Annotated in this window: 49 protein-coding genes; 29 read left to right on the top strand and 20 right to left on the bottom strand. The window is 58.1% G+C overall.

Annotated elements, in window-relative coordinates; genetic code table 11:
- Positions 1-155: 155 nt before the first annotated feature.
- The 9 genes from DU506_RS10975 to DU506_RS10935 all read left to right on the top strand — a co-directional run bounded on the left by DU506_RS10975 (position 156) and on the right by DU506_RS10935 (position 11,364).
- A complete protein-coding gene (locus tag DU506_RS10975; protein WP_114486980.1) occupies positions 156-386 on the top strand; it encodes a DUF2798 domain-containing protein in 231 nt (76 codons plus the stop codon).
- A 286-nt stretch (positions 387-672) separates the two neighbouring features.
- Entirely contained in the window at positions 673-1,653 is a 981-nt protein-coding gene (locus tag DU506_RS10970) for a TAXI family TRAP transporter solute-binding subunit (protein WP_114486979.1), read from the top strand.
- A 136-nt stretch (positions 1,654-1,789) separates the two neighbouring features.
- A complete protein-coding gene (locus DU506_RS10965) occupies positions 1,790-4,384 on the top strand; it encodes a TRAP transporter permease (protein ID WP_114486978.1) in 2,595 nt (864 codons plus the stop codon).
- Between the two features lie 14 nt (positions 4,385-4,398).
- Positions 4,399-4,827 carry a universal stress protein gene (locus tag DU506_RS10960; protein WP_114486977.1) on the top strand — a complete coding sequence of 143 codons (429 nt, stop codon included), beginning with the start codon at positions 4,399-4,401 and terminating at the stop codon, positions 4,825-4,827.
- A gap of 155 nt (positions 4,828-4,982) precedes the next feature.
- Complete coding sequence (locus DU506_RS10955) at positions 4,983-5,795, top strand: DUF2189 domain-containing protein (protein ID WP_114486976.1); 813 nt, start codon at positions 4,983-4,985, stop codon at positions 5,793-5,795.
- A gap of 164 nt (positions 5,796-5,959) precedes the next feature.
- Positions 5,960-6,478, top strand: coding sequence for a putative pterin-binding protein (locus tag DU506_RS10950; RefSeq protein ID WP_181870739.1), 519 nt, complete (start codon positions 5,960-5,962; stop codon positions 6,476-6,478).
- A 10-nt stretch (positions 6,479-6,488) separates the two neighbouring features.
- Positions 6,489-8,735, top strand: coding sequence for an ATP-binding protein (locus DU506_RS10945; RefSeq protein ID WP_235825532.1), 2,247 nt, complete (start codon positions 6,489-6,491; stop codon positions 8,733-8,735).
- 135 nt (positions 8,736-8,870) lie between these two features.
- Complete coding sequence (nosP, locus tag DU506_RS10940) at positions 8,871-10,010, top strand: nitric oxide-sensing protein NosP (protein WP_114486974.1); 1,140 nt, start codon at positions 8,871-8,873, stop codon at positions 10,008-10,010.
- On the top strand, positions 9,985-11,364 hold the full coding sequence (locus DU506_RS10935; protein ID WP_235825529.1) for an ATP-binding response regulator: 1,380 nt from the start codon (positions 9,985-9,987) through the stop codon (positions 11,362-11,364). The genes nosP and DU506_RS10935 overlap by 26 nt, the downstream gene beginning before the upstream one ends.
- Before the next feature lie 7 nt (positions 11,365-11,371).
- Here DU506_RS10935 and DU506_RS10930 read toward each other — a convergent pair whose 3' ends face one another.
- Positions 11,372-12,070 carry a response regulator transcription factor gene (locus DU506_RS10930; protein WP_114486972.1) on the bottom strand — a complete coding sequence of 233 codons (699 nt, stop codon included), beginning with the start codon at positions 12,068-12,070 and terminating at the stop codon, positions 11,372-11,374.
- A 120-nt stretch (positions 12,071-12,190) separates the two neighbouring features.
- Here DU506_RS10930 and exaC point away from each other — a divergent pair, with 120 nt between their 5' ends.
- The 3 genes from exaC to DU506_RS10915 all read left to right on the top strand — a co-directional run bounded on the left by exaC (position 12,191) and on the right by DU506_RS10915 (position 15,185).
- Positions 12,191-13,711: an acetaldehyde dehydrogenase ExaC gene (exaC, locus tag DU506_RS10925; protein ID WP_114486971.1), complete on the top strand. Its 1,521-nt coding sequence runs from the start codon at positions 12,191-12,193 to the stop codon at positions 13,709-13,711.
- A gap of 154 nt (positions 13,712-13,865) precedes the next feature.
- Positions 13,866-14,495: a methyltransferase domain-containing protein gene (locus tag DU506_RS10920; RefSeq protein WP_114486970.1), complete on the top strand. Its 630-nt coding sequence runs from the start codon at positions 13,866-13,868 to the stop codon at positions 14,493-14,495.
- 309 nt (positions 14,496-14,804) lie between these two features.
- Positions 14,805-15,185, top strand: coding sequence for a cupin domain-containing protein (locus tag DU506_RS10915; protein WP_328587974.1), 381 nt, complete (start codon positions 14,805-14,807; stop codon positions 15,183-15,185).
- A 94-nt stretch (positions 15,186-15,279) separates the two neighbouring features.
- On the opposite strand, the gene dauA is transcribed toward DU506_RS10915, so the two are convergent.
- From dauA to DU506_RS10895, 4 genes are all read right to left on the bottom strand, one after another.
- On the bottom strand, positions 15,280-17,025 hold the full coding sequence (gene dauA, locus DU506_RS10910; RefSeq protein WP_114486969.1) for a C4-dicarboxylic acid transporter DauA: 1,746 nt from the start codon (positions 17,023-17,025) through the stop codon (positions 15,280-15,282).
- A gap of 91 nt (positions 17,026-17,116) precedes the next feature.
- Positions 17,117-17,860 (bottom strand): ZIP family metal transporter, encoded by a 744-nt coding sequence (locus DU506_RS10905; protein ID WP_114486968.1) that lies wholly within the window; start codon positions 17,858-17,860, stop codon positions 17,117-17,119.
- A gap of 227 nt (positions 17,861-18,087) precedes the next feature.
- Entirely contained in the window at positions 18,088-20,136 is a 2,049-nt protein-coding gene (gene betT / locus DU506_RS10900; RefSeq protein WP_114486967.1) for a choline BCCT transporter BetT, read from the bottom strand.
- A gap of 186 nt (positions 20,137-20,322) precedes the next feature.
- A complete protein-coding gene (locus DU506_RS10895) occupies positions 20,323-20,709 on the bottom strand; it encodes a hypothetical protein (protein WP_114486966.1) in 387 nt (128 codons plus the stop codon).
- A gap of 225 nt (positions 20,710-20,934) precedes the next feature.
- On the opposite strand from DU506_RS10895, the gene DU506_RS10890 reads away from it, so the two are divergent.
- Positions 20,935-21,795, top strand: a complete 861-nt coding sequence (locus tag DU506_RS10890; RefSeq protein ID WP_114486965.1) for an alpha/beta hydrolase — start codon at positions 20,935-20,937, stop codon at positions 21,793-21,795.
- Between the two features lie 8 nt (positions 21,796-21,803).
- Here the strand turns inward: DU506_RS10890 and DU506_RS10885 are convergent, their stop codons facing one another.
- From DU506_RS10885 to DU506_RS10870, 4 genes are read right to left on the bottom strand one after another with little or no spacing between them, the layout of a single operon-like run.
- The gene (locus tag DU506_RS10885) at positions 21,804-22,514 is read right to left on the bottom strand and encodes a response regulator (protein ID WP_114486964.1); all 711 of its coding nucleotides are present in this window, start codon (positions 22,512-22,514) and stop codon (positions 21,804-21,806) included.
- Positions 22,511-23,920 (bottom strand): ATP-binding protein, encoded by a 1,410-nt coding sequence (locus tag DU506_RS10880; protein ID WP_114486963.1) that lies wholly within the window; start codon positions 23,918-23,920, stop codon positions 22,511-22,513. Before DU506_RS10880 ends, DU506_RS10885 begins: the two co-directional genes overlap by 4 nt.
- Complete coding sequence (locus tag DU506_RS10875) at positions 23,920-27,015, bottom strand: efflux RND transporter permease subunit (protein ID WP_114486962.1); 3,096 nt, start codon at positions 27,013-27,015, stop codon at positions 23,920-23,922. Before DU506_RS10875 ends, DU506_RS10880 begins: the two co-directional genes overlap by 1 nt.
- Positions 27,012-28,211: an efflux RND transporter periplasmic adaptor subunit gene (locus DU506_RS10870; RefSeq protein WP_114486961.1), complete on the bottom strand. Its 1,200-nt coding sequence runs from the start codon at positions 28,209-28,211 to the stop codon at positions 27,012-27,014. The genes DU506_RS10875 and DU506_RS10870 overlap by 4 nt, the downstream gene beginning before the upstream one ends.
- A gap of 275 nt (positions 28,212-28,486) precedes the next feature.
- Between DU506_RS10870 and DU506_RS10865 the strand changes: the two genes are divergently transcribed.
- The 4 genes from DU506_RS10865 (at position 28,487) to DU506_RS10850 (ending at position 33,441) form a co-directional block, all read left to right on the top strand.
- Positions 28,487-30,670 carry an OsmC domain/YcaO domain-containing protein gene (locus DU506_RS10865; RefSeq protein ID WP_114486960.1) on the top strand — a complete coding sequence of 728 codons (2,184 nt, stop codon included), beginning with the start codon at positions 28,487-28,489 and terminating at the stop codon, positions 30,668-30,670.
- Between the two features lie 121 nt (positions 30,671-30,791).
- On the top strand, positions 30,792-31,376 hold the full coding sequence (locus tag DU506_RS10860; protein WP_114486959.1) for a TetR/AcrR family transcriptional regulator: 585 nt from the start codon (positions 30,792-30,794) through the stop codon (positions 31,374-31,376).
- Between the two features lie 143 nt (positions 31,377-31,519).
- A complete protein-coding gene (locus DU506_RS10855) occupies positions 31,520-32,635 on the top strand; it encodes an alkene reductase (RefSeq protein ID WP_114486958.1) in 1,116 nt (371 codons plus the stop codon).
- A gap of 68 nt (positions 32,636-32,703) precedes the next feature.
- On the top strand, positions 32,704-33,441 hold the full coding sequence (locus DU506_RS10850) for an SDR family oxidoreductase (RefSeq protein WP_114486957.1): 738 nt from the start codon (positions 32,704-32,706) through the stop codon (positions 33,439-33,441).
- A 140-nt stretch (positions 33,442-33,581) separates the two neighbouring features.
- Here DU506_RS10850 and DU506_RS10845 read toward each other — a convergent pair whose 3' ends face one another.
- The 5 genes from DU506_RS10845 to DU506_RS10825 form a co-directional block, all read right to left on the bottom strand.
- Positions 33,582-34,496 (bottom strand): cation diffusion facilitator family transporter, encoded by a 915-nt coding sequence (locus tag DU506_RS10845; RefSeq protein ID WP_114486956.1) that lies wholly within the window; start codon positions 34,494-34,496, stop codon positions 33,582-33,584.
- A 100-nt stretch (positions 34,497-34,596) separates the two neighbouring features.
- A complete protein-coding gene (locus tag DU506_RS10840; RefSeq protein ID WP_114486955.1) occupies positions 34,597-35,379 on the bottom strand; it encodes a ZIP family metal transporter in 783 nt (260 codons plus the stop codon).
- Between the two features lie 106 nt (positions 35,380-35,485).
- Entirely contained in the window at positions 35,486-36,418 is a 933-nt protein-coding gene (locus DU506_RS10835; protein WP_114486954.1) for a LysO family transporter, read from the bottom strand.
- Positions 36,419-37,171, bottom strand: a complete 753-nt coding sequence (locus DU506_RS10830; protein ID WP_235825524.1) for a hypothetical protein — start codon at positions 37,169-37,171, stop codon at positions 36,419-36,421.
- A 221-nt stretch (positions 37,172-37,392) separates the two neighbouring features.
- A complete protein-coding gene (locus DU506_RS10825; protein ID WP_114486953.1) occupies positions 37,393-38,328 on the bottom strand; it encodes a 2-hydroxyacid dehydrogenase in 936 nt (311 codons plus the stop codon).
- A gap of 300 nt (positions 38,329-38,628) precedes the next feature.
- On the opposite strand from DU506_RS10825, the gene doeA reads away from it, so the two are divergent.
- From doeA to DU506_RS10770, 11 genes are all read left to right on the top strand, one after another.
- Positions 38,629-39,828 carry an ectoine hydrolase DoeA gene (doeA, locus tag DU506_RS10820; RefSeq protein WP_114486952.1) on the top strand — a complete coding sequence of 400 codons (1,200 nt, stop codon included), beginning with the start codon at positions 38,629-38,631 and terminating at the stop codon, positions 39,826-39,828.
- Positions 39,829-39,875: 47 nt separating this feature from the next.
- On the top strand, positions 39,876-40,892 hold the full coding sequence (doeB, locus tag DU506_RS10815; protein ID WP_114486951.1) for a N(2)-acetyl-L-2,4-diaminobutanoate deacetylase DoeB: 1,017 nt from the start codon (positions 39,876-39,878) through the stop codon (positions 40,890-40,892).
- A 4-nt stretch (positions 40,893-40,896) separates the two neighbouring features.
- On the top strand, positions 40,897-41,370 hold the full coding sequence (locus DU506_RS10810) for an Lrp/AsnC family transcriptional regulator (RefSeq protein WP_114486950.1): 474 nt from the start codon (positions 40,897-40,899) through the stop codon (positions 41,368-41,370).
- 180 nt (positions 41,371-41,550) lie between these two features.
- Positions 41,551-42,420: a carbon-nitrogen hydrolase family protein gene (locus DU506_RS10805; RefSeq protein WP_114486949.1), complete on the top strand. Its 870-nt coding sequence runs from the start codon at positions 41,551-41,553 to the stop codon at positions 42,418-42,420.
- Between the two features lie 52 nt (positions 42,421-42,472).
- Complete coding sequence (locus DU506_RS10800; protein WP_114486948.1) at positions 42,473-43,945, top strand: biotin carboxylase; 1,473 nt, start codon at positions 42,473-42,475, stop codon at positions 43,943-43,945.
- 2 nt (positions 43,946-43,947) lie between these two features.
- Positions 43,948-44,985: a C45 family autoproteolytic acyltransferase/hydrolase gene (locus DU506_RS10795; protein WP_114486947.1), complete on the top strand. Its 1,038-nt coding sequence runs from the start codon at positions 43,948-43,950 to the stop codon at positions 44,983-44,985.
- A 64-nt stretch (positions 44,986-45,049) separates the two neighbouring features.
- On the top strand, positions 45,050-47,827 hold the full coding sequence (locus DU506_RS10790; RefSeq protein ID WP_114486946.1) for an aminotransferase class I/II-fold pyridoxal phosphate-dependent enzyme: 2,778 nt from the start codon (positions 45,050-45,052) through the stop codon (positions 47,825-47,827).
- Positions 47,828-48,024: 197 nt separating this feature from the next.
- Entirely contained in the window at positions 48,025-49,506 is a 1,482-nt protein-coding gene (locus tag DU506_RS10785; protein WP_114486945.1) for an NAD-dependent succinate-semialdehyde dehydrogenase, read from the top strand.
- Positions 49,507-49,683: 177 nt separating this feature from the next.
- Positions 49,684-51,117, top strand: coding sequence for an aminotransferase (locus DU506_RS10780; RefSeq protein ID WP_114486944.1), 1,434 nt, complete (start codon positions 49,684-49,686; stop codon positions 51,115-51,117).
- Positions 51,118-51,248: 131 nt separating this feature from the next.
- Positions 51,249-51,926, top strand: coding sequence for a haloacid dehalogenase type II (locus DU506_RS10775; protein ID WP_114486943.1), 678 nt, complete (start codon positions 51,249-51,251; stop codon positions 51,924-51,926).
- 73 nt (positions 51,927-51,999) lie between these two features.
- Positions 52,000-52,440 (top strand): YtoQ family protein, encoded by a 441-nt coding sequence (locus DU506_RS10770; RefSeq protein ID WP_114486942.1) that lies wholly within the window; start codon positions 52,000-52,002, stop codon positions 52,438-52,440.
- Here the strand turns inward: DU506_RS10770 and DU506_RS10765 are convergent, their stop codons facing one another.
- The 6 genes from DU506_RS10765 to DU506_RS22485 all read right to left on the bottom strand — a co-directional run bounded on the left by DU506_RS10765 (position 52,441) and on the right by DU506_RS22485 (position 57,023).
- Positions 52,441-54,744 carry a heavy metal translocating P-type ATPase gene (locus DU506_RS10765; RefSeq protein ID WP_235825519.1) on the bottom strand — a complete coding sequence of 768 codons (2,304 nt, stop codon included), beginning with the start codon at positions 54,742-54,744 and terminating at the stop codon, positions 52,441-52,443.
- A gap of 86 nt (positions 54,745-54,830) precedes the next feature.
- On the bottom strand, positions 54,831-55,508 hold the full coding sequence (locus tag DU506_RS10760; RefSeq protein ID WP_114486940.1) for a Spy/CpxP family protein refolding chaperone: 678 nt from the start codon (positions 55,506-55,508) through the stop codon (positions 54,831-54,833).
- 154 nt (positions 55,509-55,662) lie between these two features.
- Entirely contained in the window at positions 55,663-56,100 is a 438-nt protein-coding gene (locus DU506_RS10755; RefSeq protein ID WP_114486939.1) for a DUF411 domain-containing protein, read from the bottom strand.
- Entirely contained in the window at positions 56,097-56,276 is a 180-nt protein-coding gene (locus tag DU506_RS10750; protein WP_114486938.1) for a hypothetical protein, read from the bottom strand. Before DU506_RS10750 ends, DU506_RS10755 begins: the two co-directional genes overlap by 4 nt.
- Before the next feature lie 88 nt (positions 56,277-56,364).
- Complete coding sequence (locus DU506_RS10745) at positions 56,365-56,664, bottom strand: hypothetical protein (RefSeq protein WP_114486937.1); 300 nt, start codon at positions 56,662-56,664, stop codon at positions 56,365-56,367.
- Positions 56,665-56,900: 236 nt separating this feature from the next.
- Positions 56,901-57,023 carry a hypothetical protein gene (locus tag DU506_RS22485; RefSeq protein WP_268877317.1) on the bottom strand — a complete coding sequence of 41 codons (123 nt, stop codon included), beginning with the start codon at positions 57,021-57,023 and terminating at the stop codon, positions 56,901-56,903.
- Positions 57,024-57,094: 71 nt separating this feature from the next.
- Here DU506_RS22485 and DU506_RS10740 point away from each other — a divergent pair, with 71 nt between their 5' ends.
- Positions 57,095-57,229: an RRXRR domain-containing protein gene (locus DU506_RS10740; RefSeq protein WP_235825513.1), complete on the top strand. Its 135-nt coding sequence runs from the start codon at positions 57,095-57,097 to the stop codon at positions 57,227-57,229.
- The last annotated feature ends 93 nt before the right edge of the window (positions 57,230-57,322 follow it).

Raw genomic sequence — 57,322 nt, 5'->3', positions numbered from 1 at the left:
GTAAGACCGGCAATGCCAAGGCATTGAGGCGACGGACAGCGAAGCAGGAACCTGGGAGGTAACGACCAGGGAATCCCCTTCCACAAGCGCGCTAGCGCTGAAGGTGGGGGAGGATGTCAAAACGTTAATTTATTTTCCTGTTTCAGGAGGCTCGGATGCTTTTTGCTCCACGTTTTGCTCCGCTGGTTTTTGCCGTACTGATGTCGTTTTATATGGTATCGCTGATGACGTGTCTGATCACTTGGATCAACACCGGCCTTGGTGATGGCTTTATCGGGCGCTGGTGGCATGCGTTCTACATTGCCTGGCCAGTGGCTTTTTCTCTTATATGGGTAGGCGCACCCCGGTTTCAGAGATTGACGGCCAAGCTGATTCGCAAGCCTTAAGGCTAAACAGGCGTTGATCATGAAAGCGTCGTGAAGTAATGGCGAGAAGATAGCGTGATGCAAGGTAAAAATTAACGTTCTCTAAACGTTGCTTATGTCTAGACTTCCATGTGAGCTAAAAGATCCAGCCGAAAGAAAAGGCTACACCAAGGAGCATTTCTTCATTGAATTGGAATCTTGCTGTGGTAGATTGCTAAAGTAGAAAATTACGTTAAATAACCGGCATATACCGGGTCGGTACTGTAAAACGCAAAATATTTTGCTGACAATATCAAGAGGTGTGTTCATGAAACGCCATGTCTTCTCCACCGCCGCTTTTTCCGGCGCTTTGATTGCTGCTGCATCCTTCGCCTCCCCGGCAATGGCACAGGATGACGAGCAGTTCATCACCATCGGCACCGGCGGCCAAACCGGTGTGTATTATGTGGTCGGCCAGTCGATCTGCCGCCTGGTGAATCGTCTGGAAGACGCCAACATCAAGTGTAATGCACCTTCTACCGGTGGTTCTGTCGCCAATATCAATGGCATCAAGTCCGGCGAACTGGACATGGGCGTCGCCCAGTCCGATGTCCAGTATCAAGCCTACAATGGTACCGGTAACTTTGAAGGTGAACCCTACGAGGAGCTGCGGGCCGTGTTCCGTGTCCACGGTGAACCATTGACCCTGTTGGCGCGTGCCGACTCGGGGATCGAGTCACTCGACGATCTTGAAGGCAAGCGTGTCAACATCGGTAACCCGGGCTCCGGTCAGCGCAACACCATGGAAGTGGTGATGGACGCCAAGGGCTGGACCAAGGACACCTTCTCCCTGGCGTCACAGCTCGATGCCGCCGAGCAGGCTGCGGCGCTCGCCGATAATAACGTCGATGCCATGGTCTACGTGGTGGGCCACCCCAATGGCTCCATCCAGGAAGCCACCACCACCGTCGATGCTCGCCTGATCTCGCTGAACGATGAGGATATTCAGGACATCGTCGAGGAGTATCCCTACTACTCCAAGTCGGTGATTCCGGGTGGTCTGTATCGCGGCAATGACGAAGATGTCGAGACCTTCGGGGTGGCGGCGACCTTCGTGACGACCGCAGAGGCCGATGATGAAGTCATTTACCAGACCGTCAAGGCGGTATTCGACAACTTCGATCGTTTCAAGCGCCTGCATCCGGCCTTCGAGAATCTCGAGCCGGAAGAGATGGTAAACCAGGGGCTTTCCGCACCGCTGCATGATGGGGCAGCGCGTTACTATCGTGAACAGGGCTGGATCGAGTAATCCTGTAGCCCGAGGTGTTGCTACCTTGGTGAGGAATGCGCGGTTACCCCAGGGTGCCGCGCATTCTGGTTTAGGATGTGGATAGGCATTTCGATATGGCAATCAGGCGTCAATCGACTCGGAGCGGGGCAGGCATATGACTGACGATAACAACAGGCCTTCGGGAGCTGGAGTAGACCTGGAGGACATGGTCGCCTCCAGCGACACGGGGGCCCGCAAGCCAGCTGGCATGCCGGGGAAGCTCTTGGTGAGCATTGCGGCAGCGTGGTCCCTTTTCCAGCTGTGGATCGCTTCCCCGGTACCCTTTATTCTGGGGTTTGGGGTGTTCAGTGCCACTGAATCCCGCTCTATTCACCTGGCCTTTGCGCTTTTTCTGGCCTACATGGCCTATCCGGCACTCAAGCGCTCGCCCCGCGACCGTATTCCTATCCAGGATTGGGTCCTGGCCACGGCGGCAGCCTTCTGCGGCGCCTACATGTTCATGTTCTACGAACAGCTATCCCAGCGCCCCGGGGCACCGATACTGCAGGATGTGATCATCGGGGTGGCGGGGATTCTGCTGCTGCTCGAGGCGACACGTCGAGCGCTTGGCCCACCGCTGATGATCGTGGCGTCGGTCTTTCTTCTCTATAGCCTGGCCGGCCCCTGGATGCCGGGTATTCTCTCGCATGGCGGGGTCAGTCTCTTCGGGTTGATCAATCACCAGTGGTTGACGACCCAGGGGGTCTTCGGCATCGCGCTGGGGGTCTCGACCAGCTTCGTGTTCCTGTTCGTGTTGTTCGGTGCCCTGCTCGACAAGGCCGGGGCCGGCAACTATTTCATCAAGGTGGCGTTCTCGTTGCTCGGTCACTATCGCGGTGGGCCGGCCAAGGCCGCCGTGGTGGCGTCGGCGATGACCGGGTTGATTTCCGGTTCATCTATCGCCAACGTCGTGACCACCGGTACCTTCACCGTGCCGATGATGAAGCGTGTCGGGTTTTCCGCCGAGAAGGCCGGGGCTGTCGAGGTGGCGTCCTCGGTCAACGGCCAGATCATGCCGCCGGTCATGGGCGCTGCGGCCTTCCTGATGGTCGAGTATGTGGGTATCTCCTATGTCGAGGTGATCAAGCATGCTTTCCTGCCCGCGTTGATCTCCTATATCGCATTGGTCTATATCGTTCATCTGGAGGCCATGAAGGCCAACATGCAGGGGCTTCAGAGCAGCAACCCACCCAAGCCGCTGGTGAACAAGGTGATCGGCTTTCTGGGTGGTCTGTTGCTGATGATGATCACTGCCCTGGCAGTCTATTACGGTCTTGGCTGGCTCAAGCCGGTGCTGGGGGATGCCACTCCCTGGGTGGTCGCGGTTGGGCTGACAGTGGTCTATGTCGCGTTGCTCAAGCTGGCCGCCGGTTACCCTGAACTCGAGCTCGATGATCCCAATCAACCGATCTATTCGCTGCCGCAGACCAAGCCCACGGTACTGGTCGGCCTGCAGTACATTCTACCGGTCATCGTGCTGGTCTGGTGTCTGATGGTGGAGCGCTTGTCGCCGGGATTGTCAGCCTTCTGGGCCACCATGTTCATGATCTTCATCATGGTGACTCAGCGCCCCATTACCTCGATCTTCCGGGGTCGCAGCGATATGAGCGCGGATCTGCGTGAAGGCGCCATGGATCTGTGGAACGGCCTGGTCACCGGTGCCCGCAACATGATCGGCATCGGCATTGCCACAGCCACCGCCGGCATCATCGTGGGGGCTGTATCGCAGACCGGTGTGGGCCTGGTACTGGCCGAGGTGGTGGAAATCCTCGCCATGGGCAACCTGATGCTGATCCTGCTGCTTACGGCGGTGCTTAGCCTGATTCTCGGCATGGGGCTGCCCACGACGGCCAACTACATCGTGGTATCGGCGCTGCTGGCGCCGGTCGTCGTGCAGCTGGGGGCGGAGAACGGCCTGTTGGTGCCGTTGATTGCGGTGCATCTGTTCGTGTTCTACTTCGGCATCATGGCGGATGTCACGCCGCCGGTGGGGCTGGCGTCCTTCGCGGCGGCGGCGGTGTCGGGTGGCGACCCTATTCGGACCGGCTTCCAGGCCTTTTACTACAGCCTGCGCACTGCGGCACTTCCGTTCCTGTTCATCTTCAATACCGACCTGCTGCTGATCGATGTGACCTTCCTGCAGGGCATTCTGATCTTCGTGGTGTCGACCATCGCCATGCTGATCTTCGCTGCGGCGACCCAAGGCTTCATGATCACCCGTAACCGCTGGTATGAATCCATCGTGTTGCTGCTGATTGCATTCACGCTGTTCCGCCCCGGCTTCTGGATGGACATGATCCATGATCCCTACGAATCCGTGCCACCTGCGCAATTCGTGGAGGCCTTGGGCGATGTCGATGAAGATTCTACCCTGCGCTTGCAGATTGCGGGTCTCGATGACTATGGCGATCCCATGACCACCTACATGACCCTGCCGGTACCTGAGGGCGAGACCGGGCAGGAGCGGCTTGATAACCTTGGGATGGAGCTTTTGGTCGAGGACGACAGGGTGACCGTCGATATGGTCGCCTACGGCAGCCAGGCATCGGATCTTGGTTTCGACTTCGACCAGGAAATCATCGAGGTGCTGGCACCCGTCGACCGCTGGACCAAGGAGCTGATGTGGATTCCTGCCTTCCTGGTCTTCGGGCTGATTGTACTGATGCAGCGCCGGCGTCGTGACAACACGGCGACTACCGCCACTGCCTGAAGGAGGGAGATAGCATGTACAAGAAGATCCTATTGCCGGTGGATATCAACGAAGAAAGCTCGTGGGAGAAGGCATTACCCACGGCACTGACGTTGTGCAAGACCTTTGGGGCCTCGTTGCATATCGTCACGGCATTACCGGACTACCGGATGCCCATGGTGGGCTCCTATTTTCCTGAAGGTTTTTCCGAGAAGGCTCATGAAGCCATCTCGCAAGCGCAGCATGAATTCATCCAGCAACATGTGCCGGAGGATATCAAGGTACAGAGCGTGATCGTCGATGGTTCGCCTTGGGAGGCGATAATCAAGGCTGGGAAGAAGCTGGACGCGGATTTGATCGTTATGGCCTCGCACAATAAGCGCAAGTTTATCGATTATGTGTTGGGACCCAATGCCGAACATGTGGTGCATCACTCCAAAGTTTCAGTGATGATCGTGCGTTGAGCGATTTTAATCGATCCTAACAGCCACTCTGGTGGAATTTTTGTACCGTTTAATTGGGTTTGCGGACAGAGTGTGGGGAACTCGGCTACATTAAACTGGCATTACGACATTATGTCGGGATTAGCGGTTTAAGGGTGAACCACAGGAGCCATGCCATGAGTGAGGCCACGACAAAAAAACAAGCCTACCCGGACTCCTCCAGGGTGCAAATTTCAATCAACAAGATAGGAATGGAAAGACCGAGAGTTTGGTTGGCCGCCGGTTTCGAAGATTTCCGGCGAGCCATGGCAGTCAGTCTGTCATATGGGATGTTTTGGGTGGGGTGGAGTATCGCGATCACCGTCGGTACCTTCACCTTGGGTTATTGGCACTGGCTGTTGCCGCTGATTGCGGGCTTCATGTTTCTTGGGCCGCTGGTTGCGGTAGGTTCTTATGGGATCAGCCGTGCCCTTGAGCAAGGCCGGCCGGCTCACTTGGGCGATGCCTTCGGTAGCTGGAGACCCCATGCCGGGCAGTTGGCAATGATGGGCGTGATGATGATGATCTTCTTCATGGCTTGGATTCGCTTGGCGACATTGTTGTTTGCCTTGTTTTTCGGCTTTGAAGTGCCTAGCCCCGAGACGCTGTATACTTCCCTTTTGACCACGTCCGAGGGATTAAGCATGCTGGCCGTGGGAACGGCAGCAGGAGGCGTGCTGGCATTTGGGGCTTTTACCATCAGCGTGGTGGCGATTCCCACCCTCATGGATCAGGACCTGACCTTCATGGAAGGCATCGAAGCCAGTGTACGGGCTGTGTCGAAGAATTTCCGTCCCATGCTCTTGTGGGCAGCGATATTGACCGGCTGTGTGCTGATCGGAGTGCTGACGTTCTATATCGGCCTGGCGTTGGTGCTTCCGGTACTGGGACATGCCAGCTGGCATGCTTATAAGGACCTCGTCAATATCGATTATGTGGAAACAAGCTAACTGGAAAGAAAAAAGAAAGCAGTCATCGAAGAAAAGCTGAAGCCAGATAGAGGAACCTGGAATTTGTTGGATGACCTGACCTTCACCATGAGATGGCGTATTCTTGCGTCATCTTTTTTTATGCCGAACAGCGTGTCAGGTCGTTAGACTATAGGAACAGCTACGTGAAAAATATAGTGTTGGCATGGGTGATGTTGATGGGATGCGTGATTCCCTGGGCACCGCTTCACGCCGAAAACAAGCTTGGTTTGCCATTGCCCATCGGCCCGGTCATCTTGATGGTGAGTGGCGATATTTCAGTAACCAACGTGGGCGATGAAGCTCAGTTTGATCTTGCCATGTTGGGAGCAATGCCCTTTCATGGTTTTGAAACGGGAACTCCCTGGACGGAAACGTCCGGTTATTACAGCGGCCCGTTGCTGCGTAATTTACTTGAAATGCTCGACGCTAAAGGAGAGCAGGTCTACGTAAAGGCGCTTAACGATTACGAAGCTACTCTCCCGATTGCCGATCTGTATAACTACGATGTCCTGTTAGCCATACGTCGTGGAGGTGAGCTCATGCCAATTCGCGAATTCGGGCCGCTCTGGGTGCTGTATCCATTTGATGACCATGCAGAACTGCTCGGCGAAACATTCCGTTTTCGCTCGGTCTGGCAAGTAATGCATATTCATGTCCATTAAGCGTTCTCCTATGAGCGCTCCTCAGGTGTTGCGTTATCCTCGTCGTTTGAAAGGTGTGGCGATCATTGCCGTCATGTTATTTGCAGCTGCCTTGGTGGTGGCGTCTTTAGTCGCCTGGCGTCAGGACGGGCTGACGCGAAGCTTGAGAGAAGACACCGCCTGGGTAGCGTACAAGCTGGACCGAGATACGGTGCAGCTACTTAATCATCTCTTGGGCACTTTGCCGGCCCCCATCGAAGAGTCGCAAAGGCAAGAGCTTAGCTTACGCTTCGAACTGCTCTATAGCCGCATTAACCTACTGACTGGTGGGGAAATCAGCGAATTGCTGCAAAGCATTCCCGCCGGCCAGCAACTGATTCCCCAGATCCAGCAGGCACTGGATGCGCTGGACCCGCTGATTGTCCCAGCCGCTTCGTTTGAGACACCGCACCTGCGTGAGCTGGAAGCGCGGATTAAAGCATTGGCGCAACTGACCGAACGTTTTGTGATTGCGATCAACGGTCATTTAGCGAAAGCTGCCACTCAAGCGCGTAACCAACTGAACGTCTTATACAGCCTCTTGCTTAGCTTGATCATGGCAATGAGCTTGGCAGCGCTGTTAGTGGTGATCTTTCTGGTGCGAGAAATGCGCGAAAGTACAGCCGCCCGGCGCGAACAGGAGCTTTTGAGCCATCAATTGAAAGTAACGGCTCATCAAGCTCAAGCCGCCAGTCGTGCCAAATCCGACTTTCTGGCCATCGTCAGTCATGAGGTGCGTACGCCGCTCAATGGCGTGATCGGCATGAGTGAATTACTCCTGGCGCCGGTTAAGTCCGAAAATGTCCGTGACTACGCCTATACCATCCATGAGAGTGCCAACCAGCTGCTGGAGTTGATCAATGAAATTCTCGATTTTTCCAAGATTGAAGCCGGCCATCTGACTCTTGAAGCCGTTCCTACCCAAATTAAGCCGTTGGTAGAGAGCGTGGCCGCATTGTTCAAGCCCAAGGCGCAGGCCAAGGGAGTTGCCTTGAAGGTAACGTTTGATACCGAGCTTCCCGAATGGATACTGATGGATGCCGGACGGTTGCGCCAGATCCTGCTTAATTTGATCGCCAATGCCATCAAATTCACTAAGCACGGAAGCATTCAGGTAAGTGTCTTTGCCCGCGCTGGCGACTTGTATCTAAGCGTCAGCGATACCGGATGTGGTTTGACCTCATTACAACAGGCGCGCTTGTTTGAACCCTTCCAGCAGGCAGATAACAGCGTGACTCGCCGCTATGGCGGTACCGGCTTGGGCTTGGCGATATGCAAACGTCTGGTGGTTGCCATGCAGGGTCAAATAGACGTGGAAAGTACTCCCGGCCAAGGCAGTGAGTTCTGGTTGAAACTGCCGCTAGTGAAAGCTGAACCGCAACGCTTGCCTGATGCCCTTATTCCTGCCCAGCAGCATTTCAACGGCGTAACCCTGTTGTTGGTGGAGGATAATCCGGTCAATCAAAAGGTAGCGGTCGGCATGCTGGAGCATTTGGGCTGCAAGGTGATATGCGCGGGCACGGGCGGTGAAGCCTTGAGCTGTGTGAAAAATCAGCAGGTAGCGCTAATTTTCATGGATATTCAATTGCCGGACATGGATGGGCTGGAGATAACCCGCCAGTTGCGTGAGCAAACCGGCTGGTTGAAGGAGGTACCCATCGTCGCCATGACGGCTGGTGGTTATGACGACGATCGTGCCCGCTGCCTTGCTGCGGGCATGAGCGGATATATCACCAAACCATTATCGTTGACGGTCCTTGACGAACTGCTTTCCCGGCAACTGGAACCCCCGCTTTCGCCAACGCAACGGTTATGCTGGCATGACCCGGCGAATCTGGCGCCGTTACTGGATACCGCGATCCTGGAAAACCTGAGCGCCATGCTGGGTGTCGGGGGAGTGGTTCAATTGGTCGAGCTGCATCATCAGCATATCAATTATTACCTGGCCGATTTGATGGCTCTGTCAGAAACTGAGATAACAGCCGGCAATCACGCCGCAGAAGCACCGTCGAACCGAGTATCGCCACTTCGAGAAATTGGCCGCCTGGCCCATCAGTTACGCGGTGAATCGGCAAGTCTGGGGGGCGCACGTCTGGCCCGGCAAGCCAAAGACGTGGAGCTTTTAGCTCAGGAAGAGAATCAATTCCAAATAGACGCTGCCTTGCAACAATTATTTGAAACCGCGGAGCGTACCTTGGCGGCTATGGAGGCTTGGAGAAACGTTCAGGTCTCTGGTTAGCAACGTTTATAGCTCTTGCTAAAAGTAGAGGTAGGAGTAAAGGTAAAAGTAGCCGTTCAAGGCTTTTGCGCTTGAGCGGTTGTCTTCCAAGGGGGGTGCATATTGGAAATCTCCGCTGATACTTCTGCGACTACTATGCCGGTTCGTACGGCGGCCAGTCGTAGCCAAGACCCTGAATGCGCTGCCGAAAAGCTGGCCAGGGCTCTCAAGCATGCAGAGCTAGGTTTCGTGCTGTTTTTCTGTAGTGCCGAATATCCGCTTGAAGCCTTGGGGCGCGCGCTGGAAACGGCATTTTGCGGAATAAAGGTCAGCGGCTGCACCACGGCAGGGGAAATTACACCGCAAGGTTACGATCGAGGATGCGTGGTCGCCATCGGTTTTGATCGACGCTATTTTGCGGTGGATTGCGCCCTGGTCGAGGACTTGGAACGTTTCGATCTTTTGCGTGCCCAACGCCTGGTGGATCAGTTGTTGGAGAATTGCCGCGCCCGGGCATTAGCATCGATCAATGAGCATAGTTTTGCCCTGACCTTGCTCGACGGCCTTTCCAGCAGCGAAGAGCAGGTTCTGGCCACCCTGGATGCCGCCTTGGGGCGTATCCCCAGTTTCGGTGGCTCGGCAGGAGACGATAACCGCCTGGCTCACACCCATGTGTATGCTCAGGGACGTTTTTACGCCCGCGCCGCCGTGGTGATCATGATCAACACGCCCTTACCGTTCGAGGTTTTTTCCACCCATCATTTGCTGCCGCTTGAGCATAAGCTGGTAGTGACACAAGCGGATAGTGAAAGCCGGCGCGTGCTGGAGCTCAATGCCATGCCCGCCGCCGATGCCTACGCGGAAATGGTGGGCGTGGCGAAAGCTGCGCTAGGGCCAAAGGTGTTTGCTCGCCACCCCATGGCGGTACGGCTGGGCGACCAGCACTATATTCGCTCCATACAACGGGTCAACGAGGATGCCAGCCTGAGTTTTTACTGTGCGGTGGAAAATGGCATCGTACTCACCGCCATGCGACCCGCCCCCTTGTTGCATGACTTGCATCAAATGCTCGATTCTCTGCATCAGCGGCTAGGCACGCCCAGCCTGGTGATCGGCTGTGACTGCTTTTTGAGACGGCTGGAACTGGAAGCGCTGGGAGAGCTGGGCCAGGCGTCGCAATTGTTGAAGCGTTCCCGCGTGGTGGGGTTCAATACCTATGGCGAACAGCATCACGGCATGCACGTCAACCAAACCTTTACCGGGGTGGCTTTTGGATCTCTTGCGCGATACCCCTGATATTATTCCCGAGACACCTTCCGAGCGAGCACTGGCGGAGGAAAACCGGCGGCTACGGCGAATCTGCCATGCATTGATGGAGCGGGTAGAATCTGGAGGCGCCGCTAACGGCGCGCCTTATGCCGCCTTCGAACATGCTGTCTTGCTGGCAGAACAAGTGCGCGAGCGTACTGAAGCCTTGCATCGTACCCTGGATGAATTGGGCCAGGCCAATTCGCAGCTGCACGAGGCCAAGGCGGATGCCGAGGCCGCCAACCTTTCCAAGACCAAGTTTCTTGCCGCTGTGACGCATGACCTTTTGCAACCGTTGAATGCGGCAAGGTTATTTGCCAGTGCCCTGGAAGAACACAGCCTGCCCCGGGATTCGATGCTACTCGTGGGACATATCGGCCGTTCGCTCAAGGATGTCGAAGCGTTGCTGGGTACCTTGGTGGATATGTCACGCCTGGATGCGGGGATTCTCAAGGCGGACATTGCGCCTTTTCGAGTCAATTGTTTATTAGATGCCTTGGCCGAGGAATACCGTCAGGTGGCGGCGGTTCGCGGCTTGACGTTGAACTACGTTCCTTCGAGCGTGGTCGTGGCTTCCGACCTTGCCTTGCTGGCTCGGGTGATTCGCAACTTCCTCAGTAATGCCGTGCGTTATACCGAGCAGGGCCACCTGCTGCTAGGGTGTCGGAGACGTCCCGATGGGCTTGAAATCATGGTGGGAGATACCGGCCCCGGTATCCCTGAACTTCAGCAAGAAGCGATTTTTCTGGAGTTTCGCCGCGCTCAACCGAGCCATGAATCGCATAGCCGTGGGCTAGGCTTGGGATTAGCGATCGTGGATCGCATCAGCACGATTCTCAAGCATCCGATCTTGCTGAAATCACTCTCGGGGCGAGGGGCGATTTTCTCGATTAGGGTGCCCTACGGCCAGCTTGCGCAACGCTCGCAGCGCGCAGTGGAGGCCACTAAGGTCGGGCAGGGGGCGTTGCAGGGTGCGGTGGTCTGGGTGATCGACGACGATCCGGCGATTCTCGAAGGGATGCAGGCGCTGCTGAGAGGCTGGGGGTGTCGTGTGCGAACCGCTGCTTCGCTAAGCGCATTGGAGGCGGCGAGTGATGGTGAAGAACCTGCCGTGCTATTGGTGGACTATCATCTGGGTGACGCAGGCGAGGATGGATTGACGCTTGCCTTGCGCCTGAGGCGATGTTATCCCGCCTTGCCGGTGGTGGTGATCACGGCGAATCATGTTGCCGAGCTCAAGCGCCATGCGCGGGAGCTGGACATAAGCTGTTTGCTCAAGCCATTGAAACCCTTGCGGCTGCGTATGTTGCTGACCAGCCTGCTGGAAGAGCGCTCCGCCTAGCTCGGATTTATTGCTTCTCGGGGTTTTGACGGCTGTCTTCATCTTGGTGACGCTGCCTGAGGTAGCCGCTGAGATCCGCCTCGGCCACCATGACGATCGCTTGAACCCGGCTTGTAGCGTCAAGCTTACGCAAGATAGCGGATACATGCGTCTTGACGGTGGTTTCGGCAATGTTCAATTCACGCGCAATCAGCTTATTGGAGGCTCCGGTCGTCATGCAACTGAGTACATCCAGCTGCTTGGCGGTAAGGCAGGTCAAGCGTTGGCGTAACAGGGAGTCGGGTGACGGTACGGCCGGCTCGGGTGGCTGGCGCATGATATCAGGTGGCAAATAGACCTGGCCTTCGAGTATTTGACCGATTGCCGCGAGCAATGCCTTACGTGGCGTTGATTTCGGAATATATCCCACGGCTCCCATGGTGATGGCTTCCAGTACCAGTCGGCGCTCCTGCTGGGCGGAAACGATCGCCACCGCCAAGCTGGGAAACCGCTGGCGAAGGGCCTGTAAGCCGCTCAGGTCTTCGGCATCGGGAAGGCTGAGATCCAGTAGCAGCAAATCCAGCTCCTGATTTTCCTCGGCCAGCGCCAATGCCTGGGCAAGACTCGCGGCTTCCAGCAGGCGACTATTGGGTAACCCAGTGGTTATCACCGCGCTTATCGCATCACGAAACAGCGGATGGTCATCAGCCACCATCAGGGTATACATGCTTATCTCCTACCAAGGAACGAGGGCGTCTCCTGCCGTTGGGGTATGTCACCGCCATCTTATCTAGCCAACACTGGTGCGGTAGCTAACCCAATAATGATAATACTCAGGAGCGTTACCATGATCTATGCAAATCCCGGACAATCAGGTTCAGTCGTCTCGTTTGAAAAGCGCTATGGTAATTTTATCGGCGGTGAATTCGTCGCGCCGGTAAAAGGGCAGTACTTCGACAACATCAGCCCCGTCAACGGCGAGGTATTCTGCGAGATCCCCCGTTCCAGCGGCGAAGATATCGACAAAGCCCTGGACGCCGCCCATCAAGCGGCACCTGCCTGGGGCAAGACTTCCGCAGGGGAGCGCAGCAATCTTCTGCTCAAGATTGCCGATCGCATGGAGCAGAACCTGGAAATGCTCGCCGTGGCGGAAACCTGGGACAATGGCAAGGCCGTGCGTGAAACACTCAACGCCGACATTCCATTGGCGATCGACCATTTCCGCTACTTTGCCGGCTGCATCCGCGCTCAGGAAGGTACCGCGGCGGATATCGATGCCAATACCGTGGCCTACCATTTTCATGAGCCATTGGGTGTTGTGGGGCAGATCATTCCCTGGAACTTCCCGATACTGATGGCGGTATGGAAACTCGCGCCAGCGCTTGCCGCAGGTAACTGCGTGGTACTCAAGCCCGCCGAGCAGACCCCGGCGTCGATCCTCAAGCTGGCCGAGCTGGTCGGTGATCTCTTGCCTCCCGGCGTGCTCAATATCGTCAACGGCTATGGCGCCGAAGCAGGCCAGGCACTGGCCACCAGCAAGCGTATCGCCAAGATTGCCTTCACCGGCTCCACCCCGGTGGGCTCGCACATTCTCAAGTGCGCCGCCGAGAACATCATACCCTCTACCGTGGAGCTGGGAGGGAAATCACCCAACATTTACTTTGCCGACATCATGAATGCCGAGCCTCAATTCATCGACAAGGCCGTGGAAGGACTGGTGCTGGCGTTTTTCAACCAGGGCGAAGTCTGCACCTGCCCCTCGCGGGCGCTGATTCAGGAGTCGATGTATGACGACTTCATGGCCAAGGTGATCGAGCGTACCCAGAGCATCAAACGCGGCAATCCCCTGGATACCGATGTCCAGGTGGGCGCCCAGGCCTCCCAGGAACAGTTCGACAAGATCATGTCCTACATGGATATCGCCCGTGAAGAGGGCGCCGAGTTCTTGAGCGGTGGGGATAAGGAGTCACTGGATGCTCCGCTAAGCAATGGCTATTACATTCAGCCGACCTTGCTCAAGGGCAATAACAAGATGCGCGTCTTCCAGGAAGAAATCTTCGGTCCGGTAGTGGCGGTCACCACTTTCAAGGACGAAGAGGAAGCCTTAGCGATCGCCAACGACACCGAGTTCGGTCTGGGCGCCGGGGTATGGAGCCGCGACATGAATGTCGCTTTCCGCATGGGACGTGGCATTCAGGCCGGGCGCGTCTGGACCAACTGCTATCACCAGTACCCGGCACATGCGGCATTCGGTGGCTACAAGAAGTCCGGGGTGGGTCGCGAAACCCACAAGGTGGCGCTTGAACACTACCAGCAAACCAAAAACTTGCTGGTGAGCTACGACATCAATCCGCTGGGCTTTTTCTAAGCCTTATTTTCCCGCTCAGGTACTGGGCCTGAGCGGTTTTTTTGGTTCTCCCACGTACGGTTCTTCGTGCCTTATTCCTTCATTTGCATTTTCTTGCTACAAGGTAGCGAAACTTTGCTGCATCATGGCGGCTTTGCCCAACACAAGGCGGATCATGAGCGATATCGAAGCGCCGGATTTACACCAACAGCGGCTTCTTCACGTGGTGGAGCGGCTGCGTGCCAGCGGTGCTCGCAAAGTACTGGATTTGGGCTGCGGTTCGGGTGGGCTCTTGCAATATCTACTCCATCAGCCTCAGTTCGAGAAATTGGTAGGCTTGGAGTTGAGCGGGGAATTGCTGGCTCAAGCCAAGTTTCGTCTGGGTAGGCTGCCGCAGGCACGCCAGGGGCGTCTGGAGCTGGTATGCGGTTCTTATACCGAACATCACCCCGCGCTCACCGGGTTCGCGGGCGCGGCCATGGTGGAAACCATCGAGCACATACCCCCCGAGCGTTTATCCGCTGTGGAGCAGGTGGTTTTCGGTGGGTTACGCCCCGGCTATCTGGTCATGACCACCCCCAACAGCGAATACAACCCGCTGTTCGACCTGGAAGACGGCGAGTTTCGTGACCCCGACCACAAGTTTGAATGGCCACGCGACCGCTTTCGCGATTGGGCTCAGGGCGTGGCGCGGCGTAACGGTTATCGCGTGCGTTTCGGTGGGGTCGGGGAATGGCATTCGCATCTTGGCCAGCCGACCCAGCTGGCGGCTTTCTCGTTGCAGGATGTCGCGATGCGGCCCTGATGGCGGCCTCTCTTCTTTGCTCGTTATTCAACACAAAGCTCGTTATTTAACACAAAAGTGATTTTTTCGATCTGTTTGCCTTTTGCACGGCAGCTGTAGTCAGTATCGCTATACTCAATGGGTGGCAATCATCAATGCCAATTGAAGGTCATATCAACACTGAAGAGGAATGTAGCCACACAGGAAAACCATAGAGGAGCAACGGCCATGAACGTTAAGACAACCCTACTGAGCAGCGGGATTGTGGCCTTGGTCATGAGCGGTGCATCGGGCGGCTTGTAGGCGGATACTTACCAAGGTGAAGGACATCTGCTGGGTACGCCGGAAGACCTGGAATGGGGGCCGGTGGCCTCGATGGGTGAAGGTGCGCAAATGGCTAACATTGAGGGAACGTTGAGTGAGGGAGCCCCCTTCACCTTCCGCCTCAAGCTTGAAGATGGCTACGAGATCAAGCCGCATACCCACCCGGCCTATGAAAGGGTCACGGTACTTGAAGGGACACTGCATTTTGCCCAAGGTGAGGAGTTTAACCGCGACGAGACCCAGAAATTGCCGGTAGGAGGATACGCCATCATGTCGCCGGGCGATGCCATGTATGGCTATGCCGAGGGAGAAACCATGATCCAGCTGCATGGTGAAGGACCCTGGGGAATCGAATACATCAACGAGGAAGATGATCCTCGCAACTGAATGCCGGTGATTTTATTCACGCCGAGTGCTGCACGTTGCTCTGACGTGCAGCACCTTTTATCACCCGGTGACCTTATCAGCCGATGAATAGCTTTCAGGTTTGTTGTCTTTCCAGCCAACGGTTTGCCAGGCGCCGAGCCTGCTCAATGTTGGAAACCACCGCCAGTTTTCCGGCTTCACGCTTGATTCCCGCACGCTTCAACTTGACCACCATACGTGCGGGCAGACCGATGAAAATCACTCCTATCTGCTGGTCGTGTAACTCCTGGCGTAATCCATCCAGCGCCACAATGGCGGTGGCATCAAGGCTGGGTACGTCCTGCATGTCGAGCATGACCACATTCACCCCATGATCGACGATACGCAGCGATGCCATGGCTTTTTCCGCGGCACCGAAGAATAGAGGCCCCGATATCTTGTAAAGCGTCACCTTGGCGGGCAGGTGATAGGTGGCCTGATCTTCTGGACTATTCAGGCGCCGGGCATGAGTGAGTTGCGCCATGCGCCGAATGAACAGGGCGGCGGCCAGGCCCATGCCCACTGCGACGGCCAGCACCATGTCGAAAATGACCGTCAGGCCGAAGCAGATCACCAATACCAGGACGTCAGTGAGCGGAGCAGTTTTCAAGGTGTGGACGAAATGGCGCGCTTCGCTCATGTTCCAGGCAATGATGAACAGAAGTGCCGCCAGCGCTGCCATGGGAACCAACCCCAGGATGCCTGCCAGCGCCACCACCGCCAGCAATACCACAAGAGAATGCACCAGCGCCGCTACCGGCGAAAAAGCCCCGCTCTTGATGTTGGTGGCGGTGCGTGCAAGCGCCGCCGTGGCCGTGATGCCGCCGAAGAACGGTACGATGATATTGCCGATACCTTGCCCCAGTAACTCGGCATTGGGGTCGTGTCGCGTACGGGTCAGGCCGTCCGCCACCACGGCGCAAAGCAATGATTCAATGGCGGCCAATAAGGCAATCGCCAGGGCTGGGCCGAGCAGTTCACGAATCAACTCGAAATTCACGCTGAGAGGCGTGCCATCGGCTCCCGGCAAGTGCCAGGGAGCCACCAGACTCGGCGCAAAAGGCGGAATGCCGCTACCGCTTTGGCCTTCGAGTTCCCAGCTAAAGCGCGAGGCGATGGTATCCACGTCGCCGCCGAACGCCATGAGCAAGGCCGCTGCCAGGGTTCCCACGGCCAAGCCGACCAACGGCGCGGGCACGGCGGTATTCAGGCGGGGCCATAGCAGCAAGGTCGCCAGAGTGATCAGCCCGATGCCCAGTTCCGCCGGAGCGATACTCGGCAAGGCGTGAACAATGGCGATGGCGTTGTGTGGCGTGCTGTCGCCAAGCGCCACCCCAGTCAGACCCAGAAAGTCAGGCACCTGCAACAGGGCGATCACCACCCCGATCCCGGCGGTAAAACCTAATACCACCGGGTAGGGGACGAACTGGATCAGGCTGCCCAATCGCGCCAGACCCAGAGCGACGAGGATCAGCCCCGCCATTAGCGTGGCGATCAGCAGCCCCCCGATGCCGTGATTGGCCACGATCGGAAACAGTATCACCACGAAGGCGGCGGTGGGGCCGGAAATATTGAAGCGTGAGCCACCGGTCAAGGCGATAACCGCACCGGCCACGATAGCGGTGTAGAGGCCGTGCTGGGGCGGGACCCCGGTGGCAATTGCCAGCGCCATGGACAGCGGCACGGCGACAATGCCGATGGTCAACCCGGCCATGAGATCACGCTTGAAGGCGGCCAGACTGTAGCCTTCGCGCCAGGCATTGAACAATGCCCGGCCGGGGAGAGGAAAGATGTAACTGGGGGTCTTGGTTCTGCGCGACATTGCCACCGTGCCTTAGTGAAAGGAGCCGATACGCTACGCCCACCCCAAGTGGCTCGCAAGGCGGCCAAGGTATGACAGAGCTTCCAGCCCTTTAATGGATCAGGTATTGGAAGCCGAACATCAGCACAAAGGCCAGCGTCACCATGGTGGCCACGGCTGTGCTGGACGCGTCCTGCATGGCATCCGGTACCAATTCGGCAAACACCATCCAGATCATCGCCCCGGCGGCCAGCCCCAGCCCGAACGGCAGGAACGGCGCAAACAGGGTGACGAATAGAAACGCCGGTACCGCCATCAACGGCTGCGGCAAACTGGTGAAAATGCTCCAGCCCCCGGCCTTCCATGCCGACATACCGCGCGGTATCAGCACTAGGCTGATCGCTAACCCCTCGGGAATGTTGTGTACTGCAATGGCGGTAGTAATGAACATCCCCAACGCCTCACCGCCGCCGTATGACACCCCGACTCCCACTCCTTCGGCAAAGGAGTGAATAGTCATGATCCCCAAAATCAACAAGGCCTTGCGGGCGTTGGCCCCGTGCAGGTCACTGATATCCGGCGCACCGCGCCGAGAAATCCATAGATCGGATACATTGATCAATGCCAGTCCCACGACCATGCCCAGCATGGTTAGCCAAGGGTCATTATTGGCCCCTTCCACCAGCAAACTATGGCTGGCGGCCAGCATCAGACCGGCAGCGGTCGCATTGAACAGGCTGAGCCAATATCTGCTGAACTGCTTGACGAACAAGAAGGGCACTGCACCGAGGCCGGTGGCCAGGGCAGTAATCATGGCGGCGACGAATACCGTCCATAAAGTGACATCGAACGACATGAGCGGCTCCTGAGCTTTTAGCCGTTAGGCGAGGTCCGGGGCGCGGGCGATGAAACAACTCAACAAGGAATAAATTAATAAGGCTAAAGCTTAAACGGCGCGCTTATTTAATACAAAATCCTGGGGCCTGAAGCCCAGTGCATAGCGCATAAAAAAACCCAGCCTGAAGGGCTGGGAAGAGGAACCGCTCAAAAAAGTAGCGATGGGTAAAACGTAAGTACAGGCGTTCAGCCCTGGGTGGCATCCTCCGGCGGTTCGCCGATGGTGCCGGGCATGGCCTGGATGTTGCCCTGCTGACCGGCCAGGGCCAAAAAGTGCAGGTGACGCTCGTATTCGGCCACCAGATCGCCAATCACCTGACCACGTGTGTAGCCGTTCAGGTCTTTATCCTGGCCGCCTTCGGCAAGATAGACATCGAGGCGCACATAGTAGTCGTCATCCGCTGGGATGAAACTCGGGGTGCGCATGCGATGCGGGCAAACCTGATACACAAAGCTGGTGGCATCGCCAAAATCGACCTGTAGCGTCAGGTTGGGAAGTGATTCTCCCTCCGCATGTTCTTCGGTGACGTTGGCCGTCTGGCCACGGCTTTCAAGCTCCTGGGCGAACTGCGTCATGGCCGGGCGAATCGAATGCTCGAGTGTCGCGGCGGCACCGGCGCGGGTGGAGGTATCCAGGGCACGGTCCAGGCGTTCACGCCAATCGCCTCCCGGGGCGCTGCCGGCAATCTGGCGCCGAGCATCGGCTTTGCTGCCCTCCAGTTTCAACGCCTTGACCATGCCCACCATGATCGCAAAAATCACCAGCGAGAAGGGTAGCGCCGTGATCACCACCGCACTTTGTAGCGCAGCCAGACCACCCGCCATCAACAGCGCAATGGTGATGAGCCCGATGATGACCGACCAGAAAATACGCAGCCTCACCGGGGCGTCATGGTTGACGTCACTCAGAATGGAGGTGAAATTGGCCAATACTAGGGCGCCGGAATCCGCCGAGGTAATGAAAAAGACAATCCCCAGCACGGTTACCACGGCAGCGGTAATGGACACAAACGGATAATATTCCAGCAGGGTATACATCGTGGTTTGCGGCGTGTTCAGCGCCTGGACGCCCAGTTCAGTGACACCCTGGTTGGCGACAAGGTCTATCCCGCTATTGCCGAATATCGACATCCACACCATCATGAACGCCAGAGGAATGAACAGGGCGCCGGCGACGAATTCACGAATGGTACGTCCGCGCGAAATACGCGCCAGGAACAGGCCGACGAATGGCGTCCAGGCAATCCACCAGCCCCAGAAGAAGATCGTCCACCACATCTTCCATTCTTGGGCTTCTTCACCGGCAAAGGCGTAGGTGTCGAAGCTCTTGCCCACGAAACCGGACAAGTAATCCCCGGCATTGATCACCAGTTTATCCAGCAGTACCAAGGTGTTGCCTTGAAACAGTACGAACAGCATCAGCGCCAGGGCGAGCAGCATGTTGAACTCGGACAGACGTCGAATGCCTTTTTCAACCCCGCTTACCACCGAGATGGTGGCCAGAATCACCACCAGGGCAATCAGGATGATCTGCACGCTCAAGCTTTCCGGTACATCGAACATGTACGCCAGGCCGTAATTAAGCTGCATCACGCCGATACCCAGGCTGGTGGCGATACCGAAAACGGTGGAAATCACCGCCGTGATATCCACGGCATTACCGATCGGGCCGTGAATGCGCTTGCCCAGCAACGGATAGAGCGCGCTGCGAATCGCCAGGGGCAGACGATGGCGGTAGCTGAAATAGGCCAGGGCCATCCCCATCAACACATACAGGCCCCAACCGGAAACCCCCCAGTGCAGGTAGGTCTGGACGACGGCGTTACGCATTGCCGCCTGGCTTTCCGGGGTAAGGTCCGGCGGCGCCAGATAGTGGGCCACAGGCTCGGCGACACTGAAGAACAGCAGGTCGATACCGATACCGGCGGCAAACAGCATCGCCGACCAGGAAAGCAGCGAGAATTCGGGGCGCGAATGATCCGGCCCGAGGCGAATGCTGCCATAGCGCGAAACGCCGATCAGTATCACAAACACCAGATAGGCCACGATGGCCAGCATGTAGTACCAGCCGAAGGTCTTGCTGACCCAGGCCAGACCGGCATCAAAGAATGCCCCCGCCTGTTCGGTGAACAACATGGTGAGTGCCAGAAACACCACAATACCGGCGACACTGCCGTGGAATACCACGGGGTTCAGCCGGTCACGAGGGGCTTGGACGGGGTTGTCATGCGCCATGCAGGGCTAACTCCTGTCGATAAGGGAAAGGTCTTGGAGGATTTATTTTAAATGAACGTTCAAATAAAATACCCGCTTTCCCTTGGCGCTTCAAGTCGTGTCTTGCGCAAGCCGAACGCAGAAACGCCCGGCTGGGCCGGGCGTTTCAAGCTAACTATGGGCTATCCTTGGATTTATCGCTAAGCGTCAGTCACTGTTGCGCTCACCACGATTGCCGTGGTTATCGCGGGCCTTTTCGCGCATTTCCGTGCGCATTTCCTGCATGGCATCGTGCAAGGCCTGTTGTTCGTCTTCGTCGAGAATTTCATCCATGCGTTCGCGGTGTTGGTCACGTAATTCACGTCTAGCGGCGAGATATTCTTCATGGGCGCTGGCGAGTTCCGCGCGGGTCTCTTCATCGAACCCGGCGCGCTCATGTAGCGCTTGGCGGTGTTCCTCATGGAGCTGCATGCGTCCATGGCCGCGCTCTGCCTTGTCATCGTCCTGGCCGGCCTGTGCGGTCAAGGTGAAAGGGGCGATGGCCAGTGCGAAAAGGGCGGGTGCCAAAAACTTGCTGATACGTTGAGCGGTCATGTGAGTTCTCCTTGTGAGTGGACAACTGCAGTATCATCGGGCGCTGTGCAAGGTCATTGCAGGTATTGTGCAACAATCATGACGTCTATCTCTCAAGCCATCTCCCAAACTATTTCTTAAACCATGGCTTAAATTATCTCTTAGACTATTTCTCAAACCATCACTCAGGGGAGCGCTCAGGTGAAAAAGTGGCTATATCTAGTGCTGACGGGAGGCGTTGCCTTGATGGCCGCCGGGTGCGGGGGAACACATCTGGCCAGCCAAGGCGAGCCGGCGGCGAATACTGCGGACGTAGGAAGAGATACGTTGGATTTCAAACGCATTGAAGGACAAACCTATACCCCCAGCGACTGGCCGGAAGCCCTTGAAGCGAATGTCTATCTGCCCGAAACACCGGGGGGGGGCTTAAGGCCCGCCGCTCTGGTGGTTCACGGTGGTGGCTGGCAGAACCGTGGCCCCGAAGACATGCAGAGCATCTCGCGCAAGCTAGCCGAACAAGGCTACGTGGTGATCAATATCGAACACCGCAAGGCACCCGAGTATAAATTCCCAGAGCCGGTCTACGACCTTCAGCAAGCCATGGCGTGGCTGCATGCGCAGGCTGATGGGTGGCGGGTGGATACGCAGCGTATCGTCGGGGTGGGGTTTTCGTCCGGGGCGCATCTGGTAAGCCTGCTGGCACTTTCCGGTGCCGAAGGCCCCCTGGCCGAGCCTTATGGTGGCGAGCATACGCGTCTGGCGGCCGTGGTTGCCGGCGGCTTGCCCAGTGACCTGTTCAAGTTCGCCGACGGGCGTCTGGTGGTGGAGTTCATTGGCGGTACCCGTGCCGAGGAACCCGAAGGGTATTACCTGGCATCCCCCGCTCGGCATATTACCCCGCAAGCGCCGCCGTTCTTTCTCTTTCATGGCACCTGGGATCGGTTGGTGCCGCTGGATCATGCCACGGATTTCTATGACGAACTGAAAGCCAACGGCGTGGAAAGCGAACTTTATCTACAGCATTTTCGCGGCCACATCACCAGCTTCCTGACCCGGGGCAATGCCGTGGATGCGGGCATCGCCTTTTTGAATCAGCAGGTGTTCTAGCGTTCGGCCTAGCCTTCGGGTTGATACTTGTAACCGACGCTATAGACCGAACGAATGATGTCATGTTCGGGCAAGGCTTCGTTGATCTTCTTGCGCAGCTTCTTGATGTGGCTGTCGACGGTACGCTCGGACACGATACGGTGGTCACGGTACATGTGATCCATCAGCTGTTCGCGACTGAAGATGCGCCCGGGCGCCTGCATCAATACTTTCAATAACTGAAACTCCACGGCGGTCAGGGCGATGTCCTGGCCGCTGGCGAGTGCTCGCCAACCGTCTTCGTCGAGTGTCAAAAGTGCCTGCGAGGCCAGGTCGGTGGGAGCATCCTGAGTCGCCTGGCTACGCCGCAGCACGGCCTTGACGCGGGCCACGACTTCTCGCGGACTGAACGGCTTGCAGATGTAGTCGTCGGCGCCGAGTTCCAGGCCCAGCAGCCGGTCGACTTCTTCCACCCGGGCGGTCAGCATGATGATAGCGATGCCAGGCCAGCGCTGGCGAATTTCCCGGCACAGCGTCAGGCCATCGGTGCCCGGCAGCATCAGGTCCAATAACACCAGGGAAGGAGACGTCGTGGCGTCTTCCAGCCAGGGCAGCACCAGGTCGCCGTGGTTCAGATGATGAGTGGTGAAGCCACTGCTTTCCAGGTAGTCCGCCACCAGTCGAGCAATCTTGGGTTCGTCTTCGACGATCAGCAGTTGATCGGTTGCACTTGAGGTCATTGGGTTTTATCCGTCAGAAGAGGAAACGTCAGCGTCCAGCACAGGCCGCCAAGGGCGGAGGTCGAGGCGACCATGGTGCCGCCATGGGCCTTTACCAAGGCGCTGGCAATCGAAAGCCCCAGACCGCTGCCGCCACTGGCGCGGCTACGCGAACCTTCCACCCGGTAAAGACGCTCGGTCAGGCGGTCGAGATCCCGTTCGGGTACGCCGGGCGCGCTGTCTTGCCAGGTCATCACCGCTTTGTCCGCCTTGCGGTACAGGCTCACCGCCAGGGTGCCGGGCGGTGTGGTATAGGCGCAACTATTGTCCAGCAGGTTGTTCCATAACTGGCGCAGGCGTTGGCTGTCACCCCGAATCATTACCCCGGGAGCGATTTCGGTATTGAGTGTCAGACCGCTGTCGGAAAGCCAGCCATGGGCGTCGAGCAGGCGGGTCTTGAGGCTATGGCTGAGATCCAGTGGCGCGAGTTGCGTTTCCAGGGCCCCGGCGTCGCTTTGCGAAAGCAGGCGCAGGTCGGTTACCAGGCGTTCGAGTTGGCTGACTTCCTGGGCCAGCGACCCGAGATTTTCCTGGTCGAGGGGGCGAATCCCGTCCTGCATGGCTTCGATTTCACCGCGCAAGACGGCAAGGGGGGTACGCAATTCATGGGCGGTGTCCGATACCCAGCGAGCACGGGCTTCGCGGTTGGCTTCCAGGGTTGCCGCCAGGACGTTGAAATCCCGTGCCAGGCGCGCCAGCTCATCGCGGCCTTTGCCTTTCAGGCGAGTGGCGTAATCGCCTTCCGTCAGCCGGCGAGTCGCCAGGGCCAGCGCCCGGGTGCGCCGCCCCAGCCACCAGGAAAGCCCCCCAGCGAGCAGCAGCGAAGCGACGCCCAGTGAAGCGAGAATGATCATCAGGTTACGCTGTTGGCGTGCGAGAAAGCCGCGCTCCATGCGTTCCATCATCTGTTGCGGCGGCCGATAGCCCAATTCTCCGATGACCGTATCGCGGTCGCTCAACGGCAACCAGCGCCAGTCAGCGGAATCGTCGGGGTCCTCCTCTTGGGGCGGAATCACGAAAGCGCCGCTGGGGGCGCGTAGCACGAAGTCATGGGCTTCTCCCAAGGGAGACGGTTGGCGGCGGCGCTCCTCGGTCAGCGCCTGACGTACCAGTTGCGGCCAGCGCTCAGGGGAGCGGGCCAGCCACTCCCAGTCGCCGTGTCGACGCCACTGATTAACCAGCCCTTCGGCCAGGGTTTCCGCACGGCGTTGCTGGGCCTGGTTCAGATAATCCAGAAAGCCGCGGTCAATGCTGTGAGAAACCGCAAGAAACACCGCGGCGGAAATCGCCACGTTGACGCTCAGAATGATCACGAACAGCTTGAGTCCGAGGGGCGAGATAGCCCATCGAAAAGAAGGCCTTGCCATCAGGACACGGCTCCTTTGCCTGAAGAGAACGCCCCCAGGCGCTCCCGTAGATTTTCCAGCCCCAGGTACAGACAGGGCACCAGTACCAGCAGGATCACGGTAGCGAACAACATACCGAAGCCCAGCGAAATCGCCATGGGAATCATGAAACGCGCCTGGCGCGAGGTTTCCAGAATCATCGGTGCCAACCCCAGGAAAGTGGTCAGCGTGGTCATCATGATCGGCCTCAGGCGCCGCGTGGCGGCCGCCATGATGGCTTCGCGCGGCGCCATGCCTTCGCGTCGCTTGCGGTTGGCGTAGTCGATCAGCACCAGTGCATCGTTGATCACCACCCCGGAGAGCGCCAGCATTCCCAGCAGGCTGATGATCGAAAGACCGAACCCCATGATCATGTGCCCGGCCACCGCGCCCACCACCCCGAAGGGAATCGCTGCCATGACCAGCAGTGGCTGAAGGTAGCTGCGAAACGGAATCGCCAGGAGGGCGTAAAGAGCCGCGAGCATCAGCCACATCGCGGTCCTCAGCGTGGCCAGGTTATCGGCGGTATCCTGCTGGCGCCCGCCGAGGCCGATTTCCAGCCCCGGCCAGGCAGCTTCCATGCCGGGAAACACCTCTTGCTGCAAGGTCGCCAGCACCTGGTTGATGGGCAGGTCGCCGTCAGTATCGGCGCTGACATCGATGATGCGTCGGCCGTCAATCCGCTGCAGGCTGCTGGAGGCCTGGGTCAGCATGATATCCGCCACCCGGGAAAGCGGCACGCTCAGTCCGTCCGGCGTGCGTATCGGCATCCGATACAGCTCGTTCAAGCTGTCCCGGTCGGGTTGCGGCAAGCGCACCTCGATACTGATCTCGCTGCGCCCCGAATGTTGCTCCACCGCCGTGGCCCCCTGGAGCGAGCCACGCAGCGCCTGGGCCAGGTCGGTGCCGGAAAGCCCCAGAGCGCGCCCTTCGGGAGAAAGACGAAGGTCCAGCTGCGGTTTGCCGTCCCCCAGGCCGCTGTCGATATCGGTGAGGCCGTATTCGCTTAGCTCGAGCGCCAGTCGCTCGGCGGCGGCTTCGAGTACCAGGGTGTCGGGGTGCGAGAGGCGCAGGGACAGGGCGGCGCCGCTTCCGGGGCCGCCAACATCGGATTCAAAGCGTACCGATTGCGCCCCGACCAGATCGCCGCTGAGTTCGCGCCAGGCTCGGGCCACCCGCGAGGGCGGCCAGTCATCGAGGCTTTGCGGGGCGATATCCAGGCGCACGCTCAAGGCTTCGCCGTCCAGTCGGCTTTGTGTGCCGCTGAACGCCAGGTCGTCTTCCCGGGCGCTGAGCCTCTCGGCGGCATCAAGCAACTGCCCGCTCAAGTCACGGCTCAGGTTGATGGGGCTGCCGATAGGCAGGCTGATACTGGCCTGGACCTGGTCGGATTCCACCCTTGGCATCAATGAAAAGCCCAAACGACCGCTCATTGCCCAGGCCAGGGCCACAATCAGGATCATCACTGCCAGCGCCACACTGAGCAGGCGCTGGTTCAGGGCACGTTCCAGAAAGGGGGCGAAATGCTGATGGGTGAAGCGCTCCAGCCCGCCTTGCATGGTACGGCGCACCGCTTCCAGGGGGCGTTGCCAGGCAGGCGTGACCCTGGGCTTGCGGCTATGCGCCAGATGGGCGGGTAGGATGAACAGCGCTTCCAGCCAGGAAATCAGAAACACCGTGACCACCACGACCGGCACGGTGGCGAAGATCAAGCCGAGAAAGCCGGGCAGGAACAACAGCGGCAAGAAGGCAACGATGTTGGACAGAATGGCGAAGGTGATGGGGGTGGCGATTTCCCGGGCCCCGCGCACCGCCGCATCGCGCAACGAATAGCCCTGTTCGCGGTAGCTGTAGATGTTCTCGCCGACCATGATGGCATCGTCGACCACGATCCCCAGGGCGATGATGAAGGCGAACATCGACATCAAGTTGAGCGACACCCCGAACCAGGGCAGAAACAGCATGGCGCCCAGGAAAGCGGTAGGGATGCCCAGGGTGACCCAGAATGCCAGCCGGGCTTCGAGAAACAGCGCCATCAGCACCAATACCAGGGCAAGACCCATCCAGGCATTCTTGAGCAACAGGCCAAGGCGATCCGAGTAAAGCTCGGAGCTGTCCCGCGAGACACTCAATGAAACGCCTTCGGGCAGCCCGGCGTGCAAGCGTTCAAGCTCGCCGCTCACGGCCTCGGAAATGCCGGTGGGGGTCTGATCGCCGATCTGGTAAACCTCCACGGTCAAGCCCGGTTCGCCGTTATAGAACACTTCCTGATCGGTTTCGGCAAAGCCATCGATTACCTCGGCGATGGTGCCGAGCCGCACAGGGGTGCCGCTGTCGCTGGTAAAAATCGGCAGGTCGGCAAATTCCTGGGCAGTGTTGCGCCGCCCCTGATAACGCACCAGCCATTCGCCTTCCAGGGTCGCCAGTTGGCCCCCGGCGAGATCCAGGGCTTCCTCGCTGATACGCGCAGCCAGTTGGCGGTGGTCCAGCCCGAAGCGAGCGATGGCTTCTTCATCCAGCCGCACCTGAATTTCCCGGGCACGGTTGCCGGAAAGCTCGGCCCGGGAAATACCGGAAAGCGCCTGGAGCTCGGCGCGTAGATCCTCGGCGGCGTTGTGCAAAATGGCCAGGTCCACCTGGCCGTGCACCTGCAGGCTGACCACGCTGCGCGAGCGCCCGGCCAAAGTGAAGCGTGGCGGGTCGGCGGCGCCGGGCAGGGTGGTGATGGCATTCACCGCCTGCTGAATATCCTGATAGACCCGCATGACTTCCACCCCATCGATCAGGGTGGCATTGAGGCGCGCACTGCCTTCATTGGCATAGGCGGTCAACTCATCGATGCCTTCGACATCGGCCAGGGCGGCTTCCACCGGCAAGAGCAGGCTTTGTTCCACGTCTTCCGGGGTGGCGCCGGGGTAGCTGATGCTGACCTGAACGATCTCGGTCTCGAAGTCGGGAAAGATCTCTTTCTTGATGGTGAGCGAAGCAAAGAACCCCCCGGCGATCAGCAGAATCATCAAGAGGTTGGGCGCGACGCCATGGTCAACCATCCAGGCCAGCGGGCCGCGGCGCATCATGAGCCGGGCTCCTGGGGCTCAGCGTCACGCTGACGCGGTCGCACTTCCTGGCCTTCACGCGGTTGAGCCAGGCCCGCCACCACCACGCGGCTGCCGGGTTCGATACCCGCACGAATCAAGAGTCTGTCTTCGCCCCGGTAGGCAAGCTCGACCCGGGATTGACGCAAACGGTCATCTTCATCCAGCCACCATACCCGCTCGCCGGGGCGAACGGCCGCCGCCGGCAGGGCGATCAAGGCTTCCTGGGCGGTGGGCGAGAAATTGGCACGAAGAATATCGCCCAGACGCAGGGCCGGGCCGTCACTTTCCAAGGCCAGGGGGTCGTCCACCGCTACCAGCAACTGGGCCTGAAGGCCGTTTTCTTCCAGGCTGGGCAAGATCGAAATCACTTCCCCCTGGCGGATAGCGCCACTGGGCCAGCCCCGGCTTTCCAGGGTGACCTCGCTTTCGGTGTCGAGCCAGGGCAGCCATTCGCCGGGCAGAGAAGCACGCACCCAGAAGCGTTCCACCCCCACCAGATGCATCACTTCAGTGCCTTGGCTAAGCAAGCTTCCGGCGCCAATCAGGCGTTCCTGCACCACGGCGCGCCAGGGGGCGCTGAGGGTGGCGCGCTTCAGATTAAGCCGGGCCTGGTCGAGGATCACCTGGGCCTGCGCCAATTGGGCCTGAGCCTGGCGTAATTGGGGTTCGCGCAGTACCAGGGCGCGGCGCTCTGCGGAAAGCGTGCGCCCGAAGGCCTGGTAGTCGCTCTGGGCGCGCTGCTGTTCGCCACGTTCAAGGGCGAGAGCAGCCTGGGCCTGGCTTAGCTGGGCCTCGGCATCCTGTAGCGCAAGCGCCAGGTCAGCCTGGTCGATATACGCCAGCGCCTGGCCGGATTCCACCACCTGGCCAGGGAATACCCCTTCGGCAAAGCGTTCCAGCTGGCCGCCGACACGGCTGGCCAGACGGACTTCCTGTTCCGCGATGACGCGGCCGAAGCCGTAAAACTCGGGTGCTTCAGCACGCCGTTCGGCGATCACGATATCCACCAACGGCGGCATGGGCTCGGGAGGTGGGCGACGTTCGATGCGTGGCGGCTGGTTGAGTAGCCACCAGGCGCCAGCCAGTCCCGCCGCCAACACCAGCAGGGCAGCCAGCGCACCCAAGCGGAATCGCCCTTGCTGATGATGGCGGTAAGACGGATGAGAAGGGGGCATTCCGGGAGTGTCTCCGTGAGTAACGACAACTTAATCTAGCATCGCCGATCGGCGCGCAGCGATTAGGCAATAAGGGTGTAAACAATGTGCAAATGGGTGGACGCTTCAGGCCGTGGTGCATGGCAAGTGCCTGATTAAGCTATTCAGAGCCTGTTTATCCATATCTGGATAACTTGAGCGCAACGCTTCCCCGAGACGCAGTGGGTTAAAAACTGGATAATGGCCGCCAATCAGCCTATGGCCTAGACCCATTCCTCTATCCGGACGCCCCGCTCATGGAAATCAAAGTCAATTATCTCGACAACCTCCGGCTGGAAGCAAAGTTCGACGATTTCAGCGTTATCTCAGACCAACCGATCCGCTACAAGGGCGATGGCTCGGCACCGGGTCCGTTCGATTATTTTCTGGCTTCTTCGGCCATGTGCGCCGCTTACTTCGTGAAGGTGTACTGCAACGCACGGGATATTCCCACCGAGAATATCCGCCTTTCCCAGAACAACATCGTCGACCCGGAAAACCGCTACAAACAGATTTTCAAGATTCAGGTCGAGCTGCCGGAGGATATCTCCGCCAAGGACCGCGAAGGCATTCTACGCTCCATCGACCGCTGCACGGTCAAGAAAGTGGTGCAAACCAATCCCGAGTTCCAGATCGAGACGGTCGAGAACATCGATGAAGACGCCCAGGCGCTGCTGATGGGCGCGCCGGAAGGTAGCACTACCTATATTGAAGGCAAGGACCTGCCGTTGGAGCAGACCATCGCCAACATGAGCGGGATTCTGGCGGATCTGGGCATGAAGATCGAGATCGCCTCCTGGCGCAATATCGTGCCCCATGTATGGTCGCTGCATATCCGCGATGCGGCCTCTCCGATGTGTTTCACCAACGGCAAGGGTGCCACCAAGGAGAGCGCGCTGTGCTCGGCGCTGGGCGAGTTTATCGAGCGGCTGAGCTGCAACTTCTTCTATAACGATCAGTTTTTCGGTGAAGAAATTGCGGGTAGCGCCTTTGTTCACTACCCCGATGAAAAGTGGTTCCAGCCAGGACCTGCTGATTCGCTGCCCGAAGAGATTCTCGATGAGCACTGTCTGGAGATCTACAACCCCGACGGTGAGTTGTGCGGCTCGCACTTGATCGACACCAACTCCGGGCGTACCGATCGCGGCATCGTCTCGCTGCCGTTTGTGCGCCAGTCGGATGGGGAAACGATCTACTTCCCGTCCAACCTGATCGAAAACCTGTTCCTGAGTAACGGCATGAGCGCCGGCAATACGCTGGTGGAAGCGCAGGTACAGTGCCTCTCGGAAATTTTCGAACGGGCGGTGAAGCGCGAGATTCTCGAACAGGAACTGACGCTACCGGACGTGCCGCAAGAGGTGCTGGCGAAGTACCCCAGCATTGTCGAAGGCATTAACGCCCTGGAAGCCCAGGGCTTCCCGGTACTGGTCAAGGATGCCTCCATGGGCGGGCAATTCCCGGTGATGTGCGTCACGCTGATGAACCCGCGCACCGGTGGCGTGTTTGCCTCATTTGGCGCGCACCCCAGCTTCGAAGTAGCGTTGGAGCGCAGCCTGACCGAGCTGCTCCAGGGTCGCAGCTTCGAGGGCCTGAACGACCTGCCGTTACCCACCTTCAACTCCCAGACGGTCGCCGAACCGAACAACTTCGTCGAGCACTTTATCGACTCGGTGGGTGTGGTTTCCTGGCGTTTCTTCAGTGCCAAGCCGGACTTCGAGTTCTGCGAATGGGATTTTTCGGGCACCAACGAGCAAGAAGCCGCGACACTGCTGGGCATCTTCGAGGAGCTGGGCGCCGAAGTCTATATGGCGGTGCATGAGGACCTTGGCGCGCCGGTGTGCCGTATTCTGGTGCCGGGCTACTCGGAAGTGTATCCCGTGGAGGAACTAATCTGGGACAACACCAACAAGTCGCTGGAGTATCGCGAGGACATTCTCAACCTGCATGGCCTGGATGACGATCAGCTGGCCGACCTGGTCGCGCGCCTGGAAGACAGCCAGATGGACGACCATGCCGATATCATCACCTTGCTCGGTATCGAGTTCGATGAAAACACCGTCTGGGGGCAGCTCACCATTCTGGAACTCAAGCTGCTTATTTACCTGGCACTCCAGCGCCATGAAGAAGCGTTGGACTGCGTGCAGATGTTCCTGCAGTACAACGACAACACCATCGAGCGCGGTCTGTTCTATCAGGCGGTCAACGCGGTGCTGGAAATCGCTCTGGATGCCGATCTGGTGCTTGAAGATTACCTGCACAGCTTCCAGCGCATGTTTGGCCAAGACGCCATGGCCGCCGTGGTGGGCTCGGTAAGCGGTGAGGTGCGTTTCCATGGCCTGACCCCGACCAATATGCAGCTGGAAGGCCTCGACAGGCACCAACGCCTGGTCGAAAGCTACAAGAAACTCCACGCGGCCCGCGCGGCTAAAGCGGGGGTGTAAGCTACTGCCGCGTGTTGCTGTTCTTGACGGGTCGCGTTTCTTGACAGAACTAGACTGACTGGTCTACTTTAAGGCTATGGAAAAGATAGCCACAAAACAGACAGGCATGAAACCAGCTGGCATGAAGCAGACCGCCACTCGTGACAGGTTGATTGAGGCAGGTGCTGAGTTGATTGCTCAGCACGGCTACAACGCCACCGGCATCAATGCGGTGCTCAAGGCGAGCGGTGTGCCCAAGGGGTCGTTCTACCATTATTTTTCCAGCAAGGAAGATTTCGGTCTGGCGGTGATCGTAAGCTTTTCCGCGGCATACGATGACACCTTGGCGCAGCTGTTGGAGGATGCCTCGGTAACGCCGTTGGAACGACTGCGGCGTTACTTCGCTGCCGGGCGCGCTGACATGCTCACTTGTGACCATGTGCGTGGGTGTCTGATCGGCAACCTAGGCCAGGAACTGGCCGGACAAAGCGATGTGTTTCGTGACACCCTCGATAAAGTCTTTCAGCGTTGGGAACATCGCCTGGTGACTTGCTTGAACGATGCCCAGGCCGTCGGTGAGATCGCCACTGATATCGATACCCACGACCTGGCAAGTTTCATTTTAGCCGGCTGGGAAGGCGCCATCCTGCGTGCCAAGACACTCAAGTCGGTGACGCCCATGCAGCGTTTTGAAGATATTCTGTTCAGCCAGCTGTTAAAACCCTGACATTATTCCTTCGTTGAAGGCACACAGCTTCGTTAAATACCATTCCTGGTGCCTGAAGGATTTGGGTAGGCACCGTTTATCGTCTACTCTCTAGTAGACCGGTCTAACATAAATGATTCATGAACCACCTCAAGGAGGCTTTCATGGCAACACCAGACGTATTGTTTCAGCCGCTCAAACTAGGCGATCTAGAACTGCCCAACCGGGTATTGATGTCGCCCTTGACGCGTTCGCGTGCCGCCCAGCCCGGCGATGTGCCCACTGCCATGAATGCTGAATACTATCGCCAGCGAGCAAGCGCCGGCTTGATCATCGCCGAGGCAACCCAGGTCTCACCCCAGGGCAAAGGCTACGCCTTCACGCCAGGCATTCATTCACAAGCTCAGATTGAAGGCTGGCGCCAGGTAACCTCGGCCGTTCACGCGGCAGGCGGGCGCATCTACCTGCAGCTGTGGCACGTGGGGCGTATTTCCCACCCTGAGCTTCAGCCCGACAATGCCCTGCCGGTCGCCCCTTCGGCAATCAAGCCGGAAGGCGCCAAGACCTTTATCAGCGCTGATTCGGGCATGGTGGATATCCCCACCCCTCGCGCACTGACAACTGAGGAAATGCCCGACGTCGTCGCCCAGTACCGTAAAGGCGCGGAAAATGCCAAGCAGGCCGGTTTCGATGGGGTGGAGGTGCATTGCGCCAACGGCTATCTGCTTGATCAGTTCCTGCGCAGCGGCAGCAACCAGCGCGATGACGACTACGGCGGTTCACTCGAAAATCGCCTGCGCCTGCCGCTGGAAGTCGTGCAGGCAGTGGTCGATGTGTGGGGCGCCGAGCGCGTCGGTGTGAGGGTATCGCCCACCGGAAGCTTCAACGCCATGCAGGACGATAATCCCGAGGAAACATTTGCCGCCTTCGCCAAGAAGCTGGATGCGCTAGGCATCGCTTTCATCGAAGTGGTGGAAGACTCCTTCCAGGGCAACCACGCAAACGGCCGTCCCGAAAGCGTCATCGAAGCCATTCAGGCGGTCTTTTCGCGTACCTACATTGCCAATGGCAACTACACTGCCGACGAAGCCCGGGAACGTATCACCGCCGGCAAGACCGACCTGGTGACCTTCGGGCGGCCTTTCATTGCCAACCCCGACCTGCCCGAACGTTTCCGGCGCAATGCCCCGCTCAATGAGTGGGACGACAGCACCTTCTACGGAGGCGATGAGCACGGTTATACCGACTATCCCTTCTTGAACGAGACCTGCCCTTCATGAAGGAGGCCAGAGCGGGTCAACGTCTTTTATCATTCATGCACTACATTTCATTTCTGTAAGGAGATTTCATGTCCGAGATCAACGCAAAAGTCGTCATTATCACCGGTGCCAGCAGCGGCCTGGGCGAAGCTGCCGCACACCGTTTGGCCAAGGGGGGTGCCAAGCTGGTACTCGCCGCACGCCGTGAAGATCGTTTGAAAGCCCTGGCTGATCAGATCAATGAGCAGGGCGGTGATGCAATCTACCGGGTGACAGACGTCACCAAGCGCGAGCAGGTCGAAGCCTTGGCTCAGGCGGCAAAAGATACCTACGGGCGCATCGATGTGCTGATCAACAATGCCGGCGTGATGCCGCTGTCACCGCTCAACCGGCTCAAGGTCGACGAGTGGGAGCAGATGGTCGATGTCAACATCAAGGGCGTGATGTACGGCATTGCTGCTGTGCTGCCGACCATGCGCGAACAGCATTCCGGCCATGTGATCAACCTGTCTTCCGTGGCGGGGCATGTGGTGTTTCCCGCCGCGGCGATTTACTGCGCGACGAAGTTTGCGGTCAAGGCGCTTTCCGAAGGGCTGCGCCAGGAATCCAACGGCGAGATTCGCTCGACCAATATCTCCCCCGGGGCGATAGCCACCGAACTGACCACCACCATCAGTGATGACAAGACGGCGCAGGGTGTCAACGAACTCTACGAGATGGCGATCGACGCCGATGCGATTGCACGCGCCATCGCCTTTGCCATCGAGCAACCCGCCGATGTCGATGTCAACGAACTGATCATCCGCCCGACGCAGCAACAGCTGTAACGCAGCATGTGAATTAGTTTTAATTAATTTACTTTTGAACCTAATGTCTTGAGGCATTAGGTTTTTTTGTGCAAGCAAACTCCTCACGTGCTGAAAATAATTACAAGCGGGGCCGGCCTGGTGAGGCCAAGCTTGTAAAATTACCAGTGCCCATAGAGTTTGACGTTCTCATGAGGATAGTCGATATGCTCAAACTCCAGGCTGGAGTGCTCAATACCGAAATGTTCTTTTAGGCGCGTTTTGATATCCGCCTTGATCGCTTCAAGATGCTGCCAGCCAGCCTCTGTGATCACCACGTGACAGTCAAGGGCGGCGGTGTTCTCCTGCATTTGCCATAGGTGAACGTGATGAACGTCCTTTACATCATCGACATCGCGCATCAGGTCAATGACCGCCTGCCCGTCGATATCGGGCGGCGAGCCCAGCATCAATGTACGAATAGGGCCACTAATCTCGGTAAAGGCGAGATAGAGAATGTATAGCGCAATGCCGATCGTAATCGCTGGATCGACCCAGCGTACATCGTATAACAGGATCAGTGTTCCCCCCACGATCACGGCGATCGACGCAAACGCATCGGACAGGTTGTGCAGAAAAAGGGCTCGGATATTAACGCTATGTTTCTGCATCGACCAAGTGAGAAATGCGGTGAGCGTATCGACGGCCAGTGCCACGCCGCCGATGATAACGATCACCCAGCCTTGAATCTCCGGCGGGTCGATCATGCGCATGGCGCCTTCGTAAATCAGGTAGAGGCCAACGAGAATCAGCGTGGTGTAATTGATCAGCGCCGCAACAATCTCGATGCGGCCATAGCCGAATGTCATCTTCGCGTCTGCCGGCCGCCTGGCTATCTTGCGGGCGGCAAACGCAATGATAAGCGCCGCCATGTCAGAGAAGTTATGCAGCGCATCCGCGATCAAGGCGAGACTGCCCGACAGAATGCCGCCGATAATCTGAGCAATTGTCAAAAGTCCGTTGGCCCAGATGGATATGGTCACACGCCGGTCGCCAGAGGCGGGATCAATGAGATGGTGATCGTGATGATGTCCCATGCGTTTTCCTCGCTTAGTTTTTCATAAGCTGCTCGCTCTGCCCCGATTCAGATTCTGCTTTGGCCCCAGGGGGAGAATGGCAGTGGTTAGGTAGTTCGCATCACCCAAGAGAAGCGTCGAGAAATAGCATGATGACCAAACCGATGGAAAGACCGAGCGTCGCCTTGTTCTGGTGGCCGTTGCGGTGGGTTTCGGGAATGATTTCGTGGCTGATAACGTAGAGCATGGCCCCGGCGGCGAAAGCCAGGCCCCAAGGTAGAAACGGTTGGGATATGCTCACGATGCTCGCTCCGAGCAAACCACCGATTGGCTCGACCAGGCCTGTCAATGAGGCGATTGTCCACGCTTTCCATTTGGAGTACCCCTCGCCCAGCAGAGAAATTGCCACCGCCAGACCTTCCGGCATGTTCTGAAGACCTATCCCTATCGCCAATGGCAATCCTTTTTCGAACCCGCCAGCACCGAAGCTGACGCCTACCGCAAGCCCTTCCGGAAAATTGTGAATAGTAATGGCGATGATGAATAGCCACACTCGGCGAAGTGAAGCGGCCTCGGGTCCTTCTCGGCCCTGCTGGAAGTGTTCATGGGGAAGCCGCTCATTCAATAGGGCAATCGCTCCAATACCCGTCAGAATCGAAAGGCAAGCAATGACGGCTGGCAAGGCACTACCACCGTAGAGTAGCTCTGATGCTTCCAGGGAAGGGATGATCAGGGAGAAAAAGGACGCGGATAGCATTACCCCGGCCGCGAAGCCCAGCGCCAGATCGCGGAAAGCGCGGCCAGGCACCTTGCCAAACAAGGCTGGCAGTGCCCCAACCGCAGTGAGCAACCCGGCTGCCAGGCTGCCAAGAAACGCCAGAACAATCGGTGAGGCAGTTTCCATGTAGTCATCCTTGAAATAGGCCAATATTCAACGAAGACGCGTAATGCCTGTAGTTGTTGATATTTTTACACGCGGGCGGCAGACCTCGTCCAACAAGTACCCCCCATCAACCCGAAAGCGATAGAAAAAACAGGATCAACGGCGGGGAGAGCAGCGAGAGTATGAAACCGCTGACCACGGCTACCGGCACGCAGGCCACGCCGCCGTGCTGTTGAATCACCGGCAGGGTGAAATCCATCGAGGTGGCGCCGCCGTAACCGATGGCCAGTGCCGCGTAGCGGCGAATGACCAGAGGAATCAGGATAAAGGCGAATAGTTCACGGGTCAGGTCGTTGAAAAATGCCACCCCGCCCAAGAGCGGCCCCAGGTGTTCACCGATCAGGATAGCGGAGAGCGAATACCAGCCGAACCCGGCGGCCATGGCCAGACCTTCATTCCAGGAAAGCGACAGCAGCGGCGCTGCCACCAGCCCTGCCAGCAGCGAACTTGCCGCCAACGTAAGGGCAATCACCAGCCCCAACCGGTTAAGCAGTATCTGCCTGAGCGGCATGCCGGAGTTGCGTAACTGGCAGCCAATCAAGACCAGTAGCAGGTAAAGCGTCCACTCAGCCAGGGTTTCCGCGCCATGAAAAAGGCCCGGGCCTACACATGGGCCGAGCATCAACCCTGCGCCTACCCCCCCGGCGACCACCCCGACCAGCATGAGTGAACCCGCCATGGCGGCCAGCTTGCTGGTCGGGGCGTTTTTCACCACAGGCGAGGTGCCCCCACGCAGCGCGACTCGATGCGAAAGCCACCACAGGGCCGCCAGGTTGAAAAGCGTGGTCACGCTGAACAGAATCAGCGTCTGCCCGCCCAGCCGCGATAGCTGGCTGGCCAGGTTTTCCAACCCCGCCAGACTGATGCCCATGAACAGCAGGATGGCATAGACACACAGATTGACTGCCTGATTGACGATGTTGAGTACGGCGGTGGAACGCAGCGCTACCAGATAACCCAACACTAGAGGTAAAAGAACGATGACAAGACCGGAGAGCATTTAGGGCGTAGCGCCCCCCTGGGGTTGGAAGTGGGTCAAGGATAGCGTGGTTTCTCGGCGGCCTTCGCGCCGATAGTCGGCGGACAGCACCAAACCGGGAAAATCGGGATGGAAGCTGAGCTGCAGCTTACGATCGGGCTTTTCCGCGTCGACCAGCGCCACGGTGACCGCATCATACTCACCGGCGGGCAAACTGATCGGGCCGCGCTGGACGAGATAATACACGAACTGTTCCTCGCGGCCACGGTGGTCGAGGTAGTTGATTTCACAAGGTGAGGTTATCACGCAGCCCTGGTTGCCCGCCTGGCGGGAAAGCTCGAACAGGGCGGCCTGGCGGTCCGGCAGGAGCATCTCGGCTTCTTCAAGCTGGTAGGTTTCGCCAATGCCGAACAAGGCGTAGCTGCTGCTGTAAATCAGTGAATGCACGCTGTCTTCATTGACGACGAAACGGCTGCGTTCAGCTCCTTTGGCAACTGTCACCGAGAAGCTCATGTCACTGAGCCAATGGTTACCTTCCTGGGTGAATTGGTGAGTGATGGTGGCGCTTGGCCAGCCGCGCATTTCAAAGCGATACTGCGCTTCGAACGGCTTTGGCTCGGCCAAGGGCGTTTGCTGGGTGTGGGTGGCGGCCTGGGCCACGCTAGCCCCCACACCACTCAAGAGCGTAAAAAATGCAACCGCGACCCAGGCGCGCGCCGATACTCGAAACAAGCGAGTCGATAGCCGGGATGCTGACACAGCAAAATTAGCCAATGGCACTTGCTCCAAAACGGTTCACGCAGGTTCAGACATGACGATCTTCAAAGGCAACGATCGAGGCAGCAACAGAAGCCTATTGATAGGTTCTATTGATAGACTTTATTGATAAGCATAGGAACCTGTGGCGCTTGCTTGGTTCCGAGCCCGCCGGTACTGGTTAGCGATAACGGCCAAGCGTTGCCGAACCATCGAGTATACCGCCATTGGCAAGGGAATCAGTAACCGGCGTCGCGATTGACCGTCTCCAGGGATTCCCCGGCTTCAAAGCGACGAATCATCTCGGCGACCTGTTCCACGGCTTCCTTGAGCGGTGTCGGGGCGGCCATGTGCGGCGTGATGATGACATTGGGGTGTCGCCACAGCTCGCTGTCTTGCGGCAAAGGCTCCTCCTGGAAGACATCCAGCAATGCGCCGCGCAAATGGCCGGAGGAAGAGGGGGTGCCCAGGGCATCGAGTAATGCCTGCTCATCGACGAGGCTGCCACGCCCCGGGTTGATAAGGCTGGCGCCCTCGGGCAACTGTGCGAGGCGCTGGGCATCGAGCAGCCCACGGGTCTCGGCGGTATCCGGTAGCAGCGTGACTAACGTCTTGACGTTTTCCAGAAGGTGGTTCAAGCCGTCATCACCGTGAACGGCATCGACATCGTCGAGCTGCTTGGGCGAACGACTCCAGCCGATCACCGGGAACCCTTCCTCTGCCAGACGCGTGGCGACCTTGCGCCCGATAGCGCCTAACCCCAACACGCCCACCGGCCAGTCGGCCTTGTCGGGAACCGTGATTTCGTGCCATTGCGCCTGCTGTTGCTGGGCGCGATACAGGTCGAAATTGCGCTGGAAATGCAGCACCCCGTAGAGCACGTAGTCCACCATCAGATCGCCCATGCCGGCATCGCGCAGCTTGACGATGGGTACATCGCTGGGGCGGCCCGGGTTGCGCAGCAGGGCATCCACGCCCGCGCCCAGGTTGATGATTCCCTTGAGCTGCGTCTGTTCGCGCAGCAGCTGTTCAGAGGGCTTCCATACCGCCAGGTAGTCCATGTCTCGACGTTGCTCGGCAGGGGCGTCGCTGGTAATCACCTGCGCATCGGGCAGACGCTCGGCCAATGCATCGCGCCAAGCTTCGGCTTCGTCGATGTGTACAAGGATCTTCATGGCGAAGGCTCTCCTTCAAGAGGTAATGAACGTAAGGGTTTATGGCCCATGATGGGTGAGCCCCATTGTCGAGTGCAACCACTCGAAGCGCTTTTTGGCGGGGTAACTCGGCTTTATTCATCTTTTGATACAAAGGCTTTGACCACTGGCCAAGGGTGGGTGCTAGTATCGGCCAATACGACATTGGCGGGGCTGCCGGGCGTGCTACGGCAGGCTGCTCGGGGCTACCAGTCGATTCTCCGGCCCGGCGGCAATTGGTGTTCCCCGGTTCTTGAATGATTTTTTAATGGCGAGTCGCCCATGATTCAGGTTTCCCTGCCTTTCACTCGAGAGGAGTACGCCACCCGCCTATGGAAGGTGCGAGCTGAGATGGCCGGCCGAGGCATTGATGTGTTGATTGTCAGTGACCCCTCGAATATGGCCTGGCTGACCGGTTACGACGGCTGGTCATTTTATGTACACCAGTGTGTACTGGTAGGACTGGAAGGTGAGCCCGTGTGGTACGGCCGCCGGATGGATGCCAACGGCGCGCTGCGTACCTGCTGGATGGATCCCGAAAATATTACCTACTATCCGGATTACTATGTGCAGAATCCGCACATGCATCCCATGGATTACCTGGCGCAGACCATCCTGCCCGACCGGCGTTGGCACACCGGGGTGGTCGGCATGGAAATGGACAATTATTACTTTTCCGCCAAGGCTTACCAGAGTCTGTTGCGCGAGCTTCCTCATGCACGCTTTCTGGATGCCAATGCCTTGGTCAACTGGTGTCGGGCAATCAAGTCGTCCCAGGAAGTGGAGTACATGCGCGTGGCGGCGAAGATTGTCGAAGGCATGCACTCGCGCATTCTGGAAGTGATCGAGCCCGGTTTGCCCAAGAGCAAGCTGGTCTCGGAAATCTATCGTGTCGGCATCGAAGGCTGGACCGATGAAGACGGCAAGGTGTTCGGTGGCGACTACCCGGCCATCGTGCCGTTATTGCCTACCGGCGCGGATGCTTCCGCCCCCCATCTGACCTGGGATGACACTCCCTTTCGCGAAGGCGAAGGCACCTTCTTCGAGATTGCCGGTTGCTATAAGCGTTATCACGCCCCGATGTCGCGTACCGTCTTTCTGGGAAGGCCGCCGCGAGACTTCATCCGGGCCGAGTCCGCTCTGCTGGAAGGTATCGAGAACGGCCTGGCGGTGGCCAAGCCGGGCAACCGCACCGCGGATATCGCCATGGCGCTGGGCGCGGCGATGGATAAATACGGCTTCGACCGTGGCGGAGCGCGCTGCGGTTATCCCATCGGCATTTCCTATCCCCCGGACTGGGGGGAGCGCACCATGAGCTTGCGCCCCTCGGATGAAACCGTGTTAAAGCCCGGCATGACCTTTCACTTCATGCCGGGGCTCTGGGTCGAAGACTGGGGGCTGGAAATTACCGAAAGCATTCTTATCACCGAAACCGGCGTCGAAACGCTGGCCAATTTTCCGCGCCAGCTGTTTGTGAAGTGAAGATGAGTAAAGTGAAATAAGTACTGCCTGCCAACAAGGATCTTATTATGAGCAAGCGACCCAGCCCGATTTCCGCCACGGTTGATTTTGATGCCGACGGTGTGCAGCACGGCTTTCTCAAGCTACCGATTTCCACCGATGAGTCCGCCTGGGGCGCGGTGATGATTCCCGTCACCGTGGTCAAGAACGGCGACGGCCCGACGGCGCTTCTGACCGGGGGCAATCACGGCGACGAGTACGAAGGCATTACTGCCCTGATGAAGCTTTCCACGACCCTCAAGGCGGAAGACGTCAGCGGTCGGGTGATTATCGTACCGATGATGAACACGCCCGCCGCCATGGCCGGCAAACGCACCTCACCGATGGATGGTGGCAACCTCAATCGCAGCTTCCCCGGCGACCCCAATGGCGGTCCCACCGCCCAGATCGCCGATTATTTCAACCGGGTAATGATTCCGCTGGCCGATGTGGTGCTCGACCTGCACTCCGGCGGGCGGACGCTGGATATCCTGCCGTTCGCCGCTTCGCATGTGCTGGATGACAAGCACCAGCAGCAGCAAGCTCTGGAAGGCGCCAAGGCCTTCGGCGCTCCCTATGCCATGGTGATGTTCGAACTGGATGCCGAAAGGCTGTTCGATACCGCCTGCGAGCGCCAGGGCAAGATTTTCGTTGCCACCGAACTGGGCGGCGTGGGTACCTCGACACCGCAAAGCATCGCCATTACCCAGCGCGGCATCGATAACTTTCTGGTGTATTTCGGGCTCACTCAAGGCGAGGTGGTCATGCCCGACGCGCCGCAGGTGTACCTGGATATGCCCGATGCCAGCTGCTACGTACAAAGTGAACACAGCGGGCTGCTGGAACTGACCGTGGCCTTGGGCGACAGGATCGAGAAAGGGCAGGTGATCGCCTATGTTTACGACATGACCCGCAGTGGTACCGCGCCGGTGGCCTATTACGCCGAGCGTGACGGCATGCTGATGGCCCGGCGCGGCCCGGCGTTGATCAATATGGGCGATACGCTGGCGGTGATTGCCGCCATTGTCGAGTCTCTGGACGCCTGAACCAATGAAACTTGATCGTTATGACGTAAAGATTCTGGAAATTCTGTCGCGGGACGGGCGAATTACCAAATCCAAGCTGGCCGAGGCGATCAATCTCTCGGTCAGCCCCTGTTGGGAGCGCGTCCGCCGCCTGGAAAAGGCCGGTATCATTCAAGGCTATAGTGCCCGTATCGACAGCCAGGCGCTGGTGCCGCGCAATACGGTATGGGTACAAATCGAGCTCAAGGCGCATAATAGCGAAAGCTTCTCGCGTTTCGAGGCAATGGTGCAGGAAACCCCGGAAGTCACCGAATGCGTGGCAGTGGGCGGCGGGGTGGATTACCTGGTCAAGTTCGAGGCGCGCTCCATCGATAGCTATCAACGTCTGATCGATAGCTGGTTGGTTTCGGAAGTGGGAATCGAGCGCTATTGCACTTACATCGTTACTAAAGCAGTCAAACAGTCCGAGCCGGGTGTTCTCCCGGAGGATTTCATGTGATTTTACCCGGGTAAATCGTAGCGACTGATTTAGCTAGACGCATGGTCAACGCCAATTCAGCGTTCCGTTGGCTTAGGATGAAAGTGAGTCCCCACCCACTGACTAACCCAGCAGAACACAATTTTCCAGACCAGCAAGCTAAGTTAAAACAGCCGGATCGCCTGACGCAGAGAGAAATCAATGTCTTATTTCACCATTGCCGGTGTTCAAATGCATGCCCTGCACCATGGCGACAATACCGAGGCCATGCGCCACCGTATCGACGTGCTGATGAACCGTTTTCCTCAGGTTCAGATGGTGCTGTTCAGCGAATTGATGCCCATGGGCGCTTCGCCGCATCATGCTCAACCGCTACCCAGCGATGCCGAAGCGATGTTCTGTCAGCTGGCCGCGCAATACCGTATCTGGCTGATTCCCGGTTCGATGTTCGAGCAGGTTGGTGAACATATCTATAACACACTGGTGGTGATCAATCCCCTGGGGCAGATCGTGACGCGTTACCGCAAGATGTTTCCCTTCCGCCCTTATGAAGCCGGGGTGGAAAGCGGCAGGGAGTTCGTGGTCTTCGATGTACCCACGGTAGGCCGCTTCGGGGTGTCCATCTGCTACGACATGTGGTTTCCCGAAACCACCCGGACCCTGGCCGCCATGGGCGCTGAAGTGATTCTTCATCCCACCATGACCGATACCATCGACCGGGACATTGAGCTCTCGATCGCACGTACCAATGCCGCGGTCAACCAGTGCTATTTCTTCGATATCAATGGTGCGGGCGCCTTGGGTAACGGCCGTTCCATCGTGGTCGGGCCGTCGGGTGACGTAATCCATCAGGCAGGCATCGGTGAAGAGATCATGCCGATTGAGATCGACCTTACCCGAGTGCGCCGCGAACGCGAAACCGGCCTGCGCGGTCTGGGCCAGCCGCTCAAGAGTTTCCGCGATCGGGAAGTGGATTTCTCGCTGTATCGTAGCGAAAACGGCTCCTCACCTTTTCTCGATACATTGGGCCCGCTTGCCAAGCCGGTACGGTCCGACCCCGACACATTCTAGCCAATACCTGCCACACGGCCTCTTAGTACCCGCCACCGAAGGAGCGAGAATAATGACTAAAATCACTTCCATTGCGGATGTTCGTAGGCATTTTCGCAACAACAAGGAGCCGGTCTATTTTATTTCCGCGACCAACTTCAATCTCCTGGGCATCGGTGATTGGGTGGGAGGCTTTCGCCACATCAACTATATCGACTGCTTCGAAGGCAAGCAGCGTAACGTCTTCGTGCCCAAGGAGAAGTTTCCCCGCGATTTCGAGAGCATCGAAGACATCAACAACTATTTGCTTGAACACAAGGAAGTGATCGACTTCATTCAATCACGCGCCGCCGGCGACAATGCCGGGGTGGCCGCCTTCCTGATGTTCGACGAGCACACTGAAAGAGTCTGCGAGCAATTGGGACTGCGGATTGCCTTTCCGCCGGCGGAACTGCGCCAGCGGATGGACAACAAGATCGAGACGGTACGCATCGGCAATAAAGCCGGCGTGCCCAGCGTGCCCAATGTGCTGGCGAAGGTGGGCAGTTATCAGGAACTCAGTGAAGTGAGTCAGGAACTGGGCAGCGACCTGGTGGTGCAGACCGCTTTCGGCGATTCCGGGCATACCACCTTCTTCATTGCCAATGAAGAGGACTACTACAAGCACGCCGAAGAGATCGAAGCCGAGCCCGAGGTCAAGATCATGAAGCGCATCAACTGTCGCGGCTCGGCGATAGAAGCCTGCGCCACGCGCTGCGGCACGGTGGTCGGCCCCTTGATGACCGAGCTTGTAGGGTTCAAGACGCTGACGCCCTACAAGGGCGGTTGGTGCGGCAACGAGATGTTTGCCGGGGCTTTCAGTCAGGAAGTACGCGACCTGGCGCGTGAGTACACCTTCAAATTCGGTGAAGCCCTGCGCGAAGAAGGGTATCGCGGTTACTTCGAGCTCGACTTTCTGATTGATATGGACACCAATGATGTGTACCTAGGCGAGCTCAATCCCCGCGTTACCGGTGCGAGTTCCCTGACCAACGTGGCCGCCTTCGCTCACTCGGATATCCCGCTGTTCCTGTTCCACTTGCTGGAATTCTCGGATGTCGACTTTGACCTGGATATCGACGACATCAACGAGCGCTGGTCGCATCCCGAAAGTGTCGACAGCTGGAGCCAGCTGGTCATCAAGCATACCGATGAAAGCGTCGACCTGCTGACCCAGGCGCCGAGCACCGGGTTATGGCGCATGAATGACAATGGCGAGCTCGCCTATGATCATTACAGCTATCATCCTCATGCGGCGGAAAACGAGCATGAAGCCTTCTTTCTGCGCATCAGCGGCCCCGGCGACTTCCGCTATGAAGGGGCCGATCTGGGCATCCTGATCACCCGGGGGCGGTTGATGGATGATGACTTCCAGCTGACCGAAAGGGCCAAGGCATGGATAGACGGCATCCGTAAGCAATACACCGGACAGGCATTGCAGGATCCTGTGGTGGAGGAAGTTGCCGTCAGCCATGCCATCGGCGGTGGCAACTTCAAGATACTGTGAGCATGGACGGCAACTTTGCCACAGGCAGGGCGCCACGTGTCGAACTGGACAAGACACTGACATTTCGCACCGTGCATGAAGAGGTGGCGGGTCCCAAGTGGCAGTCGCTGTTTCATTACCATTGGCCGGCCTACGAACCTTGGTACCTGGCCGAAGGCGAACGCGAGCGCCCTTCCTACTTGGAGTGTTATAACGCCCTGCGCCACCACATGCCGGAGTTGCTGGATACCTACCGCACTTTGTGCGAACTGGCCGGTGGGGGCGATCTTTCGTCACGGCTATTGAGCCTGTACCGCCCGCCGCCGTACATCACCGGTTGCTCCCAGGCGGTGCTGGCAAGCGCGACGGCCACGGTGCTGGCGCGCAACTACGATTACCCGCCGGAGCTGTGTGAGGGCACCATTCTCTACACACGCTGGAATCAGCGCCGGGTGATCGCCATGTCGGATTGTCTGTGGGGCGTGCTGGATGGCATGAACGACTCGGGGCTTGCCGTTTCTCTGGCATTCGGCGGGCGCAAGGTGGTGGGGGATGGCTTTGGCGCGCCGATCATCCTGCGCTACATCCTCGAGTTCTGCGATACGGTGCCTGAAGCCGCGGAGGTGCTGGCGCGAGTGCCCACTCACATGGCCTACAACATCACCGTGGCGGATGCCTGCGGGCGCTACGTCACGGCCATGATCGCACCGGATCGCCGTGCGAGCATCCGGCGGGTAGCGGTGGCCACCAATCATCAAAAGAAAATCGAATGGTATGCACATGCACTGGCCTCGGAAACCTTGATTCGCGAGCGTCAACTTTCGATTCTGGTGGATGACGACGCCACCACCGATGTGCGACTGATCTCGGCCTTTTCTGCACCACCTCTGTTTCGTCATGATTACCGGCACGGCCTGGGCACGGTGTATACCGCGGTGTATCGCCCCAACGAGGGGTGTACTCAGTTTCGCTGGCCCGGCATGGTGCTGGATTTGAGCTTCGAGGCATTTCCCGAAGAACAGATCACCGTGCGCTACGGTTCACGCGGCCTGCATGGCTGATCAGCACTGCTGCCGAAATCAGTGCCTTTTCCAGATTAATACCGATAAAAGGATGGGTGTCGTCATGCAAGAGAGCAGTCCTACCGAAACGTCCTATACCGCCCTGGGTTTTTATCACAAGATTTCCCAGCTTCGCGCCGACACCTGGAATGCGCTCAAGCGTGATCTGGGTATCTTGGTACGCCTTGAAGAGGAAAGCCGCGCCAAGAACCTGATCAAGGCCATCGACGTCAAATTGACCCGCTTGGAGATCATCGAGGATTATCACGCCTTTCCGTCCAAGGAGGATTTTCGGCATCTCTGGACGCTGTTCAATCGCGGTGAATATGCGCTGTTGGATAAAGTGGTCAAGCGTCTGGTCAGGGCGTTGATCAGTGAGTCCTATCGGCGCCGTCAAGTCGATCTTTCCGAGACCGATGCCGGGGCCGAAGACCTGGAAACCCTCGATGCCCTCAATCAGCTACGCCGTGGGCACCCGGCTTCCAACAGCTCGGCACAGCCTTATTTCGAGCTTTTGATCGTGGACAATCTTTCCAGCCAGGAAGAGGAGGTGGTGCGCGAGGCCTTTCATAACATGCGCCGCCCAGAAGACCGCTTTGTCTATGACGTGGTGACGGTAAAAAGTTTCGAGGATGCGTTGATTGCCATACTGGTCAATCCCAATATCCAGGCATGCCTGATCCGCTATGAATTTCCCTACAAGTCGAAGTACAACCTCAGTGCCCTGCGTAACTATCTGGAAGGCCTTTCGGAAAAGGAGCTGGAACACCAGACCGAAGCCGAGCGCAGCATCCTGCTCAGCTCGATGATTCACGAGCTGCGCCCGGAGATCGATCAGTTTCTGGTCACCAGCGGCGATGTCGAGGCCACGGCGAGCCGCGACATTCAATACTTCAACCGCATCTTCTACCGTGAAACGGATTACATCGAGCAGCATCATACGATCCTGCGCGCCATCGATGACCGCTATCGCACACCGTTCTTCGACGCCTTGCGTGAATACAGCAAAAAGCCCACCGGGGTGTTTCACGCCATGCCCATCTCCCGTGGCAAGTCGGTCACCCGCTCCCACTGGGCGGGGCACATGATCGACTTCTACGGCATCAATATCTTTCTGGCCGAAACCTCGGCGACATCCGGGGGGCTCGATTCGCTGCTGCAGCCTTACGGACCGATCAAGAAGGCGCAAGAGTATGCCGCCCGGGCGTTTGGTGCGCGCCGCAGTTTCTTCGTCACCAACGGCACCTCCACCGCCAACAAGATCGTGGTGCAGGCGTTGGTCAAGCCGCGGGACATCGTGCTGATCGACCGCGACTGCCACAAGTCGCATCACTATGGCATGGTCCTGGCCGGCGCTCATGTCAGTTATTTGGATTCCTACCCACTCGACGATTACTCCATGTACGGCGCGGTGCCGCTGCGCGACATCAAGAAGACCCTGCTTGACTACAAGCGCGCCGGGCAGTTGCACAAGGTGAAGATGCTGCTGCTGACCAACTGTACCTTCGATGGCATCGTGTATAACGTGCGCCGGGTGATGGAAGAGTGCCTGGCGATCAAGCCGGACCTGGTGTTTCTGTGGGACGAAGCCTGGTTCGCCTTCGCCGGCTTCAACCCCACGTATCGGCCGCGCACCGCCATGAATTCGGCACGTACCTTGCGCTATCGTTATCGCAGCGAGAGTTATCGCGAGGAATACGCCGCCTGGAAAGCCGAGTTCGACCAGCTCGACCCGGATGACGACGCCACCTGGCTCGACCAGCGGCTGATGCCCGATCCGGACCTGGTGCGCATTCGTACCTACGCCACCCACTCGACCCACAAGACGCTGACATCCTTGCGTCAGGGCTCGATGATTCACGTCTGGGACCAGGATTTCCGCCAGAAGGTCGAGTCTTCCTTCCACGAAGCCTATATGACCCACACCTCGACTTCGCCCAATTATCAGATTTTGGCATCGCTGGATGTGGGGCGTATGCAGGCGGAAATGGAAGGCTTCGAACTGGTGCACGCTCAGGTTGAGACGGCGCTTTCGCTACGCGAACAGCTCTACAGCCACCCCTTGCTGCAGAAGTATTTCCGCGTACTGAAGAACAGCGACATGGTGCCCGAGGCCTACCGCGAGTCGGGCGTCGAGTCCTACTACGACCCGGTGACCGGTTGGAACAAGATGGAAGAGGCCTGGGCGCGCGACGAATTCGTGGTCGACCCCACCCGCGTGACCATCGCCATCGGTAATACTGGTGTCGACGGCGATACCTTCAAGAACGAATACCTGATGAACAAGTACGGTATCCAGATCAACAAGACCTCACGCAACACCGTACTGTTCATGACCAATATCGGCACCACCCGTGGCTCGATCGCCTACCTGCTGGATGTGTTGATCAAGCTGGCCAAGGAATTCGAGTACCGCTGGGAGGACAGCAGCCGCCCCGAACGCAAGATCATCGAGCATCAGGTGCATTCCCTGAATCATGAATTGCCGCCGCTACCGGACTTCAGCCGCTTTCACGATGCTTTCCGCCCCAGTGCCGATACCCCCCAGGGCGATATCCGCTGCGCCTACTTTCTTAGCTACGACGAAGAGAACACCGAATACCTGCGCTTTGATAATGGCAAGCTACAGGCGCAGATGCGGGAAGGGCGCGATGTGGTATCGGCAAGCTTCGTGATTCCCTACCCACCGGGCTTTCCGGTGCTGGTGCCGGGGCAGGTGATCAGCGAGGAAATTCTGTATTTCCTTCAGGCGCTGGATGTGACCGAGATCCACGGCTATCGGCCGGAACTGGGACTGGTGGTGTTTACCGAGGAAGCCCTGATCGACCCGGCTGCAGGCTGATGAAACCGGCTCCACCAAAAAAAACCACACTCCAGAGGGGATAGACAAAAAAAGTGCCGCCCAACGGGCGGCCTTTCAAAAACTCTCTTGCCACGAACTGCCTTACCCTGAACACATGCAACGGCCTGCGGGCCGTTCACTTTTTTTCCCGCTGCGCACCGATGTCTATCTCGCAGCGAGACCCAGGGGAGGTGCCCATGACACTGTCGACTCGACTCAGCGACCCACGCCTATTTCGCCAGTATGCCTATATCAATGGCAAATGGACGCACGGTTCAGGTGGACGCGAAGAGGCTGTGTATGATCCGGCCACCGGCGAAGCGCTGGGGCATATTCCACTGCTTGAAGCAGAACAGATCACCGCCGCGGTAGACGCCGCTGAAGTGGCCTTCGTGCAGTGGCGGGCGCTACGCGCCGATGAGCGTTGCGAGCGTTTGCTGGCCTGGCACGACCTGCTGCAGGAACATCGCGAAGACCTTGCCATCATCATGACCCTGGAGCAGGGCAAGCCACTGCCCGATGCACGTGGTGAAGTGGAATACGGGGCCAGCTTCATTCGCTGGTTCGCCGAGGAGGGCAAGCGTACCTACGGCGAGACGATTCCCAGCCACATTCCCAATGCGGCCTTGGGTACTCTCAAGGAGCCGGTAGGTATCGCCGCCTTGATCACCCCCTGGAACTTCCCGCTGGCGATGATCACCCGCAAGGCCGCTGCGGCACTGGCGGCAGGCTGCCCGGTGATTGTGAAGCCTGCCAATGAAACGCCGTTCTCCGCCCTGGCCTTGGCGGAACTGGCTGAGCGTGCCGGTATTCCCGATGGCATCTTCAACGTGGTGCTGGGTGATGCGCCGGAAGTTTCCAAGGTGCTGTGTGACGAACCGCGCATCAAGGCGCTGTCATTCACCGGCTCCACTCGGGTGGGGCGGATTCTGATGGAGCAGAGCGCGCATACCATCAAGCGGCTGGCGCTGGAGCTGGGCGGCAATGCGCCCTTTATCGTGGGGCCGGATGTCGACCCCAAGGAGGCGGCGTTTGCGGCGGTGTCGGCCAAGTTCCAGACCGCCGGGCAGGACTGCCTGGCAGCCAACCGTATCCTGGTGCATGAGTCGATTCACGATGAGTTCGTCGAGCACTTCGCTCAGCGGATGTCGGCGCTCACCGTGGGCAACGGCCTGGACAGCGAAGTTGACCTCGGCCCCTTGATCCATGCCCAGGCGGTAGAGAAAGCTTCCGCCATTGTCGACGATGCCGTTTCGCGCGGCGCCAAGCTGGTGATGGGTGATCAATCGCAAGCGCCCGGTCCCAACTTCTTCATGCCGGTGTTGCTGACCAACGTCACCCCGCAGATGAAAGTATGGAAGGAAGAGAACTTCGCTCCGGTGGCGGGCATCACTGCTTACGCCAACGATGATGAAGTGATCGAACTGGCCAACGATACCGAATACGGCCTGGCGGCTTATGTGTATACCCACGATATACGGCGCATCTGGCGGCTGTTGCGGGCACTCGAATATGGCATGGTCAGTGTCAACTCGGTGAAGATGACCGGCCCGCCGGTGCCCTTCGGCGGCGTCAAACAGTCGGGTCTGGGCCGCGAAGGCGGCGCCACGGGAATCGATGAGTATCTCGAAACCAAGTATTACTGCCTTGGGGCACTAGGTTCAGTATCGGGAAGTTGATCATCGCGCGGCTTACACGTCCTCCCACCATCCTTGCCTAGTAAAAGAGAGTAGGTACCGTGGGAGGCCGGCTCTGCCGGGCGAAGGCACCGCTAGGTGCCCAAAAATTTAGCTAGCCATCAATGATAAAATACCCTCCCCAAATAGTGGGGAGGTTCACCGTACAGAGAGAACGCCATGAGCCAGCATCAGGATTTGATCGACCGAGACCGCAAGGTGACCTTCCACGCTTCCACTCATCTGCGTGATTTTGCCCATGGCGACGCGCCGGGTCGTGTGATCAGCGGGGGCCAGGGCATCAATATCGTGGATAAGGACGGACGCGAGTTTATCGACGGTTTTGCCGGTTTGTACTGCGTGAATATCGGCTATGGCCGCAAGGAAATCGCCGAAGCCATCTACAATCAGGCCATGGAAATATCCTATTACCACACCTATGTAGGTCATTCCAACGAGCCGCAGATTGCGCTTTCCGAACGCATCCTGAAAATCGCCGGCATGGGGATGTCCAAGGTCTATTACGGCATGTCCGGCTCGGATGCCAATGAAACCCAGCTCAAGATCGTGCGTTACTACAATAACGTCCTGGGTCGCCCGCAGAAGAAGAAGGTCATTTCGCGGATGCGCGGCTATCACGGTTCGGGCATCGCTTCGGGTTCCTTGACCGGCCTCAAGGCATTCCACGATCACTTCGACCTGCCTATCGAAACCATTCGCCATACCGAAGCACCGCATTACTACTTGCGCGCTGCCGAGCAGCACGACATGACCGAGCGTGAATTCTCCGCCTTTTGTGCCCAGAAGCTCGAAGCCATGATCCTGGAGGAAGGCCCGGACACCGTCGCCGCCTTCATTGGCGAGCCGGTGCTGGGCACCGGGGGTATCGTGCCGCCGCCGGAAGGCTACTGGGAGCAGATTCAGGCGGTGCTCAATAAGTACGATGTGCTGTTGATCGCCGATGAAGTGGTCTGTGGTTTCGGGCGTACCGGCGCTGATTTCGGCAGCCATTTCTACGGGATCAAGCCGGACCTGATCACCATTGCCAAGGGGCTTACCAGCGCCTACCAACCGCTTTCCGGCGTGATCGTGGGCGACAAGGTATGGAGCGTGCTGGAGCAGGGCACTGGCGAATACGGCCCGATCGGCCACGGTTGGACTTATTCTGGCCATGCGCTGGGCTGTGCGGCGGCAATCGCCAACCTGGATATCATCGAGCGCGAAGGCCTGGTGGCCAACGCCGCTGAAACCGGCGCCTACTTCCAGCAACAGCTCAAGGCCACCTTCGGCGACCACCCGCTGCTGGGTGACGTGCGCGGTGTCGGCTTGATGGCGGCGCTCGAGTTTTCTCCGGATGCCGTCGGTCGCGCGCATTTCGACCCGGCATTGAAAGTCGGCCCGCGTGTGGCCGCCGCCGCCCTGGAAGAAAATTTGATTGCACGTGCCATGCCGCAAGGCGATATTCTCGGTTTTGCCCCGCCGCTCACCATCAATCGTAGCGAAGTCGACGAGATGCTCGGACGTGCCAAGCGCGCCGTCGATAAAGTGACCGATGAGCTGGTGCGCGCCGGTGATCTTAAAACCGGTGAAAAAGAAGCTGCCTTTACGGTTTAATAGCGGGCTAACTCTACCCCTGTGCCGCTGTGTCACTACACAGCGGCGTTTTTGTTTTCGAAGTGGCCAGCTATGCTAGATGCATTAAGATCCCTAGTCGCCAATCTCTATCCACCAAGGCAGGAGTTATCATGCAACCAGTTATCGCGTTGGATGTATACGGTACCTTGATTGATACCCAGGGCGTCACCGTGGAACTCGAGCGGCGCTTGAAACAGCCTGAAAAAGCGCTGGAATTTGCTCGTCGCTGGCGCGACAAGCAACTTGAATACAGTTTTCGACGCGGGCTGATGGGCGCTTACGTGCCGTTTTCCGAATGTACCCGCGATGCCCTATTGTTCACCGACCGCTCCATGCAGGCGGGGCTTGGCGAAAACGACCATGACCACCTGATGGCAAGCTACGCCGAACTACCCGCGTTCGCCGATGTAGCGCCCGCGTTGGACAAGTTTCATCAGGCGGGGATACGCTGCGTGGCATTTTCCAACGGCACCCGGGAGGCGGTGGAAAAGTTGCTGGATCGCGCCGGGGTGAAAGCGCACATGGATGACATCATCAGTGTCGATGAGATCAAGCGATTCAAGCCCGACCCGGTGGTGTATGCCCATCTGCGCAACCGCCTGGAAACCCGCCCGGAACATACCTGGCTGGTGTCGAGCAACGCCTTTGACGTGATAGGTGCCACCCATGCCGGCTTGCGTAGCGCCTGGGTGCGGCGTAGCCCGGAGGCGCCTTTCGACCCTTGGGCCATCGAGCCGAGCATGACCGTTGCTGACCTGGAAGAGCTGGCGGATCGTGTGATTTGTTGAAGGTTCGCTTCGTTCCTCGCTATCATGCCGAGCCCCTCCGATGAGTTTTACTCGAAAAATACAAGGAATCAGCATGAGCTTTTATGTCTACCTTTCCGGCGAGATTCATACCGATTGGCGTGAGCAGATTGCCCAAGGCGCCGAGGCTGCCGGTCTGGATGTGGTTTTCACGTCGCCGGTGACCGACCACGAAGCCAGTGACGCCGCCGGCGATCATCTGGGCACGGAAGGCAATCAATTCTGGCGTGACCATAAATCATCCAAGGTCAACGCCATCCGCACGCGCACCCTGATCGAGCAAAGCGATTTGGTGGTGGTGCGCTTCGGCGACAAGTACAAGCAGTGGAATGCCGCCTTTGATGCGGGGTATTGCGCGGCACTCGACAAGCCTTACATCACCTTGCATGGTGAGGAGATCATTCACCCACTCAAGGAAGTCGATGCCGCTGCCATGGCGTGGGCCACGACCCCCGAGCAGGTGGTGGAGATATTGCGCTACGTCACCCGCGCCTGATCAAGCGTTTTCGTTTTCTCCCTGTTGCTCACGGCTGTAGCGTCGCTTGAGCAACAGGGAGTTGCCGATTACCGAAAGCGAACTGGCGGTCATGGCGATTACCCCGATCATGGGATGTAAAAGGCCGGTAGCGGCGATAGGGATGGCTGCCAGGTTATAGCCGCTGGCCCAGATCAGGTTCTGCACGATCTTGCTGAAAGTCGCCTTGGAGAGATGCATGGCATCCACCACCGCGGTCAACTCCCCGCGCACCAGCGTGACATCCGCTGCTTCGATGGCAACGTCGGCACCCGCACCGATGGCGATACCTACGTTGGCCTGAGTCAGCGCCGGGGCATCGTTGATGCCGTCGCCGACCATGGCCACATGGTTGCCGTATTTTTCCTGGAGTTGCTTGATCGCATCGACCTTGCCTTCCGGCAATACACCGGCCTGAACTTCGTCGATACCCACTTCATCGGCGACCGCGCGGGCAGCGCGTTCGTTGTCACCGGTGATCATCACCACATGCAGGCCGAGGTCGTGCATGCCACGAATGGCCTCCACCGATTTTTCCTTGAGGGTATCGGCTACCGCGACCAGACCCAGCGCTTTTCCATCCGCGGCGACGATGACCACGGTACGACCCTGGTCTTCGAGATCCTTCATTGCCTCGTCCAGCGCATCCAGGCCGCTGACGCCTTCCTCTTCCAGCAACCGGCGGTTGCCGATCAACACCTTTTCCTCGCTGCCTTGCTCGCCACTCACGATGCCGGACACGCCGCGTGCGCCGGTGGACTGGAATTCGCTGACGTTTTCAGGGGTTACGTTGCGCTCCTTGGCGCCCTCGACGATTGCACGGGCGATGGGGTGTTCAGAGGCATTCTCGACACTTGCCGCCAGCTTGAGCAAGTGGGATTCCTCAATACCTTCGGCCGCTACCACATCGGTCAGTTTCGGTTCGCCCCGGGTAATGGTGCCGGTCTTGTCGAGCACCATGACGCTGATGTCCTTGAAGGTCTGGATGGCTTCACCGGAGCGGATCAGGATGCCGCGTTCGGCGCCGATGCCCGAGCCCACCATCAAGGCCGTAGGCGTGGCCAGGCCCAGCGCACAGGGGCAGGCGATGACTAGCACGGCGATGGCGGCAAGAATCGCAAGAATCGGTGTCGCGGCTGTGGGGTCGACCCAAGGCAGAAAGCTGGCCCCCCATTCAAGAAATGGGCGCAGGGAGTCGGCGGCCACCAACCACACCACAAAACTGGTCAGGGCGATGATCAGCACCGCGGGCACGAAGCGACCGGTCATGCGGTCGGCAAATTCCTGAATGGGCACCCTTGAGCCCTGGGCTTCATCGATCAGTTTCACTACTTGGGAAAGAAACGTATCGCCGCCTACGCGGGTGGCCTCGACTCTCAGGCGGCCTTCCTTGTTGATGGTGGCCCCGATCACGCTGTCGCCTTTGCCCTTGTAGACCGGCACGGATTCGCCGGTGGCAATGGATTCATCGAGATGGCTTTCGCCATCCACGATTTCACCATCGGTGGGTATCTTGTCGCCGGGGCGCACGATCATGATATCGCCGGGAGACAGCTCCTTGACCGGCACTTCCACTTCCTCACCGTCACGCTCGACGCGTGCCGTCTTGGCACTCATGCTCATCATGCGACGAATGGCTTGTGAGGCGCGCCCCTTGGCCATGGCTTCCAGGTAGCGGCCTACCAGGTGAAAGGTCATGATGGTGGCGGCCATTTCGATGAACGAGGTCATGGGATAGAAAAAACCGATCAATCCCAGCACATAGGGCGGCAGGCTGCCCATGGAAATCAGTACGTCCATGTTGAAGGTGCCGTTTTTCAGTGAGCGCCAGGAGGCCTTGTGAGTAGAGGCACCGCCATAAAGGAACACCACCGGAAAGGCCAGAATGGCGATGATCGCCAGGTAACCGGGAATCGCCACCCAGAACATGTGCACCATCATCAGAATCATGATGAGCGTGGTGGGGATGGCGGCAATAATCAGGCGTTTACGCGCCTCCCGGAGATAGTCCTGCTCGATCTGGGCGTCGGCGTCGCTATCATTTGCTTCGTCGCTTTCCTCGTGAACCGCCTTGACGTCATACCCCGCGCCTTCGACGGCTTCCTTGAGTGTCTCGCCATCAGGGCCTTGGGTTGTCACATTGACAGTTACGCGATGGCTGGCAATATTGGTCTGGATCTCTTCCACGCCATCCAGGCGTTCGAGCGTCTTGCGCACGATACCGGCACAGTGATCCGAGCCCATGCCCGGAACCGACAGCCGGAACCTTGTCGAGTTATCTGTCATCCTTTGCCTCCTGTAAGGGAGGAATGGGTGACCCATGGAACGGTCACCCATCCTGTTCTTTTTTTCCACCTACTTATTGTTTCTACTTACTGTTGAGTATCCTGTCGTCCTTCGGAACCGTTGGAACCGGTAGATGGAGAGGCGTTATTCTGCATCGAAGAACTGCTGTTCCGCTGCTGGCGCTGCTCATCGCTCAGCAATTCCTCCATGTCATTGCGATGACGGATATGCTCGACAAGCATTTCGCCCCGCAACTCGGCCATGCGGCTATGGATTTCCTTTACCTCTTCGGGGTCAGGACGGGATTGGTGCATCGCCGCCATCATCTCGTCGCGTAGGTTCATCAATCGGCCCATGCGTTCGAATTGGGTGGGACGATATTCCTCCATCAGCGCTCGCAACTGTTCACGTTGTTCAGGGTCGGCCTGCAGCATCATGCCCATTCCTGCGCTGTCCATTCCGTCCATTCCGCCCATCATGGGGCAAGGCATATCCATCATGCCGCCCTGCATCATGCCAGGACCCATGCCTTTGCCACCGCCCATCATGCCTTGTTGCATGCCTTGGCCGCCGCCTTGACCGCCACCCATCATGCCTTGGTGCATTCCTTGGCCGCCTTGACCGCCACCCATCATGCCTTGCGCAAGAACGACGCTTGAACCGGCACTAAACGAAACGGCCAAACCGAGGGCAAGGGCCTGTTTTGAAAAGCCCTTGAGAGAGTCCTTAAGAAGGATGTTTGGCAAACTATTGAATAGTTTCATTATTTATCTCCTTGCGGGCGCATCAGCCCATCGTGTCAGTGTCGTTGAACACCTTGTGGCGAGATGCCACGAGATAAGTATGGCTGCCTCAGCCGGTTACGCGATGTTGTGGCCGAGCCGAGGCGAAAAATAGCCGAGAATTTGTTGCTGATGCCTAAAGCGTCATGAAGGGTTGCGATTTTTGATCAGTGAACTGGTAGACATCCCAAGGTGCCTGTTGAGGGCCGGGCATACCCGGGGTACCGATAGGCATGCCCGCCAAACCGATGCCGTCGATGTCGGGTTGTTGCTCGAACAGTGCCTCGACGGCAACCAGAGGCACATGGCCTTCAATGGCATAATCACCCATCAGCGTGGTGTGACAGGCACCAAGGCCGTAGGGCAAGCCGGCTTTCATCTTGATGCTGCCTACCTCGACGTCATCGACGATGGTAACGCTGACACCCAAGGTTTTCAGGTGTCGGGCATAGGCATCGCAGCAGCCACATTGCGGATTCTTGTAGAGGGTCGCTTCGCTCGGCAGGGCGGCTTGCGCTGTACCGGCCGTCATCAAAGCGGTGGATAGCACAAGGGCGATAATAGGACGGTTCATTCGCTAGCTCCCTTGGAAGAGGAATCTACGGAAGAGGAGGAATCTGCGGAGGAAGAAGAAAAAAGATATTTAGCCAGTGCGGCGATACCTAAGCCTAATAGGCTGAGCATGACGATAGGCATCAGCCAGCCTAACCAGCCCATGCTACCCATGGCGTTGAAGCATGCAGTCATCATGATGTAACTCCTGACAAGCGTGGAATATGCGAAATATTCTTTAAGGAAGCGAATGCTTCCGTTACTGACGGAGGTGTCAGTCGCTCGTTCAGGCTTTGGGAGGTCGACGCGGGGGAAGAGGCGTGTGAACGTCAACAGCCATCAAGGGAGCGATGGCCAGGGAATCGGGGGCGTTTATGGTAAAAATACCCGTTGAAGTGAGGGCGGCACAGGCGGCGCAGCCTTCATGGGTATCCAGCATCTCTACTTGGGCAGGGGTACAATCGATGAGGCAGGCGTCCATGCTCGCATGCGCTGGTAAGCTGCTCAATGACAGCACCAGCACCAGAAATAACGCCAGCAGGCGGCTATTTCGTAGGCGAAGCAGTGGTATCCCAAACCCTTTCATCGAGAATTCCTCATAGGATGTCCTGTCAGTAAACCCGTTTCTCGTATCGACTTCAATGCGCCAGCGCAAGAAATGCAGCGATATCCGCCGGAAACTTTCGGTTAAGTACTCAATGCACAATAGCTAAAAACAAGAGTATAGCAGTCAACTACCTCGCCTAAAGGACGAGGCTTGTGACAGCAAGCCCGGTTGACCAGGGAAAGCGGTAGCCAACCCGCTACGTTTGCAATAGGTCGTCAAGACCCACCGCCGAATGCTTCGCTCAGTTCGGCGCTCTGGAAGATCAGGATCATGCTGGCGAAAGGTAAAGCGCCGAAGGTTCTGGTCGCTACCGCAAGGTAGGAGCCGGTTACAGACATTCCCGAGGGGAGACAGGTTGGAAGACTTGCGTCACCAGGCCCGTAAGGGTTCTATTTAAGAAGGAGATCGCATGGCGGTGTTCGTATTGGGAAAGAACAAACAGCCGTTGATGCCGTGTAGTGAAAAGCGCGCCCGACTGCTGCTGGAACGTGATCGGGCGGTGGTGGTACACCTGACCCCGCTTTATTCATCACGCCCGCGGTAGCGTCATTATTTAGCGCTTTACGACTACGTAATCCGAGCTTTGTGGCTATCTGACGTCTTCTTGACGGGGTAACGATGCAATATTGTTTTTTAG

Origin of the sequence: Vreelandella rituensis (assembly GCF_003336665.1) — a bacterium.
GTDB classification, from domain to species: domain Bacteria; phylum Pseudomonadota; class Gammaproteobacteria; order Pseudomonadales; family Halomonadaceae; genus Vreelandella; species Vreelandella rituensis.
This window is presented reverse-complemented; position numbering and strand designations above follow the sequence as displayed.

Excerpts from the sequence above, each read along its gene's own strand:
- DU506_RS10755 (WP_114486939.1), bottom strand. The coding sequence starts at position 56,100 with ATGAACCGTCCTATTATCGCCCTTGTGCTATCCACCGCTTTGATGACG.
- DU506_RS10865 (WP_114486960.1), top strand. The coding sequence starts at position 28,487 with ATGGAAATCAAAGTCAATTATCTCGACAACCTCCGGCTGGAAGCAAAG.
- DU506_RS10835 (WP_114486954.1), bottom strand. The coding sequence starts at position 36,418 with ATGCTCTCCGGTCTTGTCATCGTTCTTTTACCTCTAGTGTTGGGTTAT.
- DU506_RS10880 (WP_114486963.1), bottom strand. The coding sequence starts at position 23,920 with ATGGCAAGGCCTTCTTTTCGATGGGCTATCTCGCCCCTCGGACTCAAG.
- DU506_RS10920 (WP_114486970.1), top strand. The coding sequence starts at position 13,866 with ATGAGCGATATCGAAGCGCCGGATTTACACCAACAGCGGCTTCTTCAC.
- DU506_RS10905 (WP_114486968.1), bottom strand. The coding sequence starts at position 17,860 with ATGTCGTTCGATGTCACTTTATGGACGGTATTCGTCGCCGCCATGATT.
- doeA (WP_114486952.1), top strand. The coding sequence starts at position 38,629 with ATGATTCAGGTTTCCCTGCCTTTCACTCGAGAGGAGTACGCCACCCGC.
- DU506_RS10870 (WP_114486961.1), bottom strand. The coding sequence starts at position 28,211 with ATGCCCCCTTCTCATCCGTCTTACCGCCATCATCAGCAAGGGCGATTC.
- DU506_RS10775 (WP_114486943.1), top strand. The coding sequence starts at position 51,249 with ATGCAACCAGTTATCGCGTTGGATGTATACGGTACCTTGATTGATACC.
- DU506_RS10760 (WP_114486940.1), bottom strand. The coding sequence starts at position 55,508 with ATGAAACTATTCAATAGTTTGCCAAACATCCTTCTTAAGGACTCTCTC.
- DU506_RS10890 (WP_114486965.1), top strand. The coding sequence starts at position 20,935 with ATGGCCGCCGGGTGCGGGGGAACACATCTGGCCAGCCAAGGCGAGCCG.
- DU506_RS10875 (WP_114486962.1), bottom strand. The coding sequence starts at position 27,015 with ATGATGCGCCGCGGCCCGCTGGCCTGGATGGTTGACCATGGCGTCGCG.
- doeB (WP_114486951.1), top strand. The coding sequence starts at position 39,876 with ATGAGCAAGCGACCCAGCCCGATTTCCGCCACGGTTGATTTTGATGCC.
- DU506_RS10930 (WP_114486972.1), bottom strand. The coding sequence starts at position 12,070 with ATGTATACCCTGATGGTGGCTGATGACCATCCGCTGTTTCGTGATGCG.
- DU506_RS10825 (WP_114486953.1), bottom strand. The coding sequence starts at position 38,328 with ATGAAGATCCTTGTACACATCGACGAAGCCGAAGCTTGGCGCGATGCA.
- DU506_RS10790 (WP_114486946.1), top strand. The coding sequence starts at position 45,050 with ATGCAAGAGAGCAGTCCTACCGAAACGTCCTATACCGCCCTGGGTTTT.
- DU506_RS10845 (WP_114486956.1), bottom strand. The coding sequence starts at position 34,496 with ATGGGACATCATCACGATCACCATCTCATTGATCCCGCCTCTGGCGAC.
- DU506_RS10780 (WP_114486944.1), top strand. The coding sequence starts at position 49,684 with ATGAGCCAGCATCAGGATTTGATCGACCGAGACCGCAAGGTGACCTTC.
- DU506_RS10740 (WP_235825513.1), top strand. The coding sequence starts at position 57,095 with ATGGCGGTGTTCGTATTGGGAAAGAACAAACAGCCGTTGATGCCGTGT.
- dauA (WP_114486969.1), bottom strand. The coding sequence starts at position 17,025 with ATGTCGCGCAGAACCAAGACCCCCAGTTACATCTTTCCTCTCCCCGGC.
- DU506_RS10945 (WP_235825532.1), top strand. The coding sequence starts at position 6,489 with ATGAGCGCTCCTCAGGTGTTGCGTTATCCTCGTCGTTTGAAAGGTGTG.
- exaC (WP_114486971.1), top strand. The coding sequence starts at position 12,191 with ATGATCTATGCAAATCCCGGACAATCAGGTTCAGTCGTCTCGTTTGAA.
- DU506_RS10955 (WP_114486976.1), top strand. The coding sequence starts at position 4,983 with ATGAGTGAGGCCACGACAAAAAAACAAGCCTACCCGGACTCCTCCAGG.
- DU506_RS10855 (WP_114486958.1), top strand. The coding sequence starts at position 31,520 with ATGGCAACACCAGACGTATTGTTTCAGCCGCTCAAACTAGGCGATCTA.
- DU506_RS10960 (WP_114486977.1), top strand. The coding sequence starts at position 4,399 with ATGTACAAGAAGATCCTATTGCCGGTGGATATCAACGAAGAAAGCTCG.
- DU506_RS10805 (WP_114486949.1), top strand. The coding sequence starts at position 41,551 with ATGTCTTATTTCACCATTGCCGGTGTTCAAATGCATGCCCTGCACCAT.
- nosP (WP_114486974.1), top strand. The coding sequence starts at position 8,871 with ATGCCGGTTCGTACGGCGGCCAGTCGTAGCCAAGACCCTGAATGCGCT.
- DU506_RS10970 (WP_114486979.1), top strand. The coding sequence starts at position 673 with ATGAAACGCCATGTCTTCTCCACCGCCGCTTTTTCCGGCGCTTTGATT.
- DU506_RS10850 (WP_114486957.1), top strand. The coding sequence starts at position 32,704 with ATGTCCGAGATCAACGCAAAAGTCGTCATTATCACCGGTGCCAGCAGC.
- betT (WP_114486967.1), bottom strand. The coding sequence starts at position 20,136 with ATGGCGCATGACAACCCCGTCCAAGCCCCTCGTGACCGGCTGAACCCC.
- DU506_RS10750 (WP_114486938.1), bottom strand. The coding sequence starts at position 56,276 with ATGATGACTGCATGCTTCAACGCCATGGGTAGCATGGGCTGGTTAGGC.
- DU506_RS10840 (WP_114486955.1), bottom strand. The coding sequence starts at position 35,379 with ATGGAAACTGCCTCACCGATTGTTCTGGCGTTTCTTGGCAGCCTGGCA.
- DU506_RS10810 (WP_114486950.1), top strand. The coding sequence starts at position 40,897 with ATGAAACTTGATCGTTATGACGTAAAGATTCTGGAAATTCTGTCGCGG.
- DU506_RS10860 (WP_114486959.1), top strand. The coding sequence starts at position 30,792 with ATGAAGCAGACCGCCACTCGTGACAGGTTGATTGAGGCAGGTGCTGAG.
- DU506_RS10975 (WP_114486980.1), top strand. The coding sequence starts at position 156 with ATGCTTTTTGCTCCACGTTTTGCTCCGCTGGTTTTTGCCGTACTGATG.
- DU506_RS10765 (WP_235825519.1), bottom strand. The coding sequence starts at position 54,744 with ATGACAGATAACTCGACAAGGTTCCGGCTGTCGGTTCCGGGCATGGGC.
- DU506_RS10795 (WP_114486947.1), top strand. The coding sequence starts at position 43,948 with ATGGACGGCAACTTTGCCACAGGCAGGGCGCCACGTGTCGAACTGGAC.
- DU506_RS10770 (WP_114486942.1), top strand. The coding sequence starts at position 52,000 with ATGAGCTTTTATGTCTACCTTTCCGGCGAGATTCATACCGATTGGCGT.
- DU506_RS22485 (WP_268877317.1), bottom strand. The coding sequence starts at position 57,023 with ATGTCTGTAACCGGCTCCTACCTTGCGGTAGCGACCAGAACCTTCGGC.
- DU506_RS10885 (WP_114486964.1), bottom strand. The coding sequence starts at position 22,514 with ATGACCTCAAGTGCAACCGATCAACTGCTGATCGTCGAAGACGAACCC.
- DU506_RS10800 (WP_114486948.1), top strand. The coding sequence starts at position 42,473 with ATGACTAAAATCACTTCCATTGCGGATGTTCGTAGGCATTTTCGCAAC.
- DU506_RS10965 (WP_114486978.1), top strand. The coding sequence starts at position 1,790 with ATGACTGACGATAACAACAGGCCTTCGGGAGCTGGAGTAGACCTGGAG.
- DU506_RS10895 (WP_114486966.1), bottom strand. The coding sequence starts at position 20,709 with ATGACCGCTCAACGTATCAGCAAGTTTTTGGCACCCGCCCTTTTCGCA.
- DU506_RS10745 (WP_114486937.1), bottom strand. The coding sequence starts at position 56,664 with ATGAAAGGGTTTGGGATACCACTGCTTCGCCTACGAAATAGCCGCCTG.
- DU506_RS10785 (WP_114486945.1), top strand. The coding sequence starts at position 48,025 with ATGACACTGTCGACTCGACTCAGCGACCCACGCCTATTTCGCCAGTAT.